Origin of the sequence: Kitasatospora sp. NPDC048194 (genome assembly GCF_043202455.1) — a bacterium.
GTDB lineage: Bacteria > Actinomycetota > Actinomycetes > Streptomycetales > Streptomycetaceae > Kitasatospora.
In genome coordinates this window covers 1-57,671 of the sequence record NZ_JBIDAK010000031.1, presented here as the reverse complement: position 1 = coordinate 57,671, position 57,671 = coordinate 1, and the positions used below count along the sequence as shown (strand labels likewise).

The following is a 57,671-nucleotide window of genomic DNA, read 5'->3' as shown; positions in this document are numbered from 1 at the left end:
AGGCCCGAGGTGTCGGTCAGCAGGCCGTGGGTGCCGTCCGGCAGCTGGGCGACCAGCGCGCTGCCGCGCTGCTCGACGGCCAGGTACCAGGTGCCCGGCACGACCTCGCCGACCGGGGCGCCGGCCGGGTTGTCCTTCGGGGCCAGCTGGCGCGGGGCCGGGACGGCGAACCAGTACGGCTGGAAGTCCGCCGCCGGGGCGGCCTGCTGCTGAACGGCCGGAGCCTGCTGCTGGGCCTGGACGGCGGCGTCCTGCGGCTGGCCGACGACCGGCTGACCGGGCTGGCCCGGCTGCGGCTGGCCGGCGGCCGGGTAGCCGTAGCCACCGGCCGGCTGGGCGCCGAAGGCCGGGTCGTGGCCCTGCGCCGGGTAGCCGTACTGGCCGGGCTGGCCGGGGGCGCCCGGGTGGCCGGGCTGGCCCGGCACCGGGTAGCCGCCCTGGTACGGGACGGCCGGGCGGTCGGTGACCAGCGGGGCCTTCAGCGCCGGAACCAGCGGCGCGGCCGCGGCGGCACCGGCGAGCACGATCAGCGAGATGAGGCCGAGCCAGGCGCCGAAGCCGTGGCTGAGGCGGGAGCCGGTCGGCCCGCCGCCCAGCGCCCAGACCGAGGTCCACAGCGCCGCCACGGCGAACGCGATGCCCCACTGGTCCAGCCGCAGGCCGAGCACCTGGCGGTTGGCGGCGGCGGGGCCCTGGAAGCGCTGCACCAGGATCAGGACGGCGGCGGCGATGCCCAGCAGGTAGATCGAGGGCAGGATGGGGAACAGCTGGGTGCTCCACGCGTTCTGCGAGGTGTCCCCGCAGTACGGGCCGCTGCAGTCCACGGTCCAGTAGGGCAGGAAGGAGGCGATGAAGAGCAGGACGGCCGCGCCTGCGACGGCGGCGTCTCCCCTGGTGAGAGCGCGCAGATTCACTTACGTTCCCCTCGTTGACGTGTCGTGGACGGTGATTCGCGCGGTCGGGCTGACCGGCCGAAACTCCCGAACGGACCAGAAGCCTAGGCCCAACCGCCCCGCCGGTGCACAGCGGGACCGGGAACGGGTCGAAGTCGTTGCAAACGGTGCGTGCCGGGCGGTGCGTCGTCCGTCCGGCCTGCTCGTTCCAACTCCCGTGCCGGGCCCGCTCACTGGGTGGTCAGGAAGGCGGTCAGCGCGTCGGCGATCCCCTGGGCGGCCTGCTGGCGCCACTGAGGGTCCGTCATCCGCCGGGCGTCCGCGGAGTTGCGCATGTTACCGCACTCGATGAACACCTTGGGGACCGTGGAGAGGTTGAGGCCGCCCAGGTCGGAGCGGGTGGTCAGGCCCTGGTCGGCGATGTAGTCGGCGTACGGCTCGCCGGTGGCGGCGTGGAAGCGGTCGCGCAGCAGCAGCCCCAGCCGGTGCGAGGGTTCCACGATCGCGGAGTTGTCCGCCTTACCGGCGACCACCCTGGCGGGCATGATCACGTGGAAGCCGCTGCCGCTCGCCGGGGCGCCGTCGCCGTGCACCGAGACCGCGACGTCGGCGTGCGCGTCGGCGCCCGCCCTCGCCCGCTCGTCGATGCACGGGCCCCAGGGGCGGTCGCCGTCCTGCACCAGCACCACCTTGGCGCCCCGGGCGGCCAGCAGGGCGCGGGCCCGTCGGGAGACGTCCAGGGTGTAGTCCGCCTCGGTGTACCCGGAGTCGGTCTCGGTGCCGGTGGTGTCGCACTCCTTGCGGGCGTTGCCGATGTCCACCTGGCGGCTGATCTCGGTGGGGTGGGAGAAGTTGCCGGGGTTGTGGCCCGGGTCCAGCACGACGGTCCGGCCGGTGAGGTCGGCGCCGGTCGCGGGCGCCGTGGCCGCGAGGCCGGCCGACGGCGTCGCGGACGGCCCGGGCGGGGTGGGCGGAGCCGACGGGTCCCCGGTCGCCGTGCTCCCGGTCGGCGGGGCTCCGGGAGCGGAGGGGTCCCGGGTGGCCGGGTCCTGGGTGGCGGACCGGACCGCCCCGGGCGACGGCGCGGCCGTCGCGCCCGCCGGGGCGGAGCCGTCGAGCGCGCGCCAGCCCAACCAGCCCGCCGCGCAGAGCGGGACGACCGCGGCCACCGTGGTGGCGCGCAGCACGACGGAACGGCGGCGGGGCGGGCGGGGGGCGGTGCCGGTCACGGTTCGATCAGATCCTGTCCTGGGTCCGCGGGGTGAGGCCGTAGCTGCTCGCGATCGGGTTCCACTTCGTCATGAAGTCCGTCTTCGCCTGGGTCGCCTGCGGGTTGAGCTCGTCCGCGTGGGTCTTGTCCGCGGTCGTCGGGGCCTTGCCGGAACAGCCCTGCTTCGCGACGGCGCGCGCCCAACCGGCGTACGCCCGGTCGATGTCGGCGGACAGCTGCCAGGCGGACTTCAGCGAGTTCACCGCGTCCGGGCCGCCCGGCACGTCCGTGACGCTCAGCTTGGCGAGCTTGGTCAGCAGGCCGTCGCGCTGCTTCGCCCCGTTGTCGAAGACCTGGGCGGCGCTCTCGATGTCGGCCTTGGACGGGCAGCTGCTCACCTTCGCGACGGCGCTGCCGATCGGGGCCTTGGCGTTCTCCCCCTCGCTCAGCAGGCCGTCCAGTGCCTGCGCCTGCGCCTGGGCGTTCGGGCCGGGGCCGGTCGCGGTCGGGGACGGGCTCCCGCCCGGCGGGCTGCTGGGTGCGGCGCTCGGCGCGCCGTCCGTACCCGTCGGCGCCGGGGCGGGCTGCGGGTTGCCGGAGCCGGTCGCGGGGGCGGTCGCGGCCGGGGCGCCCTGGGCGCCCTTGTCGCCGCCGCCCTGGCTCGCGTACAGCAGGCCGCCGCCGACGGCCAGCACCAGCAGCAGCGCGAAGCCGATCAGCAGCGGGGCCTTGCCCCTGGCGGGGCGGTCCCGGTCGTCCTCGTCGGGGGCCGGGTCGTGGGTCGGGTGGCCCGGCGGGGCAGCGTAGGACGGCGGCGACCCGTAGGGCGGCTGGGCGCCGTACGGGGGCTGGGCGCCGTACGAGGACTCGGCGCCGTACGGGGGCGGGGAGCCGTGCGGGGTCTGGGAGCCGTACGGGGTCCGGGGCGCGGCCGCCGGGGGCGGCGGGTAGACGTAGCCGGGGCCGGGTGTCGCCGGCGCTCCCTGAGCGCCCCGGTCCTGCGGGGTCGCGTGGCCGGGGAAGGGCGTGGCGGCGGGCGGCGGCGGGACGACCCTCGGGAAGGCAGCGGTGGGCGCCCCGGAGCCCGCGGCGGGCTCGGGCTCGGGCTCGGCGCCGGGCGGGCCGAAACCCGGGGCGGTGGACAGGTACGGGCGGGCGCCCAGGAGCGGCCCCTGGTCGCCCACGGCCCCGGCGGCGGAGGGCGGTGCGACGGGACCGGGGCCGGGCGGCTGGGCGCCCTGGGGAGGCCGGGCGCCCTGGGAGGGATGGGCGCCCTGGGAGGGCTGGGTGCCTTGGGAAGGCCGGCCGCTCTCGGGCGCCTGGGCGGGCTCGGGGTGGTCCCGCTGCTGGGGGTTGCGGACCCAGCCGCCCGCGCCGCCGCGCGCGGTCGGGTCCCAGACCGCCGGAGCGGTGTTCTGCTGGTCCGTCATGTGCCGCTGGCCCCCACGCTCCGCCGGTGCTCTGCCTGGTGCTGTCGCCTGGTGCTGCCCCGCGCTGTCCGGTGCCACCGCCCGGTGCGGCGAGCCGGCGAAGCCGCCTGGTGCTGCGCGGACACCGTACCGTTCGAACCGCGGCCGGACAGCCCCGGCACGACGTTAGAGCATCCGCGCGGGGGCGGGCGGGAGATCGGCTCAGGCGGTGGTGCGCCGCAGGACGCGCAGCGAACCGGTCACCGAGACCTCCTCGAAGCCGTCGGCCAGCGCCCGCAGGTACACCCGGTACGGGGCCTGGCCGCCGTCCGCCGGGTCCGGGAACACGTCGTGCACCACCAGCAGGCCCTCCGGCGCCAGGTGCGGCACCCAGCCCTCGTAGTCGCCCGTGGCGTGCTCGTCGGTGTGCCCGCCGTCGATGAACACCAGGCCCAGCGGCCGGCCCCACACCGCCGCGACCTGCGGCGAGCGCCCGACCAGCGCGACCACGTGCTCCTCCAGCCCGGCGGCGTGCAGGGTGCGGCGGAACCGCGGCAGGGTGTCCATCAGCCCGACCTCCGGATCCACCAGGGTCGGGTCGTGGTACTCCCAACCGGGCTGCTGCTCCTCGGAGCCGCGGTGGTGGTCCACGGTCAGCGCGACCGTTCCGGTCTCGCGGGCCGCCGCGGCCAGCAGGATCGCCGAGCGGCCGCAGTAGGTGCCGATCTCCAGCACCGGCAGCCCGGTCGCACGGGCCGCCGCGACGGCCGCCGCGTACAGCGCCAGGCCCTCGTCCACCGGCATGAACCCGGTGGCCGCCTCGAACGCCGCCAGCACCTCGGGCGCCGGGCGGGCGCTCTCCAGCAGGTCGGACATGCGGTGCTCCTCGGATTCGGTACGGCTCGGGCGGGGGTCCGGCACGGCGCGCGGACGTGGTCGGGACCCTACTCGACGGTAGCGGCGTGGGCGGCGGCAGGGCGGCGGGGGCCGGCGAAGAGGCGAGCCGGGGGAGCAGGTGACGGCGGGCGGGCGGTGATCAGCCGCTCAGCAGTCCGGCGGCGATCCGTGCCCGGTGCGGGGCGAGCTCGGCCGCGACCGCCGCGGCCTCGGCCTCCGTGGAGGTGACGGCGGCCGGTTGGTCCCCGGCGCGGTCGACCAGGGCGATCCGCAGGTGGGTCGGCGGGTGGGAGGCGTCCACGGCGGTCCGCTGGAGCGCGCTGAGCCGGAGCAGGCGCTCCCGCTCCGAGGCCGGGACGGAGGCGAGGTGCTCGCGCAGCCGCTCCCAGAGCCGGTCCGGCCCGGCCGGCGCGGACTCCACCGGCGCGGACTCCACCGGCGCGGGCTCCAGCGGCTTCGGCGCCACCGACGAGGGCTCCACCGGCTTCGGTTGGACCGGCTTCGTCTCGACCGTGCGTGGCCCGACCGGCCGGGGTGCCTGCGCCCGCCCGCGCCGCACCACCCTGGGGCGCCGGCGCTCCTCGGCACGGATCCGGCCGATGGCGGCCACCGCGGAGCCGGTGAGCAGCAGCGCCGCCAGCATGCCGTGAGCCGCCTCGCGGCCGCCGACCCGGACGGCCAGGGCGTCGGCCCGGTACTCCGCCTGCTGGCCGGCCCGGAGGGTGAGCCGATCGAACAGCCGCAGGCCCTGGAGCAGCAGCCAGGCCACGGCCCGCAGGACGGCCGCGCCGAGGATCGCGCCGAGCCGGAGCAGCAGCGGTACCCCGTTGGCCGGTCCGCCGTACTCCAGCTGGGCGCCCCAGCCGCTGCGGCCCGGGCGGGCCATGTGGTACCAGCCCGCGAGCGCTGCGACCGCGCTGTACAGCCAGAACGAACGCCGGTGGTCGCCGTTGACCCGGTGGCCGAACTCATGGCCGAGCAGGGCGATCCGCTCCCGGTCGTCCAACACCTCCCAGAGCGGCAGGCCGAGCTCGAGCACGGATCGGCGCCGGAGCCCGACCAGCCCGTACGAGGCGTTGAACTCGCCGGTGATCCGGATGACGTCCACCGGCGCCGCGCCGACCTCGGCGGCCACCCGGTCCGCCAGCCCGTACAGGGCCGGTGCGGTGCCGCGGTCGAGGACGTCCTCGTCGCGCGGCACCCGCCCGAGCCTCGGCCGCAGGGCGATGACGATCACCAGCACGACCGCACCGGTGCAGCGCTGCACGACGTTCCCGGTGACGAGCAGCCAGAGCCCCAGAGCGAACAGGCCGACGGACACCAGGTGGACCAGACCGGCGGCGGAGGACGCCAGCAGCCAGTCCAGCCGTGCGGTGGGGGAGTCGCCACCCCCGGCCTGCTCCTCGAACAGCCGGTCGGTGCGGGCGGCCGTCGCCCGCTCGCGCCGGGTGGGCGCGGGGGCGCCGACCTGCCCGGGGGCGAGGTTCCAGTCGCAGGCCGGGCACCAGGCGGTGAACCGCGGGTCGGCCGTCAGCACGGCGCCGCACGAGGGGCAGGGCGAACCGTGGGCGGGTCGGTCGGGGGCTGTCTCAACGGGTGTGGTCACGGCGGAGATGATGGCGTGAACGGATCTTCCCGTACAGCGGTTTCCGCAGGTCCGGGGCGCGGGCGCGGTCGGCGGGCGGGCCGTCGGGGCCGCTGGTTCTGGAACGTGTTCCAGTCCGGCCCGGGCGGGCGTGCCAGAATCGGCCCGACCGTCGATCGGACACCGGGAGCAGCCCATGCGCGCAGCCGTCCTCCACAAGACCGGCCAGGACACCCTCGACGTCCGCGAGGACGTGACGGCGATCGGCTTCGGACCGGGCACGGTACGGGTCCGGATGCACGCCGCCAGCCTCTGCCACTCCGACCTCTCCGCGATGAGCGGCGTCCTGCCGCAGCCCGCCCCCTTCGTCCCCGGACACGAGGGCGCCGGCGAGGTCGTCGAGGTCGGCGACGACGTCACCGGCGTCGCCCCCGGGGACCGCGTGGTGCTCTGCTGGATGGCCCCCTGCGGTCGCTGCGCGCACTGCGAGCAGGGCCGCGGCCACCTGTGCATCGCCAGCCTGCGGCGGCTCGGCGCGCCCGGGTTCCGGCTCGCGGAGGACGGCGCCGAGGCCTCCGGCTTCTACGGCACCGGGGCGTTCGCCGAGGAGGTCGTGGTCGCTGCCGACGCCGTCATCACGGTGCCGGCCGACCTGCCGTACGAGGCCGCCGCGCTGATCGGCTGCGGGGTGACCACGGGCGTCGGCGCCGCGGTCAACACCGCCCGGGTCGAGCCCGGGTCCTCGGTCGCGGTGATCGGCGCCGGTGGCGTCGGGGTGGCCGCCGTCCAGGGCGCCCGGGTCTGCGGCGCGGCCCGGATCACCGTCGTCGACCCGGTGGCCTCCCGGCGCGAACGGGCGCTCGCCTTCGGCGCCACCGAGGCGATCGCCCCCGAGGAGCTGAAGGCCGTCGCCAAGGGGCTGCCGGGTGGCGGATTCGACTACGTCTTCGAGGCGGTCGGACGCGCCGCCACCGTCCGGGCGGGTTACGACGCGGCCCGCCGCGGCGGCGCCGTCGTGGTCGTCGGGGCCGGCGCCCAGGACGACCGGGCGCAGTTCAGCATGGGCGAGCTGTTCTTCAACGAGAAGCGCCTGCTGCCCTCGCTGTACGGCGGGGCACCGGTGGCGCGCACCATCGGGCTGATCGTCGACCTGTGGCGGGCCGGGCGGATCGACCTCGACGGGATGATCACGCACCGGGTCGGACTGGCGGACGTGAACGAGGCGATCGCGCAGATGCGCAGCGGCGAGGCGCTGCGGACGGTGGTGTCGCTGCGCGGGTGACGCCCCGGCACCGAGGCGCGAGGGCCCGCCGGGAGCGATCCCGGCGGGCCCTCACCTCGACTCCGTTCGACGTCGTCGAGCCCGTTCAGCCCTGGGCGCCGGCCGCGCGGTGGCGGCCGTGCGGGTCGGACTCGGGGGCGTCGTCGGCCGCGGACGCGCCGCGGTGGCGGCCGTGCGTCGCGAAGTACTCGGCCGTCTTCTCGTCGGCGTCGGTCCCGCTGGCGGGGCCGGTGGTGTCGGTGAGGGTGTCGGACATGAGAATCGTCTTTTCCGTGCGAGGGTGCAGGTCATCGGCGCCGTTCCGGCGCCTGCGGCGTACGGCCGGCTCGCCGAGCGGGCGCCCGGTGCGCGCCCGCAGCCGGTGATCGCGGCCCGTGCCCCGGCCACCCTAACGGCCGGGACGGACGAGATCATTATCGAGATCGCCGTCGAGGCCGTCATCGAGGTCGTGGTCGAGGCCGTGATCGACGCCGCCGTCGTCGGAGGTCTGTTGGGAGTGGCAAGTCGGCTCGGCCGACTTCCTGTCCGGATGCCTTTGTGCGCCACGATGTGGGTTCTGCTTCTTGCGCGGTCGGCTGGGCCGAGCGACTGTGCCACCCGAACTGGTTCGGGTGGTCCGTGGTGTGTGGCGGGGGATCGTCGCGGCAGGGGCGGGTGCCGTCCCCGCCTGTCCGGACAGGCGGGGACAGCACCCATGGACCACTGCCTGATCAGCCGACGGCTGTCTGCGGCCCCGGGAGTCCGGGGCCGGTCAGCCGGGTGCTCGGCCGGGCGCTCAGCCCGGGCGGCCGGTCCGCAGGAACGCCGCCAGCAGCTCGTGCAGGACGGCGGCGCCCTCCTCGGCCAGCACCTCGTGCCCCGCTCCGGCCGCCTCGACGTACCGGAAGTCCGCGCCCTCCACCCGGCCGATCCGCAGCAACTCGTGCCGCAGTGCACGGGACTGGCTGACCGGCACGACCTCGTCCCGGTTGCCGTGCACCACCAGCAGCGGCGCACTCAGCCGGTGTGCCAGCTGCAGCACGTCGCGCGGGCCGCGGGCGTCCGTGATGGGTTCGCCGCCGCCGAGCCGGGTGGTCAACGCCCGTACGGGGGGCGCCGCCTCGGCCAGGAGTCGGGCACCGGACAGGAACGGCGCGACCACCGCGCAGCGGGCGACCTGCTCGGCCGGCGCGTGCGCCGCCGCCAGCAGGGCGAGGAACGCGCCGTAGCTGACCCCGAACAGCGCGGGTGGTTCGAGGCCGAGCGCCGCTCGTTGCCCGGCGATGCCGTCCAGCAGGTACAGCACGTCGTCCAGGTCGGGTCCGCCCCAGGCGCCCCGGATGGCGAGTGCGTGCGGCACGCCGTAGCCGGTGGAGCCGCGCTGGTTGGGGGCGACGACCGCCAGGCCCTCGGCGGCCATCCGTTGCAGTGCCGGGTCGAACTCCAGCCGCCAGGCGTCCGCCGGGCCGCCGTGCAGCGCCAGCACCAGGTGGGGACTGCTCAGCCAGGCGTCCCCGCCGTACACCACCGCCTCCAAGGGACCGGCGGGACCGGCGAGTTCGAGGCTCTGGGCGGACTGCCAGCGGCCGCCGTCGCCGGGCGGCGTACTGCCGTCCAGGCGCCAGCCGGCCGGCGGGGTGCGGGCGGCGCGCGGTCCGCCGGGCTGCCAGGGCAGTGCGGCGTCCCGCCAGGTGGTGGGCAAACCGGAGCCCAGCGGGGCGAGTTGGAGCGGCAGCGGCATCGGGCTGGACTCCGCCGGGACGGGGCCGTGGGCCAGCAGGGCGTCCACGTCCAGGGTGGCCAGTGCGGCCGGATGGTCGGGTGAGGAGTACGGGATCCGCAGACCGGCCTCGCCCCAGTGCCCGACAGCGCCGAGCCGCCCGGGCGGTACCGGCAGCTGGTCGAGTCGGCCGGTGCCGGGCCGCCACAGGGCGAGCGCCGATCCCGCGCCGTGGTCGATCTGCACCGCCACCCGGGGCCCGCCCGCCGCCTGCCGCAGCGCGATGGGCCGCAGGAACACGCCCGTGACGTGCAGGCATTCCGGGAACCGCAGCGGCCGGCCGCCGTCCAGCACGCCCCAGCCGAGCCGGTCGGTGCCGGGTGCGTCGCTGCGCACCATCGCGAAACGCGTGTCGGGATCGAACAGCACCAGTCGGTCGTTGCTGCGTTCGCCGATCTCCAGCAGCGGGGTGGTGGTGCCGCTGCGCAGGTCCAGGACCACGCTGCGGACCAGCCCGCCGGCCACCCGGTCCAGGGCGAGCAGTGCGCCCGCGTGGTCGAGCCAGGCGCCGCCGCCGTGGAGGCCGGGGATCTCGGCGACCTGCTCGGGTTCGCTGCCGTCCGCCCGGACCAGCCAGGCGGTGGTCGCCGGGCGGGTGTCGGTGCCGAGGGCGAGCGCCACCGGCGTGCGCGGGCCGGCGTCGGGCGGTACGGGCAGCGGCAGCAGGCGCAGCCCGGGCATCCGGAGGCTGGCCAACTGCTGTTCCACGACGTCGGTTTCGCCGACCGCGAGGCGGACCAGCTCGTGCCGCTCGCCGTCGTGCCGGCAGACCAGCACCGAGCCGTCCGGCAGCGCGACCAGCTGCGAGCGGAGGTTCTCCGAGCGGTTGCCGGGCAGCGGCAGCGCGGTCGGTACGGCGGGCTCGGCCGGTACGGTCGGTGCGGCTGGTCCGGGCTGCTGCGGGAGTCGCCAACTCTCCACGTACCAGGCGCTGTCGGCGGCCGAGGCGAGGCAGGCTGCGTAGCTGCCGTCGGCGGCGAAGGTGAAGCTGAGGCGCCGCAGGGCTCGGGTGGTGGTGCGAGTGGCCACGTTCACGATCCGCTCACCGCGCCGTCCTGGGCGGGGAGTCGGTGCCGGACGGCCGGGGCGGGGTCGAGCCGGAGTCGGGGGCCGTCGTGGAGCAGCCGGTCGAGGGGGGCCGGAGCCGGAGTCGGGGCGCCGTCGCGTCGCGCGGTGGTGCCCGGCCGCTGCCGGGCGGCGGCGGCCTGCCACAGCGGGCTGACGGTGAGCGGAGCCGCCCCGCCCAGCTCGGCCCGCGCCCGGGTTAGGCTCCACCGCGCTTCCGGCTCCTCCGCCCGCAGCCCCAGCACCAGCGGGGCCAGCCGCCGCGCCGTCACGCCCGTGCGGGCGGCGAGGGAGAGCCAGCGGCCGAGACGCTCGGCGACCGGGCGGGCCCGGGGCAGGTCCTCCGGCAGCAGGGGGTCGTGTCCGGTCGCCAGCAGGAAGAGCAGGCCGCCGAGCGCGTACAGGTCCACGGCCGGGTCGGCGACGCAGGTGTTGGCCGGGGCGAGCCGCCCCTGCTCCGGGGCGCGGTAGCCGGGGGTGCCGGCGGAGCCGGCCCGGTGGCCGGTCTGGGCGGCGAGTTCCAGGTCGACCAGTCGCAGGGTGCCGTCCGGCCGGACCATCACGTTCCCGGGGGAGAGGTCGCGCAGCACCAGGCCCTGGGCGTGCACCCGCTCGACCAGGTCGAGCAGCCCGTGCACCACCGGCTCGGCCTCGGCCCAGTCCACGTCCGGGCTGCCGTCGCGGCGCAGCCCGGCCGCGACCCAGGCGCCGAGTGGCTGTCCGGCGATTCGTTCCTGCACCAGGAAGACGGAGTCGTCCTGCTCGATCAGTTCGAGGGCGCGCGGCGCTATCTGCTGCCCGTCCAGGCGGGCGAGCAGGGCGGCCTCGTGCCGGAGTGCGTCGCGGGCGTCCGTCCCGGAGCGGTCGACCTCGGTGTGCGCGCGGGCCTGCTTGACCACGACCTCGGCGCCGCCGGCCGCCTCCCGCCCGAGGAACACGCCGCCCTTGGCGCCGTGCCGGACGGCGGCGGTCACCGCGTACCGCCCGGCCAGCAGCGCCCCGCCGCGCTTACGGGCCGGGGGCGCGGCGGCGGGTGCGACGCCGCCGGGCACGGCGAACGGGTCCCGGACCCACCCTGGCGCCCGGTACGAACCCCCGCGCACGTCCTCGGCCCGCTCCCCGCCGGGCCCGCGCAGCACCGAGCGGTACTCCCCGTCGTTGCCCAGCTCCGCCCGCGAGGCGAAGGCGCCGTACCGGTAGTGCACCCGGCTGCCCGGCCGGTACGGCCGGTCGGACAGCACCACCGGCCCCGGCAGCCCGGCCGTGGCCCGGTCCAGCGCCGCCGCCAGCCGCTGGAACCGGGCGTCGTCCGCCGGGTAGACGGTGATGAACTTGCCTGCCGAACCACGGTCGCTGTTACGGGAGTTGAGCTCCCGCAGCCGTTCCTCCCCGGCGGCGAACTTGAAGCTGCACGGGTCGGCGGCGAGCACCCGCACCACGGCCGCGAGCACCTCCCCGCCCGCCACCGACGCCGCGCTGACGTGGAGCTTCCACCCCTGCTCCGGTAAGGGGGAGGACGCGGACGGCCTGGCCGTGCACCAGAAGCCGCCGACGGTGACGTCCCAGCCGCCGTCGCCTCCCCGGCCTCCGGCACCGGCCAGTGCCGCCCGCACCGCCTCCGGCCACGAACCGCCCGCATCCGGCCCGTGCCCCGCCGACCGCCCGCCCCCGGCCGTACGCAGCGATGTGCCCGCTCCCATCCGCCACCACATCCCTTCGTCCCCGCCGCCGCGTCGCGGGCGCCGCTGCTCGGCACCCGGGGCGCGGCGGCCCGGCCTGATCGGTTCCCCGTCGGTTGCGACCCCCTCCGAGGGGGAGCCCGGACCGCCGGTCCGGCGGGCCGCGGGCCCGCTCCGGCGCTGTGCCCTCCCGGCCCCCATGGGGCTACTGCCGGGGCAACTCCCGTTCGCAGGACTGAAGTTAATTTCGAGAAAACCGAAGCCTCAACGCAGACCCGGTCACTTCACTCGTAAGGGTGATCCAAAGGCGGTTTCGAATTCGGACGGGGGGCCTGCTGTGCGCGTGGAGCGCCCGGCGCACGGGCGCACACCGCTCGTGCGGGCCCGCACGAGCGCCCCGCCGCAGGTTGGCGCGCCCGCGCGCCGGGTTGACGCGCACCCGTACGCCCCCGGTACCCGCGTCCGAACGCGGCAGGGCGGCGACGTCCGAACGCCGCAGGGGCGGTCACGTCCAACGGCGCGCGGCACCCGCCCCGGGCACCCGCCGCGCACGCCTCCGAACGGCCGGGGAGACCACCCCCAGCCCCCGGGGAGACCACCCCCAGCCCCCGGGGAGACCACCCCCGGCCCCCGGGGAAGCCGCCCCCGAACGGCCGGGGCCCGACCGGCGCCGTGCGCACGGTAGTCTCGACAGGTGCCGAAACTGTCCGACGTCATCACCGCGCTCGAAGAGGTCTACCCGCCGCAGTGGGCGGAGTCCTGGGACGCCGTCGGCCTGGTCTGCGGAGACCCTCAGGCCGAGGTCCGCCGCGTGCTGTTCGCCGTCGACCCCGTCCAGGCCGTCGTCGACGAGGCCGTGGAGTGGGGCGCCGACCTCGTCGTCACCCACCACCCCCTCTACCTGCGCGGCACCACCAGCGTGGCCGCCACCACCTTCAAGGGCCGGGTGGTGCACACGCTGATCACCAACGGCATCGCGCTGCACGTCGCGCACACCAACGCCGACCACGCCGACCCGGGCGTCTCGGACGCGCTCGCCGAGGCCGTCGGCCTGCGGGTCACCGGTCCGCTGGTGCCGGACCCGACCGACCCGGCGGGCCGCCGCGGCACCGGCCGGATCGGCCTGCTGGAGCCCCCGCTGCCGCTGTCCGCCTTCGCCGCCCAGGTCGCCCGGGGCCTGCCGGCCACCGCCGCCGGGGTCCGCGTCTCCGGTGACCCGGACCGGCTGGTCAGCCGGGTCGCCGTGTGCGGCGGTTCGGGCGACAGCCTGTTCGCCGAGGTCCGGGCGGCCGGCGTGGACGCCTACGTGACCGCCGACCTGCGCCACCACCCGGCGTCCGAGGCGGCCGAGGCCGCGCCGGTCGCGCTGGTCGACGCCGCCCACTGGGCCACCGAGTGGCCCTGGCTCGCGCTGGCCGAGCGCGCCCTGCGGGGCGTCGCCGACGAGCGCGGCTGGGCCGTGGAGACCAAGGTCTCCCACCGGGTCACCGACCCGTGGACCGCGCACGCCCCCATGTCCTTCACCGCCTGACCCGATTCACAGGAGCTTTCCGCTTGAACGCCGCGCCCGCCGACCAGATCCGCCTGCTCGACCTCCAGGCCATCGACTCGAAGCTCGACCAGCTGGCCCACCGGCGCCGGAGCCTGCCGGAGCACGCCGAGATCGAGAAGGCCACCGCCGACCACACCGCGCTCAAGGACCTCGTCGTCGCCGCCGAGGCCCAGAAGGGCGACACCGCCCGTGAGCTGGCCAAGGCCGAGCAGGACGTCGAGCAGGTCCGTGCCCGTGCCGCCCGCAACCAGCAGCGCCTGGACTCCGGCGCGATCACCTCGCCGCGGGACCTGGAGAACCTCCAGCACGAGATCGGCTCGCTGGCCAAGCGCCAGGGCGACCTCGAGGAGGTCGTGCTGGAGATCATGGAGCGCCAGGAGAGCGCCAACAGCCGGGTCGAGGAGCTGACCGCCCGCCTGGAGCACTCCACCGTCGTCCTCACCGAGGCCGAGGGCCGCCGCGACGCCGCCTTCGCCGAGATCGACGCCGAGGCCGAGAAGGTCAAGCGCGACCGCGAGGCCGTCGCCGCCGTCATCCCCGCCGACCTGCTGAAGCTGTACGCCAAGCTGCGCGAGACCCAGGGCGGTGTCGGCGCGGCCCGCCTCTACCAGCGCCGCTGCGAGGGCTGCCGCACCGAGTTCTCGATCACCGAGCTGAACGCCATCAAGGCCGAGCCGGCCGACAAGGTCGTCCGCTGCGAGAACTGCTCGCGGATCCTGGTCCGCACCGCCGACTCGGGCGTCTGATCCGGTGGCGGCGCGCTTCGTCGTCGAGGCGGACGGCGGGTCCCGGGGCAACCCGGGGCCGGCCGGCTACGGCGCGGTGGTCCGGGACGGCGACACCGGGCAGCTCGTCGCCGAGGCCGCCGGGTTCATCGGCCACGCCACCAACAACGTGGCCGAGTACCAGGGCCTGATCGCCGGCCTCAGGGCGGCGCACGCCCTCGACCCGGACGCCTCGGTGGACGTCCGGATGGACTCCAAGCTGGTCGTCGAGCAGATGTCCGGGCGCTGGAAGATCAAGCACCCCGACATGCAGCCGCTCGCCGCCGAGGCGCGCACCGTCTTCCCGCGCGACCGGGTCAGCTACACCTGGATCCCGCGCGAGCGGAACAAGGACGCCGACCGGCTGGCCAACGAGGCGATGGACGCCGGCCGGGCGGGCCGGCAGTGGGAGCCCCGGCCGAAGGCCCCGGCGACCGTGGCGGAGCCCCCGCTGGAGACCACGGCGCCCGAGGCGGGCTGGGCCGCCCCCGCCGACCTCGGCACCCCCACCACGCTCGTGCTGCTGCGCCACGGCGAGACCCCGCTCACCCCGGAGAAGCGTTTCTCCGGCAGCGGCGGCACCGATCCGGAGCTCTCCGACAAGGGCCGCTGGCAGGCCGAACGGGCCGCCGAGGCGCTGGCCGCGCGCGGCAGCATCCAGGCGGTCGTCGCCTCCCCGATGCGCCGCACCCGGCAGACCGCCGAGACCGTCGCCGCCCGGCTCGGCCTGGAGGTCCGGTACGAGGAGGGGCTGCGCGAGGTCGACTTCGGCGACTGGGAGGGCCTGACCTTCGCCGAGGTGCACGAGCGCTACCCCGCCGACCTCGCGGCCTGGCTGGGCTCAGCCAAGGCCAGGCCGACCGGCAGCGGCGAGAGCTTCGCCACCCTCACCCACCGGGCCGGCCTGGCCCGGGACAAGATCCTCGCCCGGTACCCGGGGAAGACCGTGCTGGTGGTCTCCCACGTCAGCCCCATCAAGACGCTCGTCCGGCTGGCGCTCGGCGCCCCGCCCGACTCGATGTACCGGATGGAGCTGTCCGCAGCCTCGCTCTGCGCCGTCCAGTACTACGCGGACGGCAACGCCTCGCTGCGGCTGCTCAACGACACCTCGCACCTGCGCTGACCGTCCCCGGGCCCGCGGCCCGGCCTCGGCTGTGCTCCCGCCGCCGGCCGTGCTGCCGCCAACGGTCCGGCGGTCAGCGCGCCGGCGGTCAGTGCATCGGCGGCCAGCGCGCCGGCGGCCAGCGCACCGGCGGTCAGTGCACCTCCGTGACCACCACGTCCAGCTGCCACGGCTTGCGCGCCGTGCCCTCTGCCGCCAGCTCGACCCGGTGGCCCAGCTCCAGCAGCGCGTCCATCAGCTCGTCCGGCGTCTTCGGCTCGGCCCCGGCGACCAGCAGGTCCCGCACCAGCCGGCCCTTGGTCGCCTTGTTGAAGTGGCTGACCACCGTGCGCTTGCCGTTCCGCTCCTGCAGCACCCGGACGGTCGCGGTACGGGAGGCCACCTCGCCGGCCGGCTTCCAGGCCGCCGCGTACGCGGAACTGCGCAGGTCCAGCACCAGCCCGTCCGCCACCTCCGGCAGCACCGAGGCCATCGCGCCCCGCCAGTGCGCGCCGAGCGCCCCCGGTCCGGGCAGGTTCACACCCATCGAGCAGCGGTAGGACGGGATCCGGTCCGAGATCCGCACCGCGCCCCACAGCCCGGAGAACACCAGCAGCGAACGCTCGGCGCGCCCGTACGCGGCGGCGTCCAGCCCGGCCAGGTCGAGGTTGTCGAACAGCACCCCGGTGTACACCTCGGCCGCCGGACGGGCGCCCGCCGTCGGCAGGCCCGCGTTCTTGGCGATCTCCCCGCGCAGCCCGGGGGTGAGCCCCAGCACCTCGGCGGCCGTGTCCTCGTCGCCCCGGCAGAGGCCGACCAGCGCGTCCAGCACCGCGCCGCGCGCCGCCGTCAGTCCCGGCAGCGACAGCCGGTCGAGCGCGACGGGCTCGCCGTCCCCGGACGCGGCCTTGCCCTCCGAGGGCGGCAACAGCACCAGCACAGCGGACTCCTCAACAGTTTGTGGCAGACGAACCCCGCCACCCTACTGCGGCCGCTCCAGCTCCCAGCACCACGCACAGGGGCGAGTAGTACCGGACGTTCAGCCGCCGGAACCGCTCCGTGCGCGCACTGACGCGCCCGAAGAGCACCGGCCCGGCCACCCCGCGTGCCAGCAGCACCCCGGCCACCGCCCGCACCCCTGCCCGGCGCGCCCCGGCCCGGCGCACCCCTGTCCGGCGCGCCTCATCCCGGCGCACACCGGCCACCGCCCGCACCCCCGCCGGGCTCGCCCCCGCCCGGCGCGACCCCTGCGACCCGCCCGCCGGCAGCACCCCCGCCTCCGCCGCCACCAGGTAGGAGGCAGCCCCCAGCAGCCCCGCCACCGCCAGGCACGCCCCCGCCGGCGGCACGCCGTCCCCCGTCCCCACCACGGCGTCCGCGAACTCCTCCGGCGTCCGCAGCGGCCAGGGCGTGACCGCCCACACCGCGTGCAGCGCCCCCGTCACCGCCAGCGCCGCCGACACCGCACCCCCGGTGACCCGCACCGCAGTCGCAGCCGCGCTCGCACCCCCACCCGTACCAGCCATCGTCCGAACCCCCTCCGCAGCCGTTCGCCTCCCCCCACCGTAGGAGTGCTTACGCCGGTGCCAGCAGCCGGCAGCCAGCAGCCGGCAGCCGGCAGCCGGCAGCCGCGGCACGGGCCGCCGGTACGGCCAGGGCCGGCGAGACCGGCGGCAATGCGGTGGGAGCGCCCGGCGTTCACCACTACGGTGAGCCCGGAGGAGAGTGAACGAGATGACCATCCGTCCCCTGAACACCGAGCCCGACGACGGCGACGCCGCGGTGGAGCCCCTGTCCGTGAGCCTGCCCGCCGGCCTGCCGGCGGAGACCCGGCAGGCACTGGAGTTCGCGGTGCGGGCCGCGGCCGAGGCGGTGATGGCCGGGCGGATGCGGGTGACCGAGGCCCCGGCCGGATCGGACACCGCCGAGCTGGCCTTCGAGGTCCCCCGCTCCGACGTCCCCCCGGCGCTCGCCGAGGGAGCACCGGGCAGGGCCGCGCGCCGCGCCGCCATGGTCGCCCGGATCCGCGCCGCCAACGCGGAGACGCTGGAGAGGCTGAAGGACCTGTGACGGAGGACCTGTGACGGAGTACCTCGACCTGGAGGACGTCACCTACCTCGCCGGCGGCCGGGAGAACATCCGCGACCTCGGCGGCCTCCTCTCGGCGATCGCCCGCCCCCGGGCGAGCCTGTTCGGCGGCGACGCCTACCCCGACCTCTGGACCAAGGCGGCCGCCCTCGGCCAGAGCCTGGCCCGCAACCACCCGCTCGTCGACCGCAACAAGCGCACCGCCTTCGAGGCGATGCTGCTGTTCCTGGACTACAACGCCGAGCCGTACACCGATCCGCACCCGGACGACGCCGTGGCCTTCGTGCTGCGGCTGGCCACCGGGGGCTACGACGACGCGGTCACCCTCGCGGCGAGGACCTGAAGTCCCTGCTGGGACGCTGAGCCTCCGTCCGGAACCGCCCGGTTCCGCCCTACCCTGGCGTCCATGCCCCGCCGAAAACTGCGCGTCAAGGCCGCCGACTCCGCCCGGATCAACACCGAGCTGGCCGAACTCCGCGCCCGCCTGGAGATCCGCACCGAGTGGCCCGAGGAGGTGCTCGCCGAGGCGGAGGAGGCGGCCGAGCGGCCGCGGCTGCCCGGGTACGACGCCACCGAGCTGCCGCTGTTCACCGTCGACCCGCCGGGCTCCCGGGACCTCGACCAGGCCATGCACCTCAGCCACCGCCCGGGCGGCGGCTACCGGGTGCACTACGCGATCGCCGACGTCGCCGCCTTCGTCCGGCCGGGCGGGGCGATCGACGCCGAGGCCCGGCGCCGGGTCGAGACCCTCTACTTCCCCGACCACCGCGTCCCGCTGCACCCCGCCCGGATCTCCGAGGACGCCGCCAGCCTGCTGCCCGGCGAACCGCGCCCCGCCCTGCTCTGGCAGCTGGACCTGGACGCCGACGGCGCCGTCGTGCTGGCCGACGTCCGCCGCGCCCTGGTCCGCTCGCACCGGCGCCTGGACTACGCCGCCGTCCAGCGCGCCGTGGACCTCGGCGGCGCCGACGAACAGCTCGCCCTGCTCGCGGTGATCGGCAGGCTGCGCGAGGAGCAGGAGCGCGCCCGTGGCGGGATCAGCCTGCCGGTGCCCGAGCAGGAGGTGGAGGAGACCCTGCACGGCTACGTCCTCGGCTACCGCGCGCCGACCCCCGCCGACGGCTGGAACGCCCAGATCTCCCTGCTCACCGGCATGGCCGCGGCCGAGCTGATGCTGGACGCGGGCGTCGGCCTGCTGCGCACCCTGCCCGCCGCACCCGCCGCCGGGTACGACCGGCTGCGCCGGATCGCCGCCGCACTGGACGTGGACTGGCCGAAGGACCTCCCGTACCCGGAACTCGTCCGCTCGCTGGACCCGGGCGCCCCGCTCGACGCGGCCTTCCTCAACGCCTGCACCGGACTGCTGCGCGGCGCCGGCTACCAGGCCTTCGACGAGTCGCGCGGCCTGCCCGCCCCCGCCGAGCCGGGCCACGCCGCGCTGGCCGCCCCGTACGCCCACTGCACCGCTCCGCTGCGGCGGCTCGGCGACCGCTTCGCGCAGGAGGTGTGCGCGGCGGTGGCGGCGGGGGAGGACGTGCCGGACTGGGCGCGCGAGGCGCTGCCGGCCGTACCGGCGCTGATGGCGAGCGGGGACCGGCGGGCGGCCGAGGTGGAACGGGCCTGCGTGGACCTGGTGGAGGCGGAGCTGCTGGCCGGCCGGGAGGGCGAGGAGTTCTCCGCGGTGGTCATCGAGGTGGACGCGCACCGCCCCGGCTCCGGCACCGTCCAGCTGCGCGAGCCGGCCGTACGGGCCCGCTGCGACCGTGCCGTCGGCCCGGCGGACGGCACGCCCGGCCCGGTCGGCGGGGTGGGCACCGGCACCCCGGTCGGCCCGGTCGACGGCGTGGGCACGGACACCCCGGCCGGCCCCGAGCGTGCGGCCGCCGCGCCGCCGCTCCCGCTCGGCCGGGTGATCGACGTCCGCCTGACCGAGGCCGATCCTTCCACCCGGACGGTCCGCTTCTCCGCCGTCTGAGCGGCCGCCGCCGGAACCCGCGGATCCCGCCACCCGGACGGTCCGATCCGCGGCCCCGCCCCCGCCCGGCGGTGGGAGGATCGGTCCGTGCCCGATGCCGCTTCGCTCCCCGCCCCCGCCCCAGTCCCCGCGCCCGCCACGCCCGCCGCCCCCGACCCCGGGCGCCGCCGCCGTCTGCTCGTCCTCGCGATCTGCTGCATGAGCCTGTTCATCGTCGGCCTGGACAACACCGTGGTGAACATCGCCCTGCCGGCGATCCAGAAGGACCTGGACGCCCCGGCCTCCGGGCTGCAGTGGATCATCGACGCCTACACCGTGGTGCTGGCCTCGCTGCTGATGCTGTTCGGCTCGGTGGCCGACCGCTTCGGCCGCCGCCGGGTGTTCCGGATCGGGCTGGCCTGCTTCGCGCTCGGCTCGCTGCTGTGCAGCCAGGCACCGAGCCTGGAGTGGCTGGTGGTGTTCCGGGCGGTGCAGGCGGTCGGCGGGTCGATGCTCAACCCGGTGGCGATGTCGATCATCACCAACACCTTCACCGATCCCCGGGAGCGGGCCCGGGCGATCGGCGTCTGGGGCGGCGTGGTCGGCATCTCCATGGCGCTGGGGCCGCTGCTCGGCGGCTTCCTGGTGGACGGCGCGGGCTGGCCGTCGATCTTCCTGATCAACGTCCCGGTGGCGCTCGCCGCGATCCTGCTGACCATCCGCTACGTTCCCGAGTCGCGCGCGCCGAGGCCGCGCCGGCTCGACCCGCTCGGACAGCTGCTGATGATCGTCCTGCTGGGCTGCGGGACCGCCGCGATCATCGAGGGCCCGGGCAACGGCTGGACCTCCCCGCTGATCCTCGCCCTCGCCGCGGCGGCGGTGGCCGCGCTGGTCGCCTTCCCGCTCTGGGAGCGGCGGGTCGCCGAGCCGCTGGTGGACCCGCGGTTCTTCGCCAGCGCCCCGTTCACCGGCGCCACCGTCACCGCGGTCTGCGCCTTCGCCGGGCTCGGTGGCTTCCTCTTCCTCAACACCCTCTACCTGCAGACCGTCCGGCACTACGGCCCGGTCGAGGCCGGCCTGTGGACGCTGCCGATGGCCGGGATGATGCTGGTCTGCTCGCCGGTGTCCGGACGGATCGTCAGCAGCCGCGGCCCGCGCGTGCCGCTGGCCGTCGCCGGGCTCTGCCTCGCCGCGAGCGGCCTGCTGCTGACCCGGCTGACCGCCGACTCGCCCTCCGCGCTGCTACTCGTCGCGTACGCGCTGTTCGGCTTCGGCTTCGGCATGGTCAACCCGCCGATCACCAACGCGGCCGTCTCCGGGATGCCGCGCGCCCAGGCGGGGGTGGCCGCCGCGGTCGCCTCGACCAGCCGCCAGGTCGGCCAGTCGCTGGGGGTGGCGGTGATCGGCACGGTCGTCACCTCGGCCGTGGTCGGCCCGATGGCCACCGGGTTCGCCCCGGCCAGCCACGCCGGCTGGTGGATCCTGGTCGGCCTCGGTTCGGTGATCCTCGTCCTCGGGCTGGCCACCACCACCGCCTGGGCCACCGGGACGGCCGCCCGGGTGGCCGCCCGCCTCGGGGCCGAGCCGCCCGCGGCCCGGTCCGGTGTGCAGGAGGCCCCGCCCGAGCGGCTACGATGACCAGTACGGCGGAAGAGCCGGCCGGGCGGTCGCGACGGGTCCCTGACCCGCCGAGGAACGTCCGGGCTCCACAGAGCAGGGTGGTGGGTAACGCCCACCCGGGGTGACCCGCGGGACAGTGCCACAGAAAGCAGACCGCCCACCGCTTCGGCGCGTGGGTAAGGGTGAAACGGTGGTGTAAGAGACCACCAGCGACCGGGGTGACCCGGCCGGCTCGGTAAACCCCACCTGGAGCAAGGTCAAGATCGGTGCCCTCGGGCACCGTGCGCGGACGTCCGAAGGCTGCTCGCCCGAGTCCGCGGGTGGACCGCACGAGGCTGTCGGCAACGGCAGTCCTAGATGGATGACCGCCTCCCCGGGCTGCGCGAGCGACCCGGGAGACAGAACCCGGCGTACAGGCCGACTCTTCCGCCCCTGGACGTCCGAAGGCCCTCCGGCCGCGCTCACCGAGCGGGCCGGAGGGCCTTCGCATCAGGGCGTCGCGCCGGACGGGCCTAGGGCCCGTCTTCAAACCCCCGCCTGCGGGCCGACGCCGGGGCACGCGCCTCGCCGCGTTGTCGTCGGTCGCCGATGCTCCGCATGGACTCCCTCCTCCGCCTTGCGATGCACGCACCCCAACGCCGCCCCGCCCGCCCTCCGGGCGGACGACGGGGGTTTGAAGACGGGCCCTAGGCGGGGCGGGAGCCGACGGCGTCCCGGATCTGTTCGCCGAGGCCGCCGTTGACGCGGGCGCAGTTGGCGCAGCAGAAGAACATGCCGGCCACTTCGACGCCGTGGCCGACGATGCGGACGTTGCACTGCTCGCAGCGGGGCGCGAGCTTCTCCATCGCGCACTCGAAGCTGTCGAAGGTGTAGCTGTCGCCGGTGACCGTCTTGATCTCGAAGGCGAGCCAGTAGTCGTTGCCGCAGGTGACACAGGTGGCCATGGCGGCCGTCTCCTTCCGGTGGGGCCGGCCCAGGCGGGGCGGCTCCCTCCAGTGTCGAAGGGGCGGTCGGCGGCGGCCACCCGGCGCCACCGTCAGGCGGAACGGGCGGCGAGCTCCTCCAGGGCGCGCACGGCCCGCTCGGCGTCGTCGGCGGCGACGAACAGGTGGTCGTGGTGGAACCCGGCCGCCATGTTGCAGCTGATCCCCTCCTCGGCGAGCCGCCCGGCCACGGCGGCGGTCAGCCCGACGGCCTCCAGCGCCGAGTGGACCTCCAGGGTGATCCACGCCGCCACGTACGCGTAGCGCAGCCCGAGCGCGTCCGCCTCCTCCTGGGCGACGACCACCGTGACCCCCTCGGGCTCGGCGACGGTCACCACCGGCCGCATCCCGGCGGGCACCCTCGCGGGGAGCGTGCAGTAGACGTACCGCCCCGGGTGGAGCCGCGGGCGCATCCCGCGCAACAGAGTCGCAAGGTCTCGTTCACCGGCCATGCCCGTCACCGTATCCGCTGACCCCCGCCCGAGCCGTGCGGCCGTGCCCTGTGACAGCAAAGATGGACGGTTTGCCAGTGAAGTTCGACGGACGCCGGTTTGCGCCAGCGACGGCGGGCCGGTGCGGCTGTCGGCGAACCGGGCCCGTCGGCAGGCCTGTGCGGCCATGGGGACGTCCGGCTCGAGGCGGTGGTGGACCCGGTTCGTGCACACCGGCGGCCAAGGGCGCTGACCTGCTCGAACTGCGCCGGCCGTGGGGTCATGGCCCGGGACGAGGCCTCAGGTTCTGCTCCTCCCATGCCTCGTTCGCTTCGATGTGGAGCGGCTCCAGGTAGTCCCAGGGGTCGAGGCCCTGCCGGCGCATCTCGCGCTCGACGCGCCAGTGGATGAACCGTGAATGGGGAGCCCCGAAGACCAGGCGCCGATCGAAGTCGATGTCCGAGGCCTCGGTGAGCCACTTCACCAGAAGGCCGGTCATGCTCAGGTCGAACTCGACGAAGGGGCGATGACGCTCCCACAGAACAACGGGCCACTGCTCGGGAACGGCACCCGTCGTGCGCCAGTAGACGCCGCCCCACAGGTCGCCGTTGCCGTCCACCAGGCGGAGACCGCACACCAGCGCCCCGGGCTCCGGCCACAGCGGATAGTCGGACTTCGTGTGCAGAAGCCACGCGGTCTTCTCGGGTGTCGGCGTCATCTGGCCCACGGAAGCGATCCCGGACTCGTGCTCTCCGCTCACGGGCGGGAGCACCATCAGGCACTCGTCAACGGTGCCCACGCCGTAGACGGCGACGAGGTCACGGAAATCGGCCGGCAGCCGGCAACCGAGGTCCCGTTCGACCTCCACCCAGTCGAGTCGCTCCCCGCTCCCCGGCCCGGGCGGCAACAGCGCTATGAGGCGCTCGACGTCAGGGTGCACAGTCGCGATTCCTTCACAGCCGCACGAGCATGGGCGGCCCAACTGTACGCGCGCCGCGTCACGCCCAGGTCGCCCGGACTGGACCGCAGCGGCCGGCGCCAACGGACCGGGGCACCGCCCCACTCACGCCGCGTCGGTCCGTCGGCTCGACTTCAGTGGCATGCCGCCCACCTTCGCTGTCACACGTCCGGCAGGTCCGTGTCGGGATCCGTTGACGAGCGACAGTCACCGATATATCGTCGAACTATCGAGACAGTAACTCGACTGTTTCGACGAACAAGGAGGTGAGCGCCATGCGCTCAGGAATGCGATTTCGTGGAGAGGGTCCGCGCGGTGGCGGACGGCGCCGTGGGCCGGGCCCGGAGTTCCGGGGGATGCCCGGGGAGGGCTTCGAGGGGCGGGAGGCCTTCGGCGGGTTCGGGCCGCCGCGGGGCGGGCCGTTCGGGCACGGCTTCGCCGGCCACGGGGCCCGGCGCGGCGGCCCGCACGGGCGGCGCGGCGGTCGGGCTCGGCGCGGTGACGTCCGGGCGTCGCTGCTGGCGCTGCTCAAGGAGCGGCCGATGCACGGCTACGAGATGATCGCCGAGATCACCGAGCGGACCGGCGGGGCCTGGCGGCCCAGCCCGGGCTCGATCTACCCGAACCTCCAGCTGCTGGAGGAGGAGGGGCTGATCACCGCGGAGGAGGTCGGCGGCAAGCGGCTGGTCTCGCTCACCGAGGCGGGCCGCGCCGAGGCCGAGGCCGGGCCGGCGGAGCCGTGGGCGGAGGCCGGTCGGGAGGCCGACTGGGAGGCAGTCCAGGAGGTGGGCCAGGCGCTCGCCGCCGTCGGGCAGGCCGTCCAGCAGGTCATGCGGACCGGCACCGAGGCGCAGCGCGCCAAGGGCCTGGCGGTGCTGACCGAGGCCCGGAAGAAGCTGTACCTGATCCTCGCCGAGGATGACTGACCGGCGCAGGGGGGGGCGACGGGAAGCTGCAAACCCTGCGGACCCGGCCGATCCCGGGAGCCGGGCGGAGCGGACGGCTCCCGGGTTCAGGGCCGGACGACGAACAGGGCCACGCAGGCGAGCAGCAGCACCGCCCAGGCGAACCAGAGCCAGCCGTCCGGCCCGATCGTCACGGTGTAGAGGCAGACCACCAGCAGCAGCACCCCGGTGGTCCAGGCGACCTGCCGGTTGTGGTGGGCGACCGCCTGCGCGCGGCTCCGGTGGTGGCGAACGGGACGCCGTACCGCTCTGGCCATGCGGACCTCCCGGGGAGGCGATGAGGGGGACGCGGCGGGCGGCCCGTCAGCCGGAGGCCTTGGCGGTGGCCGCCTCGTCGTACTCGTAGCGCCAGAACCAACTCAGGCCGCGGACCTGCTTGCTCCGGACGTACACCAGTGTGCGCGCGGGGGAGTCGCCGTGCGCGGGGACCGGCACCTTGTACTTCTTCGGCACGCCCAGCATCGGCCCCAGGGGGATCGGGAGGACCTTCCCGTCCAGGGGGCCGCCGACGAATTCGGTGTCCGCGCTCTTCATCCCTCCAGGGTCTCATCCCCGCACGGCGGTCACGGCGGGAGCACCGCGAAGGGGAGGCCCGGTGAGGGCCCGGTGGCCGGAGTGTGACCGGCGAGGCACCGCCCCCGGTCATCCGGAGGCCCCGCGCACCCTTATCCTTCCTGTACGCCCTCGGGGTCCACCCCGGGTCAGCGGGCCCCGTACGGGCCGGGCGAGGCGCGGATCGCCGTGCCCTCCGGCCGGAACCGGCGCGGACAGCGTGCTGCCGCGACTTCGTACCGTGACCCGGGCGTCGGCCGTCCGGTGACCCCGGGCCTCGGTCGGCGGGGCGCGGACAGCAGGGCCGAGCACCTTCCGGGAAGCAGCGGGGGGCGCTGTGCGTTGCGTCGGAGTGGTACGTCGAACGCTGTGTCGCACCAGGCACGGCAGTGCGCGGAAGGGGCCCGATGGAAGCCGGCAGCAGGTGGACGACCTGGTGGCAGAAGCGTGAGCGACAGCGGGCCCGCCCGGGCGGCCCGGACCCGGCCGCCAGACTGGATCAGCTGCTCGGCGCGGTGCGCGCCGGATTCCCGCTCGCGCCCGCCGCCCATCCGGCCGGGTACCGGTGTTCCTGCGACCGGGTGGCCTGTCCGGCGCCGGCTCAGCACCCGGTCTCCTTCGCCTGGCAGACCCAGGCCACCACCGACCCCGACCAGCTCTCCCGCTGGCTCTCCCGCGACCCCCACGCCAACTTCGTCACCGCCACCGGCCGGGTGCACGACGTGCTGGACGTCCCGGCCGAAGCCGGACGGCTGGCGCTGGAGCGGCTGACCGCGCTGGGCGTCGAGGGTCCGGTCGCCGCCGTCGGCGAGGACCGCTACCTCTTCTTCACCGCCACCCGCGGCACCCCCCAGGACGAGGACGAGTGGTGGCCGAGCGCGCTCGACTCCACCCCGGACACCATGTCCGAGCACCCCGGCCTGCGCTGGCACTGCCGCGGCTCGTACACCCTGCTGCCGCCGGCCGCGCTGCCGGACGGCTCCGAGGTGCGGTGGCTGCGCGGGCCCGAGCAGCCGCTGCCGGACCCGCTGCGCGTCCTGGACGTGCTCACCGACGCCTGCACCGAGGTGGGCGCGGTGGCCGAGGAGCAGTGGCTCATCGGCTGACGGCCGGGGTCACGGCAGGGTGAGGATCTCCGCGCCGTCCGCCGTGACCACCAGGGTGTGCTCGAACTGGGCGGTGCGCTTGCGGTCCTTGGTGACGACCGTCCAGCCGTCCGGCCAGATCTCGTAGTCGTAGGTGCCCAGGGTCAGCATCGGCTCGATGGTGAAGGTCATGCCCGGCTTGATCACCTCGGTGGCCCGCTCGCTGTCGTAGTGCGGGATGATCAGGCCGGAGTGGAACGACGTGTTGATGCCGTGTCCGGTGAAGTCCCGCACCACGCCGTAGCCGAAGCGCTTGGCGTAGGACTCGATGACCCGGCCGATGACGTTGATCTGCCGGCCGGGCTTGACCGCCTTGATCGCCCGGTCGAGGGACTCCCGGGTGCGCTCGACCAGCAGCCGGGACTCCTCGTCCACGTCGCCGACCAGGTAGGTGGCGTTGAGGTCGCCGTGCACCCCGTGGATGTAGGCGGTGGCGTCGATGTTGACGATGTCGCCGTCCTGCAGCACCGTCGAGTCCGGGATGCCGTGGCAGATCACCTCGTTCACCGAGGTGCAGATCGACTTGGGGAAGCCCCGGTAGCCGAGGTCGGACGGGTAGGCGCCGTGGTCGCACATGTACTCGTGGGCGACGGCGTCCAGCGCGTCGGTGGTGACCCCGGGCGCGATCAGCTTGGCCGCCTCCGCCATCGCCCGGGCGGCGATCCCGCCCGCGATCCGCATCTTCTCGATCGTCTCGGCGGTCTGCACCTCGGGCCCGGTGTACGGCGTCGGGGCGGGCCGCCCGACGTACTCGGGGCGCGCGATGTGCGCCGGGACCTTGCGGGTGGGGGACTGGATGCCGGGTACGAGAGCCATGGCGGCGAGTCTAGCCGCCGGGCCCCGTGGCCCCGGGCGGTGTGCGGATGGGTCCGGGCGCGGGAATGATCGGTACCGACCCTATGTCTGGACGGGAGGGCGTCATGCCACTGGGATTCCACCGCAAGCCGACCGGCAAGCCCGGTGAGTGGTTCTACTGCATCAAGCACGGGAAGGTCGAGGAGGGCCCGGAGTGTCCGGCCAAGGACCGCCTCGGCCCGTACGGCAGCCCGGAGGAGGCCGCCCACGCGTTGCAGATCGCCGACGAGCGCAACCGCGAGTGGCAGAACGACCCGCGGTGGACGGACAAGCCGGAGGGCGAGGCGGAGTAGCCGGGGCCGCGGGGACCGCCCGGCCGGCCCGGCCGGCGCGACCCCGGTGGCCGGCCGCCGCCCGGTCCGGTCAGGCCTCGGCGGCGGCGGTCGTGGCAGCGGCGGCCCGCTCCCGCTCCGCCCGCTCGTGCTCGGCCCGGACCGCCGCGGCGTGGGGGTCGGTGCGGTCGTCGTACGCGAGCAGCCGGGGCAGCGCGGCGGCGACCGCGAGGACGGCGACCACGCAGGCCAGGCCACCGCTCCAGACGGCGGCCCGCACGCCGACCAGCCCGGCCATGGTGCCCGCCCGGACCTGTCCCAGCTGGGGGCCGACGGAGTAGCTGAGCAGTTCGACGCCGGCCATCCGGCCGCGGACCGCGTCCGGGATGGACTGGTTCCACATGGTCGCGCGGGCGATCCCGCTGATCTCGTCGGCGCCGCCGGCCAGTGCCAGCCCGATCAGCACCACCCAGACGTTCCCGGACAGCCCGGCCAGCGCCATGGCCGCGCCCCAGCCGACCGCGGCGGCCACCAGCAGCCGCCCGTGCCGGTGGATCCCGGACGTCCAGCCGCTGGTCGCGCCGACCAGCAGCCCGCCGACGGCGGAGGCCGCGTACATCGGGCCGAGCGCCCAGTCCGCGCCCAGTTCGGTGGCGAGGAAGGGGAAGACGGCCACCGGGAAGGCGAACAGCATGGCGAGGGTGTCGATCGCGTAGGTGCCCAGCAGGTCCTTGCGGCTCCACGCGTACCGCACCCCGGTGAGCACCGCCCGCACGGACGGGCGCTCGGCCCCGGTGGGCGGGGGCACCGCCCTGATCCGGACCAGCAGCAGCAACGAGACGGCGAAGGTGAGCACGTCCAGCGCGTACGCGGTCCGCACCCCGGAGAAGGCCACCACGACCCCGGCCAGCGCCGGCCCGGCCACCGAAGCCACGTTGTGGTAGAGGGACTTGAGGGCGAAGGCCGCGGACATGTGCTGGTGCGCGACGATCCGCGGCAGCAGTGAGTCGAGCGCCGGCCGCTGCAGGCCGTCGCAGGCGGCGACCAGCGCGGCGACGAGGTAGACCGGCCAGAGCAGCGGATGCGGCAGCAGGGCGTTGAGCAGCAGCAGTGCGGCGAGCAGGCCGAGCGCGGCCTCCGAGCGCAGCACCAGCTTGCGCCGGTCCAGGGCGTCGGCGAGCGCGCCGCCCCAGAGGCCGAAGACGATCAGCGGAACGAGTTCGACCGCGCCGATCAGGCCGACCGCGAAGGAGGACCCGGTGAGGTCCTTGATCTGCATCGGGACGGCGACGTACGTCAGGAAGCTGCCGAAGCTGGTGATGCAGCCGGACGTCCACAGGTAGCGGAAGTCGCGCGAGGCGCGCCACGGGGACAGATCGGGCGTCAGGGAGCCGAGCAGGGTGCGCAGCCGACCGGTATGCGCCGGTTCGTCGTCGTTCACGGACCACCATCCTCGGACGGCCGTCCGGCCCCCGCAACGGGTTTTTCACCAGCGGCTGAGCGCGGGTGCCGAGGTCAGCCGCCCGGCGAGTTCGGCCAGCCGGTCCAGGACGGAGCGGCGCCCGGCGGGCTGCCCGGCGGCCGCGCTGACCAGGTGCTGGGCGAGGTCGAAGGGCTCCTCGTCGGCGGTGCCCACGGCCAGCCGTTCATGGGCGATCCCCCCGAGCTCGCCCGGCGCCCCCGGGGCGGCGCCGTCGAGCGCGAGGACGGTCGCGCCGTGCCGGCGGGCGTCCTGCACCCGCTCCAGCAGCGGGGCGCCGGCCGCCCCGGGCGCCACCACCAGGACGGTGGCCCCGCGCCGGGCTTCGCCGAGCCGGGGCAGGCCGTGCGCCAGGTGGGCGGGGGCGGCCGCGGGGGGCCGGTGCCGCAGCAGGGTGGGGGCCAGCCGGGGCACGGCCGACCAGGCCGCCTCGTCCGCCAGGTGGGCGGCCAGGTGCCAGGGCTCGTACACCTCCGTGCCGACCAGCAGCAGCTCGCCCGCCCCGCGCCGCTCCACCGAACGCCGCAGCGTGGCGGCGAAGCCCCCGGCCGCCTCCAGCCAGCCGGTGCCCGCCAGCCGCTGCCGGAGTGCCGAAACTCTCACCGCGTCCATGCGGCCCAGAATGTCGCGCCCGGCCGGGGATTTGGCAGGATCGGCCCATGACTTCCCTCGATTCAGCGACAAACCCGGCCCACGACGTGCCGGACGTCTCGCAGCTGGTGGTCGGTGTCCTCGGCGGCACCGGCGACCAGGGGCGGGGCCTGGCCCTGCGGCTGGCCAAGGCCGGCCAGCAGGTGATCATCGGTTCCCGGGACGCGGCCCGGGCCGAGGCCTCGGCCGCCGAGCTGGGCGTCGGCGTGCGCGGTGCCGACAACGCCACTGTCGCCCGGGAGAGCGACGTGGTGATCGTCGCCGTCCCGTGGGACGGCCACGCCGCCACCCTGAGCTCGCTGCGGGAGGAACTGGCCGGAAAGATCGTCGTCGACTGCGTCAACCCGCTGGGCTTCGACAAGCAGGGCGCCTACGCGCTGAAGCCGGAGGAGGGCAGCGCCGCCGAGCAGGCCGCCGCGCTGCTGCCGGACTCCCGGGTCACCGCCGCCTTCCACCACCTCTCGGCGGTGCTGCTCCAGGACGAGTCGGTCGAGCGGATCGACACCGACGTCATGGTGCTCGGCGACGACCGGGCCGCCACCGACGTGGTGCGGGCGCTCGCGGGCCTGATCCCCGGCATGCGGGGCGTCTTCGCGGGCCGGCTGCGCAACGCCCACCAGGTGGAGGCGCTGGTGGCCAACCTGATCTCGGTCAACCGCCGCTACAAGGCCCACGCGGGCCTGCGGGTCACCGACGTGTGACCGGCGGGTGACCGGCGGACGCCGTGTCGGCCTCCCCCTGGGCCTCGCCCGGGGGTGAGGTCGGCGACAATGGGGGGCGGTCGCAACCCGGCCGTCCGCCCCACCCGCTAGGAGCCCCGCGTCATGCCTCGCACGTCCCTCATCGCCCTGATCGTCACCGTCCTCGCGCTGGCGGCCGCCGTCGTCTCGGTGCTCGCGGGCTTCTGGATCGGGCTGATCTGGCTGCCGCTGGCCGGCGTGGCGAGCAACGTGCTGTGGATGAACCGCCGCAAGGAGAAGCTCGCCGCTGCGGCCGCCGCCGCCGCCGAGCAGGCCTAGCTCTTCCAGAAGCTGAACAGATACCGCCCGACCGTCGCGTAGTCGGTGTCCACGCCGAACAGGTTCATCAGGTCGTGGACGATGCCGAAGAAGAACGAGTTCACCTCGGGCTGCCACAGCAGCGCGAACACCGCGAGCATCCCGTACGGCGCGAACGGCTCCACCGCGCGCCGGGTCTTGGCCGAGAGCCACGGCTCGACGATCCCGTAGCCGTCCAGGCCGGGCACCGGGAGCAGGTTCAGCAGGGCCGCGCTGAGCTGCAGCAGGCCGAGGAAGCCGAGCGCGCAGGCGAACGGCGAGACGGGCAGCTCGTAGCCGTAGTTCGAGGCGTGCAGCGTCGAGTCGTCCAGCCAGCCCGCGCCGACCGGGACCAGCAGCACCACGGCGAACACCACGTTGACCAGCGGCCCGGCCGCCGAGATCAGGCTGTGCTTGAGCCGGCCCTGGATCCGGTGCCGCTCGATCCACACCGAGCCGCCGGGCAGGCCGAAGCCGGAGATGATCATGATGACGAGCGGCAGGACGATGCTGAGCAGCACGTTGGTGTACTTCAGCGGGTTGAGCGTGAGGTAGCCCTTGGCGCCGACGGTGATGTCGCCGCCGTGCAGCGCGGTGCGCGCGTGGGCGTACTCGTGCAGGCAGAGCGACACCATCCACCCCGCGACCACGAACAGGAACACGCCGAAGCGGACGTTGCCGTAGCCGGCGTACACCGACCAGGCGGACGTGCCGAGGACGGCGAGGAGCACCCAGAACACCGGGCTGATCCGGCGGTTCTCGCTGCGGGATCGCGGCGTGGCGGCGAAGGTCATGGTGGGGTGCTCCGTGGGCAGGGGAAGGGGAAGACCGGCAGGGCCGATCATGCCGGGCGGGCCGGTGGCCGGACAAGCCGTGCCCCGTGAACGTCCGAGGGCTCGCCGGCGGTTCCGTCGCCCGGGCCGCAGCGGGCGAGCCAGCACAATTGTGCGGCCCCGGCGTCGCCCATCGACCAGAATGGACCGGTGTACTACGGCATCCTCGGGACGACCACGGCCCACCACGACGACGGCACACCGGTCCCGCTCGGCGGGGCCAGGCTGCGGGCCCTGCTCACCGCGCTGGTCCTGCGCCAGGGCCGGCCCGTCCCGGCCGACCAGCTGGTGGACGAGGTGTGGGACGCCGAGCCGCCGCAGGACTCCTCGGCGGCGCTGCAGACCCTGGTCGGCCGGCTGCGCCGCACCGTCGGCCGGGACCGGATCGGCTCCGGCCCCGCCGGGTACTGGCTGACCGACCCGGCCACCGACGTCGCCGACTTCCAGCGGCTGAGCGCGGAGGGCCGGCGAGCCCTGGACGCCGGCGACCACGGCCTCGCCGCCGAGCGGCTGCGCGCCGCGCTCGCCCTCTGGCGCGGCCCGGCCCTGGCCGACCTGCCCGACCGCACCGGGCCCGCCGCCCGGCTGGAGGCCCAGCGCGAGGAGGCCCGCCGCCACCGGATCACCGCCGACCTCGGACTCGGCCGGGCCGCCGAGCTGGTCGCCGAACTCGCCGAGCTGTGCGAACGGCAGCCGCTGGACGAACCGCTGCAACTGCTGATGCTCCGGGCGCTGCACGAGAGCGGGCGCACCGCGGAGGCGCTGCGCCACTACGAGCGGACCAGGCGCACCCTGGCGGAGGAGCTCGGCGTCGACCCGGGGCGCCGACTCCAGTCCCTGTACGCCGAGTTGCTCGCCTCCGCAGAGCCGGTGCGGATACCGTCGCCGACTCCGACGGCACCCGCCCCGGCAGCCGCCCCGGCGCCGGCACCCGCCCCGGCGCCGGCATCCGCCCCCGCAGCCGCACCCGCACCCGCACCCGCACCCGAGCCCCCGCGCGCCGCGGGCAACCTGCGCGGCCGGCTGACCAGCTTCGTCGGCCGTGAGAGCGACCTGGCCGGCCTGCGCGAACTCCTGACAGCCGGCCGGCTGGTCACCCTGACCGGCCCCGGCGGCTCCGGCAAGACCAGCCTCGCGGTGGAGGCCGGCCGGGCCGAACTCGCCGCCGGCCGCTGGCCGGAGGGAGTCTGGGTGGCCGAACTCGCCCCGCTGGAGAGCCCGGACGCCGTCCCCGCCGCCGTGGTCTCCGCCCTCGGGCTGCGCGAGATGGTCCTCCACAGCAGTAGCAGCCTCGTCGCCGACGTGATCGAGAAGCGCGCCGAGGACCCGCTGCGCCGACTGGTCGAGCACTGCGCCCACCGCCGGATGCTGCTCGTCCTCGACAACTGCGAGCACCTGATCCAGGCGGCCGCCGACCTCGCCGCCGCCCTGCTCGTCGAGTGCCCCGGTCTCACCGTGCTCGCCACCAGCCGCGAACCGCTCGGCGTGCCCGGCGAGAGCGTGCTGCCGGTCGAGCCGCTGCCCGCGCCCGTGGCGCTGCGCCTGCTCGCCGAGCGCGCCGCCACCGCCCGCCCCGGCTACGATCCGGACAGTGAGCCGGAGGCCTGCGCGGAGATCTGCCGCCGCCTGGACGGCCTGCCGCTGGCCATCGAACTGGCCGCCGCCCGCCTCAGGGTGATGACGGCCGGTCAGATCGCCGACCGCCTCGACAGCCGCTTCGCGCTGCTCACCGCCGGCAGCCGCACGCTGCTGCCGCGCCAGCAGACCCTGCGCGCGGTCGTCGACTGGAGCTGGGACCTGCTGGGCAAACGGGAGCGGGCCGTCCTGCGGCGCCTGTCGGTGTTCGCCGGCGGCTGGCGACTGGAGGACGCCGAGGCGATCTGCGCCGACGGCGTGGAGGTGTCCCGCGACGAGGTCGCCGATCTGCTGCTCTCGCTGGTCGACAAGTCCCTCCTGGTGGCGGACCTCGGTGGCGGGGGGCTGCCGCGCTACCGGATGCTGGAGACCATCAACGAGTACGCCCAGGAGCGCCTCGCCGAGGCCGCCGAGACGGAGGCGACCGAGGGCCGCCACCTCGCGCACTTCCGTGAGTTGGTCGCCGCGGCCGACCGGCACATCCACGGACCGCAGCAGTTGCACTGGCTGGCCGTCCTGGAACGGGAGCAGGACAACGTCCGGGCCGCGCTGCGCCGCGCGGTGGACCGGCGGGACGAGGAACAGGCGCTGGCCCTCGCCCTAGGCATGAGCTGGTACTGGTCGCTGCGCGGGTACAGCCTGGAGGCCCGGGGCTGGTACGACGCGGTCGGCGCGCTCGGCCCGGACCCGTTCGCCCCGGACGCCCCGCCGCCGGTGCCGCTGGAGCGGAACGTCCTGGCGTACGGCGTGCCGATGCCCGAGGGTGTGGTCGAGGAGGCTCGCCGGCTGCTCGCGCTGTACCGGATGGTCGGACTGTTCGACGGCAACCTGGAGGTGATCGGCGACGAGGAAGTGGTCGCGGTCGCCCGGAACCTGCTGGACGTCTACGCCCGGGAGCTTCCCCAGGCCTACCGCTTCCCGGCGCTGATGCGGGTGTTCGGCGCCTTCCTGACCGGCCGCCTGGACCTGATGAAGAACCTGCTGGACGACGCCGTCGAGGGCTGCGAGCGCCACGGCGACGCGAACGACCAGGCGTTCATCCTGCAGCTCCGGGCCAAGATGATGAACGACTGGCCGGGCGGCGAGCAGCAGGGCCTCCTGGACGGCGAGCGCTCCCTGGAGCTGTACCGGCAGGCCGGCAACCTCTGGGGGATCTCCCAGGCGCTGGCAGCGCAGGGCGAGTCGCTGGCCAACCGGGGCGAGGTGGACGCCGCCGTCTCCGCGTACGAGCGTGCGATCGAGCTGGCCCAGGAGCTGGGCGCGCCGCACGAGGTGCCGATGCTGCGGGTGAACCTCGGCAACGCGCTGCTGGAACGGGACATGGAACGCGGGGAACGGATCGTGCGGGAGGCGCTGGCCTCCGTCGAAGCGCCGGGCATGCGCCAGACCGACGCCGGCGCGTGGCTGTTCGGCCACCTGACGCTCTGCGGGGTGCACGCCCACCGCGGTGACTACGCACGGGCGCTGGCCGAACTGGAGGCCCTCGACGAGACCAGGGTGGGCTTCTTCGCGCCGGGCGTCGTCTCCGGGCTGCTCAGCGCCTCCCGGGGCTGGATCACGGCCCGGGCCGGCGATCCGGGACGGGGGCTCGAACTGATCCGGGAGGGCCGCGGGATGCTGCGGTCGGCCATGTCCTCCTCCGGATTCGTCGAGCAGATGACGGTCATGGTGGTGCCGGCCGTGGCCGGGGTGCTGCGCGTCTTCGCCGAGCGCGACGGGGACCTGGACCGGGCCCGGCTCGCGGCCGTGCTGCTGGGCGCGTACAACGTGCTGAACGGCCCGAAGGGCGGCTACCTGGACCGCGCCGACCGCGAGCGGTCCGCCGCTGCCCTGCAGGGCCTGCTGGGCGACGCCGGGTACGAGGAGGCGTACGCCCAGGGCGAGGCCATGACGCAGGACGAAGTCCAGGACTTGCTCAAGGAGTTGATCGGCTAGCTCGGGCCGCGACCGGCCGGCGCGGGCCGTGGTCGGCCTCCCGGTCATGGGCCCGCCGGGCCGGTGTCCGTCCCCTGGTCACCGGCCCGACGGGCCCGTACGACGGCCGGCGCCTGTCCCGGGCGGCCGGCCGTCCCGTCCGCCGAGCGGCTCCGGGGCCGGCCGGCGGGGTCGGGCTCAGGTCCGCTTGCGGAAGCGGGCCACGGCGAGCGGGGCGAAGACCGCGGTGGCGGCGGCGGACCACACCAGCACGATCGTCACCGGGTGGGCCACCGCTCCCTGGCCGTTGAGCAGGGCGCGGGAGGCGTCGGCCAGCGCGGACAGCGGGTTGACCTTGGTGAAGGACTGCAGCCAGCCCGGCATGGTGTCGGTCGGCGCGAAGATCGAGCTGCCGAACTGCATCGGCATCAGGACCAGCATGGAGACGCCCTGCACCGCCTGGGCGCTCCTCATCGCCATGCCCAGCAGCATCGAGATCCAGACGATCGACATGCCGAACACCAGCGACAGGCCGACCGCGGCCAGCAGTTCCAGCACGCCGGTCTTCAGCTCGAAGCCGAGGACGAACGCGAAGGTCAGCAGGATCACGGAGGAGAGCAGGGCCCGCAGGGTCTCGGCGGCGATCTTGGAGAGCAGGACGGAGGACCGGCCGATCGGCAGGGTGCGGAAACGGTCCATCACCCCGGTCTGGAAGTCGCTGTTGAGGCCGGTGCCGACGGCCAGCGCCAGGGTCATGCCGGTCTGTCCGAGCAGACCGGGGATCATGAACTGCTTGTACTGGTCCTGGTCCCCGGCGAAGATGGCGCCGCCGAAGACGTAGACGAACAGCACGGTGAAGACGATCGGCATCAGCACGGCGTCGAACATCGACTCCGGGTCGGCCTTGATCCGCATCAGGTTGCGCCGGGTCAGCGCGCCGACGTGGCGCAGGTTCGCGGCGAGGCCGATCCGGCCGTCACCGGCCGGGCCGTCCTCGGCCCGGGCGGGGGCGAGCGTGGCGGTGGTCATGCGACGGGCTCCTTGACGGGGGCGGCGGTGTGGTCCGTGGCGGCGGTGTCGGCGGTGGGCCTGCCGGTGATGGCGAGGAAGACCTCGTCCAGGCTGGGCACCTTGGTGTCGATGCCGGCGATCGCAAAGCCCTTGGTGCCGAGCACGGTGATGACGGTGGTCAGCTGCTCCTCGCCGGCGATCGGCACCGCGAGCAGGCCGTCGTCGGGGGAGACGGTGGCGGTGGTGATGCCGTTCGCGTGCAGGCAGCGGACCATCTCCGGCAGTTCGGCCGGGCGCGCCGGGCGGACCTGGAGGATCTGGCCGCCGACCTTGGCCTTGAGCTCGGCGACACCGCCGTTGGCGACGACCCTGCCGCGGTCGATGACGGTCAGCTCGTCGGCGAGCTGCTCCGCCTCCTCCATGTACTGGGTGGTCAGCAGGACGGTGCTGCCCTCGGCGACCATCCGCTGCACCTCGTCCCAGACCTCGTTGCGGGTGCGCGGGTCCAGGCCGGTGGTGGGCTCGTCCAGGTAGAGCACCCGGGGGCGGCCGATCATGCTGGCGGCCAGGTCGAGGCGGCGTCGCATGCCGCCGGAGTAGGTCTTGGCGGGCCGCTTGGCGGCCTCGGTGAGCGAGAAGCGCTCCAGCAGCTCGGTGGCCCGGGCCTTGGCCTCGCGGCCGGAGAGGTCGAGCAGCCGGCCGATCAGGTAGAGGTTCTCGTAGCCGGAGAGCAGCTCGTCCACCGAGGCGTACTGGCCGGTCAGGCCGATGGTGCGGCGCAGCTGCTTGGGCTGGCGCAGGACGTCGTGGCCGCCCACGTACGCGGTGCCGGCGTCCGGCTTGATCAGGGTGGAGAGCACCCGCACCAGCGTGGTCTTGCCCGCGCCGTTCGGCCCGAGCAGCGCGAGCACGGTGCCCTCGCGGACGGTGAGGTCGACCCCGTCCAGGGCCTTGGTGGCGCCGAAGCGCTTGACGATGCCGTGCACCTCGACGGCGTTCCCGGCGGTTCCCCGCGTGTTCGGGGCGGTGGCGATTCCTGTCATGCCCCCAGGCTGTCCCGCCGCCCTGTCAGCCCCCTGTCACCGGGCCCGGGCACCCTGACGCCCCGCTGTCACGCCGCTGTCACCGCCGGCCGGGCGCGACAGCGGCCCCGCTCCGAGGGGTTCGGAGCGGGGCCGCCGGGAGCTGCCGTCTGCCGTCTGCCGTCTGCCGTCTGCCGTCTGCCGTCTGCCGTCTGCCGTCAGCCATGAGCCGTCAGCTGTCAGTGGAAGCTGTGCTCCTCCGCCGGGAAGGCGCCGGTGCGGACGTCCTGGGCGAACGCGCGGGCGGCCTCGCCGAGGACGCCGCGCAGGTCGGCGTACTTCTTGACGAACTTGGGCACCCGGCCCGCCGTCATGCCGGCCATGTCGGTCCAGACCAGCACCTGGGCGTCGGTCTCGGGCCCGCCGCCGATGCCGACGGTCGGGATCGCCAGCTGCTCGGTGACCTGCGCGGCCAGCTCCGCCGGGACGGCCTCCAGCACCACCGAGAACGCGCCGGCCTGTTGGACGGCCTTGGCGTCGCGCAGCAGCTGGTGCGCCGCCTCGTCGCCGCGGCCCTGGACGGGGTAGCCGCCGAAGGCGTGCACGGACTGCGGGGTGAGGCCGATGTGCGCCATCACCGGGACGCCGGCCTCGACCAGCAGCTCGATCGAGCGGGCGCTGCGCTCGCCGCCCTCCAGCTTGACCGCGCCGACGCCGGCCTCCTTCATCAGCCGGGCCGCGTTGTGCATGGCCTGGGCGGGCGACTCCTGGTACGAGCCGAACGGCAGGTCGGCGACGATCAGGGCGCGCTGGGTGCCTCGGACGACGGCGGCGGAGAGCATCACCATCTGATCCATGGTCACCGGCACGGTGGTCTCGTAGCCGAGGTGGCAGTTGCCGGCGGAGTCGCCGACCAGCAGGACGGGGATCCCGGCCTCGTCGAACACCCCTGCGGTGAGGGCGTCGTAGGCGGTCAGCATCGCCCACTTCTCGCCGCGCTGCTTGGCGGCGGCGAGGTCGCGGACGGTGACCCGGCGGTTGGTGACCCCGCCGTAGAGGGTGGTGGTCGACGCCTGCTTCTGGGCAGGCGAAGGCGAGGAAGCGTTCATCGAACGGACTCCTGAAGGGTTGTCGTCTCGTGGCGCCGTGCGGCGTCCCCGGATCCCCTCCATGCTTGCACGCCCCGGCGTGAGCGCAAAGAGGCGTGCAGGGGGCCGGGTGCGATCCACGCCACACCGGGTCGTCTCCGTGTCCGCCGGGCTTTGCCTCCATTTTACGAAACGGACTCGTCTCGTATCGTAAGTGCCGCTACTCTGGGCGCGGGGGGTTACGAGACGCATCCGACTCGCAAATGCCCGCCAGTGCCACATCACCACGGACGGGAAGACCAATGACCACCGCCGCCGCGCCACCTCGTGTGCCGGAAGCCATCCACCGCCGCCGCTGGGCGATCCTGGGCACCCTGGTGCTCGCCCTGCTCGTCGTCGTACTCGACAACTCGATCCTCAACGTCGCGATGAAGACCATCGCGACCCCTGCTCCGGTCGGCCTGGGCGCCACCCAGAGCGATCTCGAATGGGCGATCAACTCCTACACGCTGGTCTTCGCCGGGCTGCTCTTCACCTCCGGCCTGCTCGGCGACCGCTTCGGCCGCAAACTCGCCCTGCTCGCCGGCATGGTGGTCTTCGGCATCGCCTCGCTGCTGTCCGCGATGGCCGGCTCGCCCGGTGAGCTCATCGGCTTCCGCGCCCTGATGGGCGTCGGCGGCGCGCTCGCGATGCCCGCCACGCTGGCCATCATCATGAACGTCTTCGAGCGCGAGGAGCAGCCCAAGGCGATCGGCATCTGGGCCGGCGCGGTCGGTCTGGCCATCGCCATCGGCCCGATCACCGGCGGTCTGCTGATCGAGCACTTCTGGTGGGGCTCCGTCTTCCTGATCAACGTCCCGATCGTGGTCGTCGCGGTCATCGCGATGGCGATCCTTGTCCCCGAGTCCAAGGACCCCGACCCGGGCGCGCTCGACCCGGTCGGCGTGCTGCTGTCGATCGTCGGCCTGGTGGCGCTGATCTACGGCATCATCAAGGGCGGCGAGCTGGCCGACTTCACCGCCGTCGAGGCCTGGGGCCCGACCCTGCTCGGCATCGTGGCCCTGGCCGCCTTCGTCTGGTTCGAGCGCCGCACCCGGTTCCCCGCGCTGGACGTCACCTGGTTCCGCAACAAGGTGTTCAGCGCCTCCGTGGCGGTCGTCGGCGTGATCTTCTTCGCGCTGATGGGCGTGTCCTTCTTCGGCGTCTTCTACATCCAGAGCGTGCGCGGCTACAGCGCCCTGCAGGCCGGTCTGCTGATGCTGCCGCTGGCCGTCGGCCAGCTGGTGTTCGCGCCGCGGGCCCGGCTGGTGGTCGACCGCCTCGGCGTCGCCGCCACCGCCGCCGGCGGCATGGTGCTGGTCGCGGCCGGCTTCGTCGGCTACACCGTGCTGACCGCGACCACCCCGATCTGGGTGCTGATCGTGCTCGGCCTGGTCATGGGCACCGGCATGGCGCACGTCATGCCGCCGGTCACCGTCGCGATCATGGGTTCGCTGCCCCGCGAGAAGGCCGGCGCGGGCTCGGCCGTCAACAACACCTTCCGCCAGGTCGGCGGCTCGCTCGGGGTCGCGGTGCTCGGCGCCGTGCTGTCCACCGTGTACCGCGACGGGATGACCGACACCCTCAGCCACCTGCCCGAGGGGCTGCGCGACAAGGCGGGCGAGTCGCTGGAGGCCACCCTGGCCGTCGCCGACCGGATCCCGAACGGCGCGGGCAAGGCGCTGATCGCCCCGGCGAACGACTCCTTCATCCACGCCATGCACGTGGTGGCCTCGCTCTCGGTGGGCATCTCGCTGGTCGGCGCACTGGTCGCCTGGTTCCTGCTGCCGCGCCGCCTCGCCGCCCCGGGCGGCCAGGCCCCGGCCCGGCCCGGCCAGGAGCGGGAGACGGCGTCCGCCGACGCCTGAGCCGAGTCCGTCCGCCGACGCGCGAGGTCGGCTGAGCGACAATGGCCCTGCCGCCCGGTGCCCCCGGTCGGCAGGGCCGCGGTCCAGGGCGGGACCACCCCGCCCGCGGGCCGCCCACCGAAACGCCACGGCGCCCGCGCGCCCGGGGACAGCGAGGGAGAGACAGCGGGGATGAGGACGGACACTCCGAGCGCCGACACCGGGCGGCCCTGCGCGGTGGCCCGCCGCGGCCGGCCCCGCAGTGAGGCCGCCGAGCAGGCCATCTTCACCGCCGTGGAGGACCTGATGTCCGCCGGCACCTCGCTCTCGGAGCTCACCATCGAGGGCATCGCCACCGCCGCCGGCGTCGGCAAGGCCACCATCTACCGGCGCTGGCCCAACAAGGTCGCCCTGCTGGTCGACGTGGTCAGTCGGCTGGAGGCGCCGGTGCCGGAGCCGTCCGGGGGCAGCGCCCGGGACGACCTGATCGAGATGATCGACTACGTCCGCCGGCGCGGCCTGGCCAAGCGCACCCGCTGGGTGCTCAAGGCCGCCCTCGGCCAGATGCAGACCCTGCCGGAGCTGTACGCCGCCTACCACCAACGGGTGATCAAGCCGCGGCGCGAGGCCGGGCTCGGCCTGATCCGCAGGGCCGTCGCCGAGGGCGAGATCCGCGCCGACCTCGACCTGGACCTGCTCGGGGACCTCCTGCTCGGCCCGATCGTCTACCGCAGCATCCTGTGGGAGGACTCCGACCTGGAGGACGAGGACCTGGCCCGCAAGATGGTCGACGCCCTGTTCGACGGCCTCGCCCCGCGCCGGGTGCCCGGCTGACCGCTCACCCGCCGCCGCCCGGGCCTCCGGCGGACCTTCGCAGCGGACCTCCGCCCAGGTGTTCGATCGTGCCCGGCGGATCCGGACGTGGCCTGGCTCACCAAACCCGGCCGCGCCGCAACCCGCTCCCGCAACCGCGCGTCTGTCCCGGCATAGGCTGAGCCGGGTATCCGATCGAACCGGCACCAGTCCGGCACCCCGCGTACCCCGCGGAACGGCCGCCGGACCGGCGACGGCACGAGCGAGGGAGCCACAGCATGGCGCAGGCGGACAGCACCGACCGGACCGCGGACGCCGGGGGTACGGACACCGCCCGGGGCGGCCGGTCCGGCGGCTTCCTCGGCCTGCGGGACTGGGGCCGGGACGCCCGCGGCAGCAACACCTGGCGGCGCGGTCTGGTGATCGCGGTGCTCGCCGTGGTCACCGCCGTGCTGCTGGCCTTCCACGCCGAGGTGCCCAACAGCGTCGGCAACCTCGGCAGCCTGCTGGAGACCTTCCTGCCCTGGGTGGGCCTGGCCGTCCCGGTGCTGCTGGTGGCCGCGCTGCTGCGCCGCTCCGCCACCGCGCTGACCGCCCTGCTGCTGCCCGTCGCGCTGTGGGCCAACCTCTTCGGCGGTCAGCTGACCGACAAGAGCGGCGGCAAGGGCGACTGGACGGTGGTCAGCCACAACGTCGCCGCCGAGAACACCGACGTGCCGGGCACCATCCGCGGCCTGGTGGCCTCGGGCGCCCAGATCGTCGCCCTGGAGGAGCTCGCCGGCGGACACCTGCGGGCGTACGAGACCGGCCTCTCCGACGCCTACCCGTACCACGCGGTGGAGGGGACGGTCGGGCTCTGGTCGAAGTACCCGATCAGCGGGGTCTCCCCGGTGGACCTCAGGATGGGCTGGACCAGGGCGTTCCGGGCCCAGGTGGCCACCCCGCAGGGCCCGGTCGCGGTGTACGTCGCGCACCTGCCGTCGGTCCGGCTCAAGGCCGAGGGCGGCTTCACCGTCGACCAGCGGGACGTCAGCGCCCAGGCGCTCGGGAACGCGATCCAGGCCGAGCGGGTGTCCAGGGTCCTGCTGCTCGGCGACCTCAACGGCACCATGAACGACCGCAGCCTGGCGCCCGTCACCTCGCAGATGCGCTCGGCCCAGGGCGCCGCCGGGGACGGCTTCGGGTTCAGCTGGCCGGCCGCCTTCCCGATGGCCCGGATCGACCAGATCATGAGCAAGGGCGGGCTCCAGCCGGTGGACTCCCGCACCCTGCCCCGGGACGGCAGCGACCACCTCGCGGTGGCCGCCACCTACCGGTACGGCTCCTGACCCGGGCCGTCCGAGCGGTTCGGCCGCACGGGCCCGGGCCGCCCAGCCGGCCCGGCCTGTTCGGCCCGCCCAGCCCGTCCTGTCCGGACGGCCCGCTCAGCCCCGGCGCCAGCGGTTGGTGATCGGCAGGCGGCGGTCCCGGCCGAAGTTCTTCACCGAGATCTTCGGGCCCGGCGGGTACTGGCGCCGCTTGTACTCGGCGGTGTCGACCAGCCGGACCACCCGGTCCACCACGGCCGGGTCGAAGCCGGCCGCGACGATCGCGTCCCGCCCCTCGTCACCCTCGATGTAGCGGGCCAGCACGCTGTCCAGCAGGTCGTAGTCCGGCAGCGAGTCGGTGTCCTTCTGGTCCGGCCGCAGCTCGGCGGACGGCGGCTTGCTGATGGTGTTCTCCGGGATCGGCGGCACCTCGCCGCGCCGCTCGGCCTCCTCGTTGCGCCAGCGGGCCAGCCGGAAGACCAGCGACTTGTAGACGTCCTTGATCGGCCCGAAGGCGCCCACCGAATCGCCGTACAGGGTCGAGTAGCCGACCGCCAGCTCGCTCTTGTTGCCGGGCGCGAGCACGATGTGCCCCTCCTGGTTGGAGATCGCCATCAGCAGGGTGCCGCGCAGCCGGGACTGGAGGTTCTCCTCGGCGAGGCCGGTCAGCTCGGTGGCGCCGAGGTAGGCGTCGAACATCGGGGCGATGGAGACGGTCCGGAAGTGCAGGCCGGTGCGGCGGGCCAGCTCGGCCGCGTCGTCCCGGGAGTGCTGCGAGGAGTAGCGGGAGGGCATCGAGACGCAGTGGACGTTCTGCGCGCCGATCGCGTCCACCGCGATCGCGGCCACCAGTGCCGAGTCGATGCCGCCGGAGAGGCCGATCAGCACCGAGGTGAACCCGTTCTTCACCACGTACGCCCGGGTGCCGGAGACCAGCGCCGCCCAGATCTCCGCCTCGTCGGACAGCCTGGGTGCGATGCCGGCGGTCACAGCGGGAGCGGGGGCCAGGTCCCGCACCGGCTCGCCGTCCAGCTCGGCGCGGACCAGGTGCAGCCCGTCGGCCAGCAGCAGGCCGTCGGTGTGGTCGCTGCTGGCGGCCGGCAGGTCGAGGTCCAGCACCAGCAGGTGCTCCTCGAACTGCGGGGAGCGGGCGAGGACCTCGCCGTCCGCGCCGACCACGATCGAGTCGCCGTCGAAGACCAGCTCGTCCTGGCCGCCGACCATGTTGACGTACGCCAGGGTGCAGCCCGCCTCGGCCGCGCGGCGCCGGACCAGCTCCAGCCGCTGGTCGTCCTTGTTCCGCTCGTAGGGCGAGCCGTTGACCACCAGCAGCAGGCCGGCCTCGGCCTCGCGGGCGGCGGTGACCCGGCCGCCGTCCTGCCAGATGTCCTCGCAGATGGCCAGGGCCACGTCCACGCCGTGCACCCGCAGCACCGGCAGCTGCTCGCCCGGGACGAACCAGCGGAACTCGTCGAACACGCCGTAGTTGGGCAGGTGGTGCTTGGCGAAGCGGGTGACCACCTCGCCCCGGTGCAGCACGGCGGCGCAGTTCTGCGGCGAGCCGGCCGGGCGGCCGAACCGCGGCGAGGCGTGCTCGGAGCGCCCGAGGTAGCCGACCACCACCGGGACCTCGCCCAGCCCGTCGGCGGCCAGCCGTCCGGCCAGCTCGACCAGCGCCGCCCGGGAGGCGTCGACGAAGGAACGGCGCAGGGCGAGGTCCTCGACCGGGTAGCCGGTCAGGGCCATCTCGGGGAACGCGACCAGCTGGGCGCCGGCCTCGGCGGCCTGCCTGGTCCAGCGCACCACCTCATCGCTGTTGCGGGCGATGTCACCGACCCAGGGGTCGATCTGGCACAGGGCGAGACGGAGATTGGGCATGCCCCGAGTGTAATCGTCTAACTGACGCAATGTCCCCCTCGGGGGGTCCCGCGCGGGGGCCGGCACTGCCGGGAGGCGCGTTGATCGGCCATGATGGGGGCAATCGCCGCGCGGGGTCTCTCGGGGGCCGCCCGGGCGTAACACGAGCGTAAAGAGCAGAGGTGAGACTGTCCCCATGGGCAAGCAGCAGCAGTTCGTGCTTCGGACGCTCGAAGAGCGTGACATCCGGTTCGTCCGGCTGTGGTTCACCGATGTGCTCGGGTTCCTGAAGTCGGTCGCGGTGGCGCCGGCGGAGCTGGAGCAGGCGTTCGAGGAGGGCATCGGCTTCGACGGCTCCGCGATCGAGGGCTTCGCCCGGGTCTACGAGTCCGACATGATCGCCAAGCCGGACCCGACCACGTTCCAGATCCTGCCGTGGCGCTCGGAGACCCCGGGGACCGCCCGGATGTTCTGCGACATCCTGATGCCGGACGGCTCGCCCTCCTTCGCCGACCCCCGGTTCGTGCTCAAGCGCACCCTGGAGAAGGCCTCCGACCTGGGCTTCACCTTCTACACCCACCCCGAGATCGAGTTCTTCCTGCTGAAGAACCTGCCCGGCGACGGCACCGCGCCGATCCCCGCCGACCAGTCCGGCTACTTCGACCACACCCCGCGCGGGGTGGGCCACGACTTCCGCCGACAGGCGATCACCATGCTGGAGTCGATGGGCATCTCGGTCGAGTTCTCGCACCACGAGGGCGCCCCCGGCCAGCAGGAGATCGACCTGCGCTACGCGGACGCCCTGTCCACCGCCGACAACATCATGACCTTCCGGCTGGTCATGAAGGAGGTCGCGTTGGAGCAGGGCGTGCACGCGAGCTTCATGCCCAAGCCGTTCTCCGAGCACCCCGGCAGCGGCATGCACACCCACGTCTCGCTGTTCGAGGGCGACCGCAACGCCTTCCACGAGTCCGGTGCCGAGTACCAGCTCTCCAAGGTCGGCCGCTCCTTCATCGCGGGCCTGCTGCGGCACGCCGCCGAGACCGCCGCCGTCACCAACCAGTGGGTGAACTCCTACAAGCGCATCTGGGGCGGCTCCCAGCGCACCGCCGGTGCCGGCGGCGAGGCCCCCTCGTACATCTGCTGGGGCCACAACAACCGCTCGGCGCTGATCCGGGTGCCGATGTACAAGCCGGGCAAGCAGGGGTCCACCCGGATCGAGGTCCGCTCCCTGGACACCGGCTGCAACCCCTACCTCGCCTACGCCGTCACCCTCGCGGCCGGCCTCAAGGGCATCGAGGAGGGCTACGAACTCCCCCCGGGTGCCGACGACGACGTCTGGGCGCTCTCCGACTCCGAGCGCCGCGCCCTCGGCATCCAGCCGATGCCGCAGAACCTCGGCGAGGCCATCGACCTGATGCAGCGCAGCGAGCTGGTCGCCGAGACGCTGGGCGAGCACGTCTTCGACTTCTTCCTGCGCAACAAGCGCCAGGAGTGGGAGGAGTACCGCTCCGAGGTCACCCCGTTCGAGCTGCGCAAGAACCTCCAGGTGCTCTGAGGCTGGGCGCCGAGCCGGCGCCCAGCCGGCCGGCGCGCCGAGACTCCTCGGGCCCGCTGTCACCCGGGAGGGTGACCGCGGGCCCGCCGCGTGGCGGGCGCCGGCCCGGCTGGCGGTCGCGTCCGGCGCGGGGCCGCGCGGGCGCGTAGCCTGCTGGGACGGACGGATGGAGGGGCCGATGGCGGTGGAGGAGCAGCGGGCCGGGAGCCGGGTCAGCCGGCCCGAGATCAGGTTGGTCCGGCGCGGGTTCACCGACCCCGCGCGGGCGGTCCGGTTGCTGGAGGGCCCCGGTCTGGAGGGGCTGGCCGACGACCCGGTGCTGCTGGACGCCCTGGGCGCCACCGCGGACCCGGACCTCGCGCTGCTGGGTCTGGCCCGGTTGCTGGAGGCCGCCGACGAGGCGGAGCGGCGCACCCTGCGGGACACCCTCACCACCTCCAAGCCGCTGCGCGACCGGCTGCTCGGCGTGCTCGGCGTCTCCACCGCACTGGGCGAGCACCTGGCCCGGCACCCGCACGACTGGCACGCGCTGGTCACCTTCGAGCTGCGGGACATGCACCCCGGTCCGGAGGACTTCCGCCGCGCCCTCGCCGAGGGCGTCCGGGACGACACCCTCACCCCGGCCAACGCGCTGCGCGTCGCCTACCGCCGCTGCCTGCTGGCCATCGCCGCCCGCGACCTCACCGGCACCACCGACCTCGCCCAGACCGCCGCCGAACTCGCCGACCTGGCCGGCGCCACCCTCCAGACCGCCCTGGACCTCGCCGAGGCGCAGGACCCGCAGGCCGCCGCGGCCTGCCGGCTCGCCGTGATCGGCATGGGCAAGTGCGGCGGCCGGGAGCTCAACTACGTGTCGGACGTGGACGTCGTCTTCGTCGCCGAGCCGCGCGAGGGAGTGGACGAGCAGGAGGCGCTCAGGGCGGCCACCCGGCTGGCCGCCGCCCTCACCCGGCTCTGCTCGGACACCACCGGCGAGGGCACCATCTGGCCGGTGGACGCCAACCTGCGCCCGGAGGGCCGCAACGGCCCGCTGGTGCGCACCCTGGCCAGTCATCTGGCGTACTACCAGCGCTGGGCCAAGACCTGGGAGTTCCAGGCGCTGCTGAAGGCCCGTCCGGTCGCCGGGGACGCCGAGCTCGGCGCCGCGTACGTCGAGGCGCTCGCCCCGATGGTCTGGCAGGCGGCCGCCCGGGAGAACTTCGTCACCGACGTGCAGCAGATGCGCCGCCGGGTGATCGACTCCATCCCGGCGACCGAGCTGGACCGCCAGCTCAAGCTCGGCCCCGGCGGGCTGCGCGACGTCGAGTTCTCCGTCCAGCTGCTCCAGCTGGTGCACGGCCGCACCGACCCGGCGCTGCGCAGCGGCAACACCCTGGAGGCGCTGGCCGCGCTCTCCCGCGGCGGGTACGTCGGGCGGGCGGACGCCGCCTCGCTGGACACCGCGTACCGCTTCCTGCGCTCCCTGGAGCACCGCATCCAGCTGCACCGGCTGCGCCGCACCCACCTGATGCCCACCGCCGAGGAGGACCTGCGCCGCCTCGCCCGCTCGCTCGCCGCGCTGATCAACGACGACACCCGCTCCGATCCGGTGGCCGCGCTGCAGCGCGAGTGGAAGCGCCACGCGGTGGAGGTCCGGCGGCTGCACGAGAAGCTGTTCTACCGCCCGCTGCTCGACGCCGTCGCCGAACTGCCGCCGGGCGCCGCCGGGCTGACCCCGGAGGCGGCCCGGGCCCGGCTGGAGGCGCTCGGCTACACCGACCCGGCCGCCGCCCTGCGGCACATCAGCGCGCTCGCGTCCGGGGTGAGCCGCAAGGCGGCGATCCAGCGCACCCTGCTGCCGGTGCTGCTCGGCTGGTTCGCCGACTCGGCCGACCCGGACGCCGGGCTGCTCAACTTCCGCCAGGTCTCCGACGCGCTCGGCCGCACCCCCTGGTACCTGCGGCTGCTGCGCGACGAGAGCGCCGCCGCCGAGCAGCTGGCCCGGGTGCTGTCGGCCGGCCGGCTCGCACCCGACCTGCTGCTGCGCGCCCCCGAGGCGGTGGCGATGCTGGGCGACCCGCAGGGCCTGGTGCCGCGCGGCCGGACGGCGTTGCAGTCGGAGGTGCTGGCCGCCGTGGGCCGGGCCGGGTCCCCCGCCGCCGCGGTGGCCGCCGCCCGCTCGGTGCGCCGCCGGGAGCTGTTCCGTACGGCTGCCGCGGACGTGCTCGGGCGCCTTGGGGACGATCCCGGCGAGGCGCTGGACGCCGCGGGGGAGGCGCTGACGGCGCTCAACGCCGCGACCCTGCAGGGCGCGCTGCGCGCGTGCGTGGCCGGCTGGGAGGCGGAGCACGGCACGCTGCCGACCCGGATCGCGGTGATCGCGATGGGCCGCTTCGGCGGCCACGAGCTGGGCTACGGCTCGGACGCCGACGTGCTGTTCGTCCACGAGCCGCTGCTCGGCTCGCTGGAGCAGGACGCGGCCTTGGCCGCCCAGGCCGTCTGCAACGAGCTGCGGACCCTGCTGGGCGCGCCGTCCACCGAGCCGCCGCTGCTGGTCGACGCCGACCTGCGGCCGGAGGGCCGCAGCGGCCCGCTGGTGCGCACCCTGGCCTCGTACGCCGCCTACTACCGCCGTTGGTCGCACGCCTGGGAGAGCCAGGCGCTGCTGCGGGCGGAGCCGGTGGCCGGGGACGAGGAGCTGGGTGCGCGGTTCCGGCAGCTTATCGACCCGCTGCGCTACCCGGGCGGCGGGGTGCCGGAGCGGGACCTGGTGGAGATCCGCCGGATCAAGGCGCGGATCGAGGCCGAGCGGCTGCCGCGCGGGGCGGATCCGACCACCCACACCAAGATCGGGCGGGGCGGGCTGGCGGACGTGGAGTGGACGGTGCAGCTGCTCCAGCTCCAGCACGGGCACGAGCTGCCGGCGCTGCGCACCACCAGGACCAGGGCCGCGTTGGCGGGCGCCGTCCGGGCGGGGCTGGTCGACCCGGCCGACGGGGAGGTGCTGGACGCCGCCTGGGTGCTGGCCTCCCGGGTGCGGGCGGCGGTGATGCTGGTGCGCGGGCGCCCGGGGGACAGCTTCCCGGGGGAGGCCCGTGAGCTGGCCGGGGTGGCCCGGTACCTGGGCTACGGCGCCGGGCACAGCGGGGAACTCGTGGACGACTACCGGCGCACCACCCGGCGGGCCCGGGCGGTGGTGGACCGGCTCTTCTACGGGTCCGCCTGACGTCCTGGGCTGCGGGGGAGTCCGGCGGGCTCCGGGCCCCGGGCTGCGGGGGCGGCCGGGCGGACCCGTCGGGCACCCGCGGACCCACCGGGCGCCAGGGAAACGGAGAGGGGCCCCCGACCGGGGGCCCCTCTCCTCGTTCCAGGTGCGACCGCCTACCGGCGTGCGGTGCTGACCGCCGGCTCGCTCCACTGCTCCGGGACGGTGATCGGCTCGTCCGCCGCCGCCTCCCGGGCGGGCACCCGCGGCAGCCGGTAGACCCAGTCGTGGTACAGCCAGCGGGCGGCGAGGAAGCCCAGGGCCAGGCAGATCACGCCGCCGACGGCGTCCATCCAGAAGTGGTTGGCGGTCGAGACGATGACCAGCAGGGTGGCGGCCGGGTACATCAGGCCGAGCGCCCTGACCCACGCCCGGCGGGCCAGGAAGAAGATCGCCAGGCCGCACCACGTCGACCAGCCGATGTGCATCGAGGGCATCGCGGCGTACATGTTGGAGACGTGTGCGGCGGGGCCCGAGGCGAAGGAGCCCCAGGTGCCGTGGGTCTGCACGGTGTCGATGAAGCCGCCGCCGGTCATCAGCCGGGGCGGTGCCAGCGGGAAGGCGTAGAAGCCGACCAGGGCGATCAGGGTGGTGACGAACAGCACGGTGCGGGCCGCGACGTAGCGGCCCGGGTGGCTGCGGTAGAGCCAGACCAGGACGCCGATCGTGATGATGAAGTGCAGCGTCGCGTAGTAGTAGTTCATCCCGGTGATGAGCCACCCGACGCCGTCCGCGGCGTGGTTGACCGAGCGCTCGACGGCGATGCCGAGGTGGTGCTCGAGGTCCCAGATCCAGCGGGCGTGCTTCTGGGCCACCGCCTCCTGCTCGGGGACGGCGTTGCGGACCACGGAGTAGATCCAGTAGCTGATCCCGATCAGGGCCAGCTCGAACCAGAGCCGCGGTCGGGCCGGTGAGCGGCGCTGGTCGCGGACGCGGTTGCGCAGGGCGGCGGTGCGGGTCTGGGCGGCACGGGTGGCTCCATCCGGCAGCCCGGCCGCGGCGGCCTGCACTGCTCCGGAACCGCCACCGTGGGCCCCGTCGGCGCGCCCGGCGTCGCCTCGCTGGATCTCGGTCGGTTCCCCCATGGACGAGAAGTCTGCCAGACCGCTCGTAGCCGTCTGCTCATCCCCTGGAAGTGGATTCTTCACCGGCTGTCCCCCTTGAGGGCTAGGGGGCGGCTCCCACCGGGGTAGGGGGTGCGATCGGGTCTGGTGGCTACCGGTGGGACGGACATACGTCCCATTGTCACGCGAACGGCCGGGGCGGCGTAACCGGGGGTGCCGGGGCGCGGCCGCGGCCTGGATTTTCCCGGCACGAAACGGTTTCTGCATCTTGCTGAAACATATTGCAGGCCGCTAGCTTCCTGGCACATCGATCGCCCTTCCCCCCTTTCAAGGGAGCCCCTCAGTGGCCGATACGCCGCTCCGCCCGCGACGGAGCAGTCCCCGACGGAGCAGGTCCCGCCGCAGACCCGGCCGCACGGCCGTGCTGCTGGCCGCCGCGCTGACCGCCGCCACCCTCGGCGGTGCCCCCGCGGCGCTCGCCGCCGCCCCGCCGCCCCCGCCCTCGGACGCCGCGCTGGCGGCCACCGCCGGGCGGCACGACCTCACCCGCGAGCAGTTCTACTTCGTCCTGCCCGACCGCTTCGCCGACGGCGACCCCGCCAACGACACCGGGGGCATCACCGGCGGCCGGCTGGAGAACGGCTTCGACCCCGCCGACAAGGGCTTCTACCACGGCGGTGACCTGGCCGGACTGATCCAGAAGCTCGACTACATCCAGAACCTCGGCACCACCGCGATCTGGATGGCCCCGATCTTCAAGAACAAGCCGGTGCAGGGCAGCGGGGCCGAAACCTCGGCCGCCTACCACGGCTACTGGATCACCGACTTCACCCAGGTCGACCCGCACTTCGGCACCAACGAGCAGCTGAAGGAGCTGATAGCCAAGGCGCACGCGCGCGGCATCAAGGTCTTCTTCGACGTCATCACCAACCACACCGCCGACGTCATCGACGACGCCGAGCAGCAGCACGGCTACCGATCGACCGGCGCCTACCCCACGCTCGACGCGGACGGCAATCCGGTGGACGAGACCGCGCTGGCCGACTCGCGCGCGCCGTGGCCGAGGACCACCAAGGACTCCTTCCCCTACACCCCGGTCTTCCGCACCCCCGCCGACGCCGCGGCCAAGACCCCGTCCTGGCTCAACGACCCGGCGCTCTACCACAACCGCGGCGACTCGACCTTCGTCGGCGAGTCCGCCACCGAGGGCGACTTCAACGGGCTGGACGACCTGGACACCCAGAACCCCCGGGTGGTGAAGGGCTTCGAGCAGGTCTACCAGCAGTGGGTCAGGGACACCGGCGTGGACGGGTTCCGGATCGACACCGTCAAGCACGTCGACATGGCGTTCTGGCAGCAGTGGGCGCCCGCGCTCAAGGACTTCGCGGCCAAGCAGGGCAACCGGAAGTTCTTCATGTTCGGCGAGGTCTACTCCGGCGACCCCGCCGTCACCGCGCCGTACGTCACCCGGGGCAAGCTGCAGGCCACCCTCGACTTCCCGTTCCAGGGCGCCGCCCGCTCCTACGTCTCGCAGGGCGGCTCGGCCCGCAACCTCGCCGACGTCTACGCCCAGGACTACCGCTACACCAGCGCCGACACCGACGCGTACGAGCTGCCCACCTTCCTCGGCAACCACGACATGGGCCGCTTCGGCTCCTTCCTGCTCGCCGACAACCCGGGCGCCGACGACGCGACCCTGCTCAAGAAGGACCGGCTCGGCACCGAGCTCCAGTTCCTCACCCGCGGCCAGCCCGTCGTCTACTACGGCGACGAGCAGGGCTTCACCGGCGCGGGCGGCGACAAGGACGCCCGGCAGGACATGTTCGCCTCCAGGACGCCGTCGTACAACGGCGACCGGGTGCTCGGCGGCGCCTCCGGCCCGGCCGACCGCTACGGGCAGGGCGGCGAGCTCTACCGGGGCGTCGCGGGGCTGGCCGAGCTTCGCCGCGCCAACCCGGCCCTGGCCGACGGCGCGCAGATCGAGCGCTACGCCGCCGACGGCCCGGGCGTGTACGCCTTCTCCCGGATCGACGCGGCCCAGCAGGTCGAGTACCTGGTCGCGGTCAACAACGCCACCGAGGCCAAGACCGTCACCCTGGACACCTTCTCCCCGGGCATGGGCTTCGACCCCGTCTACCCCTCCGCCGGACCGCGGATCACCAGCGGCGCGGACCGCAGGGTGACGGTGACCGTACCGGCGCTCTCCTCCGTGGTGCTCAAGGCCGCCGCCAGGCTCGCCCCGGTGGCCGCCGCGCCGCAGCTGGCGGTGCAGCCGCCGGCGGACGGCTCGACCGGCACCGTCACGGTCGGCGCGACGGCCGACGGCGGCGGCTTCGACCGGGTCAGCTACGCCGCGCAGATCGGCAACGGGCCCTGGCAGACCCTGGGCACCGCCGACACCGGACCGTCCGGCCCGGACGGCCGGCGGCACTTCGCGGTGACCCAGGACCTCGGTGCGGTTGCACCCGGCACCGTCGTACGGTACAAGGCCGTCGTCCAGGACTCCAGCGGCCACCTGCGCTCCGCCACCGCGAGCTTCACCACCGGCACCCCCGCCCCCCGTCCCGTGCCCACCGCCGGCGCCCGCCCGTACGCCGTCGTCCACTACCACCGGCCCGACGGCGACTACAACGGCTGGAACCTCTACGCCTGGGGCGACCTCGCCGACGGCGAGGGCACCCAGTGGCCCGCCGGGCACCCCTTCACCGGACGGGACGCCTACGGCGCCTTCACCTACGTGCGGTTGAAGCCGGGCGCCTCCGACGTCGGCTTCGTCGTCGAGCGGAACGGCGTCAAGGACGTGGACGCCGACCGCCACCTCGACGTCGGCACCACCGGCGAAGTCTGGCTGGAGCAGGGCGACCCGGCCGTCCGCACCACCGATCCCGGCCCGGCGAGCACCCCGCCCGCCGGCACCGCCGTCATCCACTACAACCGCGCCGACGGCGACTACGACGGCTGGGGCCTGCACGACTGGACCGGCGCCGCCGCCCCCACCGACTGGGGCAAGCCGCTGATGCCGGCCCGTCGGGACGCCTTCGGCGCCGTCTTCGAGGTGCCGCTCGCCCCCGGCGCGACCAGCCTCAGCTACATCCTGCACAACGGCAACGACAAGGACCTGCCCGCCGACCAGTCGCTGGACTTCGCCGTCAACGGCAGGGAGGTGTGGATCCTCGGCGGCCGGGAGGGCTACCTGCTGCCGCAGAACCCCGCCGCCTCCTCGCAGCTGGACCTCTCCGGCGCCAAGGCCCAGTGGATCGACGCCAGGACCGTCGTCGTCCCGGCGAACTACGGCGCCACCGACCAGGCCCTGGCCGGCGGGACCAGCGCCCAGCTCGTCTACGACCCCGAGGGCGGCATCCGCGCCGACAAGGGGGCGCTGACCAAGCCCGGCCGGTGGATCCGCCTCGTGCCCGTCGCCGGCGGGCTGACCGACGCCCAGAAGGCGAAGTACCCGCACCTGGCGGGCTACCGGGCCTTCACCGTGGACGCCCGGGACGCCGCCCGCGTCCCGGCCGCCCTGCGCAGCCAGCTGCTGTTCACCGAACACCTGCCGAGCGGTGCGGTGCTGGCCGGCACGGGCGTCCAGACGCCGGGCGTGCTGGACGACCTGTACGCGAGCCGCACCGGCGAGGTGGACTTCGGCCCGGCCCACTACGACGGCAAGGTCGCGCTCTCGCTGTGGGCGCCGACCGCCCAGGAGGTGTCCGTCCAGGTCTTCGACAGCGCCACCGGGGGCACCCCGAGGACGCTGCCGCTGAAGCGGGACGACGAGACCGGGGTGTGGGAAGTCGTCCGTGACGAGAAGGAGTTGAACGGGAAGTACTACCTGTACCAGGTGAAGGTCTGGGCGCCGTCGGTGCAGCAGCTGGTGGTCAACACCGTCACCGACCCGTACTCGGTGGCACTGTCCACCGACTCCCGGCGCAGCCTGGTCGCCGACCTGGACGCCCCGGAGCTCAAGCCGGCGGGCTGGGACGACCAGCCGCGCCCGGCGGCCGTCCCGCCCGGGAAGGAGCAGATCCAGGAACTGCACGTCCGGGACTTCTCGGTGGAGGACACCACCGTCCCGGAGGCCGAGCGCGGCACCTACCTGGCGTTCACCGAGTCGAACTCGGCCGGGATGCAGCACCTCCGGGACCTCGCCAAGGCCGGGGTGACCACGGTGCACCTGCTGCCGACCTTCGACATCGCCACGATCCACGAGAACCGGGCGGACCGGAAGCTGCCGGCCTGCGACCTGGCCTCCCTGCCGCCGGACGGCCCGAAGCAGCAGGAGTGCGTGGCGACCGTCGCCGCCGACGACGCCTACAACTGGGGCTACGACCCGCTGCACTACAACGTGCCGGAGGGCTCGTACGCCGCCGACCCCGGGGGCACCTCCCGGCCGGAGGCCGGGGGAGGGACGGCCCGCACCGTGCAGTTCCGGCGGATGGTCCAGGCGCTGCACGCGGCGGGCCTGCGGGTGGTGCTGGACGTGGTCTACAACCACACCGCTGCCGCCGGCCAGGCCGAGCACTCGGTGCTGGACCGGGTCGTCCCCGGCTACTACCAGCGGCTGGACGCCGACGGCAAGGTCACCACGGACAGCTGCTGCGCCGACACCGCGCCCGAACACGCCATGATGAACCGGCTGGTGGTGGACTCGGTGACGCTGTGGGCCCGCGAGTACCAGGTCGACGGCTTCCGCTTCGACCTGATGGGGCTCGACCCGAAGTCCACCATGCTGGACGTCCAGGCCGCGCTGCGGAAGATGACGCCCGCCTCGGACGGCGTGGACGGGAAGAACGTCTTCCTCTACGGCGAGGGCTGGAACTTCGGCGTCGTCGCGAACAACGCCCGGTTCGTGCAGGCCACCCAGCAGAACATGGCCGGCACCGGCATCGCCACCTTCGACGACCGGCTCCGGGACGCCGCCCGCGGCGGCAACTTCATGCTGGACTCCGCGCCGCAGCAGGGCTTCGCCTCGGGCCTGTACACCGACCCCAACGGCTCGCCCGCTAACGGCAGCCCGCAGGAGCAGAAGGCCCGGCTGCTGCACCAGATGGACCAGCTGAAGGTCGGACTGGCCGGCAACCTGGCCGGCTACTCCTTCACCGACAGCTCGGGCCGGACCGTCACCGGCGCCCAGGTCGACTACAACGGCGCCCCGACCGGGTACGCGGCCTCGCCGGGCGAGGCGGTGGAGTACGTGGACGCCCACGACAACACCGACCTGTTCGACGCGCTCGCGTACAAGCTGCCGACCGGCACCGCACCCGCCGACCGGGCCCGGATGCAGGCGCTCGGCCTGTCGCTGACCGCCCTCACCCAGGGCGCGGGCTTCGCCCAGGCCGGCAGCGACCTGCTGCGCTCCAAGTCGCTGGACTCCAACTCCTACGACTCGGGCGACTGGTTCAACGCCATCCACTGGCCCGACCCCTCGACGGGGGCCGTCCAGGGCAACGGCTGGGGCCGCGGCCTGCCGATGGCGAAGGACAACCAGCAGCTGTGGCCCACCGCCCGGGCCCTGCTGGCCGACCCGCGGTTGACCGTGGGCGCGGCCGACATCCGGGCGACCAGCGCGCAGTTCCAGGAGTTCCTGCGGATCAAGCAGTCCTCGCCGCTGTTCTCGCTGCCCACCCTGGCCGACGTCCAGCAGCGGCTGTCGTACCCGCTGTCCGGCACGTCCGGGGAGATCCCGGGGGTGATCACCCTGCACCTGGACGGCACCGGGCTGGCGGGCGCGGAGAAGGGCGTCACGGTGGTCTTCAACGCGACTCCCACCGCGCAGACCCAGGCCGTGACCGCGCTGCGCGGGACCGGTCAGGTGCTGCACCCGGTCCAGGCGTCCGGCGCGGACCAGGTGGTGAAGCGGTCCGGCTTCGACTCCGCGACCGGGACCTTCACCGTGCCGGGCCGTACCGTGGCGGTTTTCGTCCAGAAATGAGCTGACTGACGGGACCGCACGGCTGGTCCCGTACTGTCCGGTGATTCCCGGGCCCCGCACCGCCGTTGAGGCCGGTGCGGGGCCCGGTTCCGTTTCCGCCGGGGAATGGCCGGATTTCGGCGGTGGCACGGCCGGAACTGTGACGTGCAACGGCTGCCGGGCGCTGCCGCCCGCCCGGCGGGGGCGGTCATGGTCCTGAGCGCTGGTCAGTCACCTCCGGTAGTGATCGAACCGTTCCAGGGGTATGAAAACCGTGTTCAAGACTTGGTCATGGCGTAACACAACTGACGAACCGTCGTGCATACGGTTTCGGTAATTAATCGGCCAATCAGTGGCATGCATCTGTCATTAACGGCGCGTTTGCTGCCACGATTCCTCCGGCTGCAGACGAGGGGGCCCCACCTCCCGGTGCAGCTGTCCCTGTCGAGGTGCAGCGCGTCCCGCCCCTGCAACGAACCCCGCACCGCCCAGTGAGCACCGCAACCGCACCCCCGTCGCACCCGGCGGGGGCCCCCACTGCGCCGCAACCCTGCGGCCCAGGTTCTCTCCACCGTGCGCGAACCGGCGCCGGTCGGAAAAGGAGTCCGCATGTCACGTTCCGCTCACACCCGGAAGGCGGCCGTCGTCCTCGCCGCCACCACGGCACTGCTGGTCACCGGAATTCCGATGATCGCGCAGGCGGCACCGGCCCAGGACGCGCCGGCCGCCGTCGCCGCCCAGCAGACCTCCCGGGCCGCGCTGATAGCCTCCGCGAACCAGCAGACCGCCCCCCTCGCCCAGGCCCTCGGCCTGGACGGCAAGGAGCAGCTGGTCACCAAGGACGTCGTCCTGGACGCCAACGGCGGTCGCCACCTGCGCTACGAGCGCACCTACGCCGGACTCCCCGTGCTCGGCGGCGACCTGGTCGTCCACCAGGACGCCTCCGGCGCCACCAAGGCCGTGACCAAGGCCAGCGAGGCCAGCCTCACCGGCGTCGACACCACCCCGGCCCTGGCCGCCCCGAAGGCCAAGGAGGCCGCGCTCGCCGCCGAGCAGGGCACCGTCGACAGCGCCCCGCGCCTGGTCGTCTGGGCCGCCGACGGCACCCCGAAGCTCGCCTGGGAGACGGTCGTCAACGGCCGCGAGTCCGACGGCACGCCGAGCAAGCTGCACGTCGTCACCGACGCCAAGACCGGTGCCGTGCTGAGCAAGGCCGACGGCATCCAGCGCGGCAGCGGCACCGGCGTCTTCGTCGGCAACGTCCCGCTGACCACCACCCAGAGCGGCTCGACCTACTCGCTCAAGGACGCCTCCCGCGGCGGCCAGTACACCACCGACATGAAGAACGGCACCAGCGGCAACGGCACGCTGTTCTCGAAGTCCTCCGACACCTGGGGCAACGGCCAGGCCAGCAACCGCGAGTCGGCCGCCGTGGACGCCCAGTTCGGCGCGGCGGTGACCTGGGACTTCTACAAGAACACCTTCGGCCGCAACGGCATCCGCAACGACGGCGTCGGCGCGATGAGCCGGGTCCACTACGACACCGGCTACGTCAACGCGTTCTGGGACGACAGCTGCTTCTGCATGACCTACGGCGACGGCTCGGGCGACACCCACCCGCTGACCGAACTCGACGTGGCCGGCCACGAGATGAGCCACGGCGTCACCGCGGCGACCGCCAACCTGAACTACTCGGGCGAGTCCGGCGGCCTCAACGAGGCCACCTCGGACATCTTCGGCAACATGGTCGAGTTCTACGCCAACCTGCCCGCCGACACCCCGGACTACCTGGTCGGCGAGCTGATCGACATCAACGGCAACGGCACGCCGCTGCGCTACATGGACAAGCCCTCCAAGGACGGCCAGTCGGCCGACTCCTGGTACTCGGGCGTCGGCAACCTGGACGTCCACTACTCGTCCGGTGTGGCCAACCACTTCTTCTACCTGCTGGCCGAGGGCAGCGGCGCCAAGGTGATCAACGGCGTCAGCTACAACAGCCCGACGGTCAACAACATCACCGTCACCGGCATCGGCCGGGACAAGGCCCAGCAGGTCTGGTACAAGGCGCTGACCGCGTACATGACCTCGACCACCAACTACGCCGCCGCCCGCACCGCGACCCTCAACGCGGCCACCGACCTGTACGGCGCGAACAGCGCCGAGTACAACGCGGTCGCCACCGCCTGGGCCGCGGTCAACGTGGGCTCGCTGCCCAACCCGGGCGGCGTCACCGTCACCAACCCGGGCAACCAGTCCACCGCGGTGGGTGGTTCGGTGAACCTGCAGATCAAGGCGTCGGGTGGGACGGCTCCGCTGTCGTACTCGGCTTCCGGGCTGCCGGCG

General features: G+C 74.4%; 45 protein-coding genes and 1 other RNA gene (1 of these 46 running past the window's edge). 22 read left to right on the top strand and 24 right to left on the bottom strand.

Translation table 11 applies throughout. The features are described from left to right. From ACGF07_RS28670 to ACGF07_RS28650, 5 genes are all read right to left on the bottom strand, one after another. Positions 1-914, bottom strand: partial view of a hypothetical protein gene (locus tag ACGF07_RS28670; RefSeq protein ID WP_392903333.1) — the 5' portion only. It extends 13 nt beyond the left edge of the window; the window shows 914 of its 927 coding nt (coding positions 1-914); its start codon is at positions 912-914; its stop codon lies off the left edge, out of view. A gap of 209 nt (positions 915-1,123) precedes the next feature. After that, positions 1,124-2,122 carry an N-acetylmuramoyl-L-alanine amidase gene (locus tag ACGF07_RS28665; protein WP_392903330.1) on the bottom strand — a complete coding sequence of 333 codons (999 nt, stop codon included), beginning with the start codon at positions 2,120-2,122 and terminating at the stop codon, positions 1,124-1,126. 7 nt (positions 2,123-2,129) lie between these two features. Continuing rightward, on the bottom strand, positions 2,130-3,533 hold the full coding sequence (locus ACGF07_RS28660) for a hypothetical protein (protein WP_392903328.1): 1,404 nt from the start codon (positions 3,531-3,533) through the stop codon (positions 2,130-2,132). A 201-nt stretch (positions 3,534-3,734) separates the two neighbouring features. Further along, the gene (locus tag ACGF07_RS28655; protein WP_350746072.1) at positions 3,735-4,388 is read right to left on the bottom strand and encodes a class I SAM-dependent methyltransferase; all 654 of its coding nucleotides are present in this window, start codon (positions 4,386-4,388) and stop codon (positions 3,735-3,737) included. A gap of 160 nt (positions 4,389-4,548) precedes the next feature. After that, positions 4,549-6,015, bottom strand: a complete 1,467-nt coding sequence (locus tag ACGF07_RS28650; protein ID WP_392903326.1) for a M48 family metalloprotease — start codon at positions 6,013-6,015, stop codon at positions 4,549-4,551. Positions 6,016-6,190: 175 nt separating this feature from the next. Between ACGF07_RS28650 and ACGF07_RS28645 the strand changes: the two genes are divergently transcribed. Continuing rightward, a complete protein-coding gene (locus ACGF07_RS28645) occupies positions 6,191-7,276 on the top strand; it encodes an alcohol dehydrogenase catalytic domain-containing protein (RefSeq protein ID WP_392903324.1) in 1,086 nt (361 codons plus the stop codon). 85 nt (positions 7,277-7,361) lie between these two features. Here the strand turns inward: ACGF07_RS28645 and ACGF07_RS28640 are convergent, their stop codons facing one another. The 3 genes from ACGF07_RS28640 to ACGF07_RS28630 form a co-directional block, all read right to left on the bottom strand. Then, the gene (locus tag ACGF07_RS28640) at positions 7,362-7,532 is read right to left on the bottom strand and encodes a hypothetical protein (protein ID WP_392903322.1); all 171 of its coding nucleotides are present in this window, start codon (positions 7,530-7,532) and stop codon (positions 7,362-7,364) included. 519 nt (positions 7,533-8,051) lie between these two features. Continuing rightward, positions 8,052-10,064 (bottom strand): alpha/beta hydrolase family protein, encoded by a 2,013-nt coding sequence (locus tag ACGF07_RS28635; protein ID WP_392903320.1) that lies wholly within the window; start codon positions 10,062-10,064, stop codon positions 8,052-8,054. A 2-nt stretch (positions 10,065-10,066) separates the two neighbouring features. After that, the gene (locus ACGF07_RS28630; protein ID WP_392903318.1) at positions 10,067-11,800 is read right to left on the bottom strand and encodes a hypothetical protein; all 1,734 of its coding nucleotides are present in this window, start codon (positions 11,798-11,800) and stop codon (positions 10,067-10,069) included. A 673-nt stretch (positions 11,801-12,473) separates the two neighbouring features. On the opposite strand from ACGF07_RS28630, the gene ACGF07_RS28625 reads away from it, so the two are divergent. The 3 genes from ACGF07_RS28625 to ACGF07_RS28615 are packed head-to-tail and all read left to right on the top strand — an operon-like array spanning position 12,474 to position 15,218. Continuing rightward, positions 12,474-13,310, top strand: coding sequence for a Nif3-like dinuclear metal center hexameric protein (locus tag ACGF07_RS28625; RefSeq protein WP_350744220.1), 837 nt, complete (start codon positions 12,474-12,476; stop codon positions 13,308-13,310). Positions 13,311-13,333: 23 nt separating this feature from the next. Continuing rightward, the gene (locus ACGF07_RS28620) at positions 13,334-14,077 is read left to right on the top strand and encodes a C4-type zinc ribbon domain-containing protein (protein ID WP_350744219.1); all 744 of its coding nucleotides are present in this window, start codon (positions 13,334-13,336) and stop codon (positions 14,075-14,077) included. A 4-nt stretch (positions 14,078-14,081) separates the two neighbouring features. Further along, a complete protein-coding gene (locus tag ACGF07_RS28615; RefSeq protein ID WP_392903313.1) occupies positions 14,082-15,218 on the top strand; it encodes a bifunctional RNase H/acid phosphatase in 1,137 nt (378 codons plus the stop codon). 133 nt (positions 15,219-15,351) lie between these two features. Here ACGF07_RS28615 and yaaA read toward each other — a convergent pair whose 3' ends face one another. Together yaaA and ACGF07_RS28605 are read right to left on the bottom strand one after the other, a co-directional pair. Then, positions 15,352-16,137: a peroxide stress protein YaaA gene (gene yaaA, locus ACGF07_RS28610; RefSeq protein ID WP_392903310.1), complete on the bottom strand. Its 786-nt coding sequence runs from the start codon at positions 16,135-16,137 to the stop codon at positions 15,352-15,354. A 10-nt stretch (positions 16,138-16,147) separates the two neighbouring features. After that, complete coding sequence (locus ACGF07_RS28605) at positions 16,148-16,723, bottom strand: DUF3995 domain-containing protein (protein WP_392903308.1); 576 nt, start codon at positions 16,721-16,723, stop codon at positions 16,148-16,150. A gap of 208 nt (positions 16,724-16,931) precedes the next feature. Here ACGF07_RS28605 and ACGF07_RS28600 point away from each other — a divergent pair, with 208 nt between their 5' ends. From ACGF07_RS28600 to rnpB, 5 genes are all read left to right on the top strand, one after another. Beyond that, positions 16,932-17,267: a hypothetical protein gene (locus ACGF07_RS28600; protein WP_350744216.1), complete on the top strand. Its 336-nt coding sequence runs from the start codon at positions 16,932-16,934 to the stop codon at positions 17,265-17,267. Positions 17,268-17,277: 10 nt separating this feature from the next. Further along, the gene (locus ACGF07_RS28595; protein WP_392903306.1) at positions 17,278-17,628 is read left to right on the top strand and encodes a type II toxin-antitoxin system death-on-curing family toxin; all 351 of its coding nucleotides are present in this window, start codon (positions 17,278-17,280) and stop codon (positions 17,626-17,628) included. A gap of 63 nt (positions 17,629-17,691) precedes the next feature. After that, entirely contained in the window at positions 17,692-19,260 is a 1,569-nt protein-coding gene (locus ACGF07_RS28590; RefSeq protein ID WP_392903304.1) for an RNB domain-containing ribonuclease, read from the top strand. 174 nt (positions 19,261-19,434) lie between these two features. Continuing rightward, positions 19,435-20,877, top strand: a complete 1,443-nt coding sequence (locus tag ACGF07_RS28585) for an MFS transporter (RefSeq protein WP_392903371.1) — start codon at positions 19,435-19,437, stop codon at positions 20,875-20,877. A gap of 13 nt (positions 20,878-20,890) precedes the next feature. After that, an RNA gene (gene rnpB / locus ACGF07_RS28580) (RNase P RNA component class A) lies at positions 20,891-21,288 on the top strand. A gap of 257 nt (positions 21,289-21,545) precedes the next feature. Here the strand turns inward: rnpB and ACGF07_RS28575 are convergent. The 3 genes from ACGF07_RS28575 to ACGF07_RS28565 all read right to left on the bottom strand — a co-directional run bounded on the left by ACGF07_RS28575 (position 21,546) and on the right by ACGF07_RS28565 (position 23,213). Next, positions 21,546-21,803 carry a Prokaryotic metallothionein gene (locus ACGF07_RS28575; protein ID WP_350743870.1) on the bottom strand — a complete coding sequence of 86 codons (258 nt, stop codon included), beginning with the start codon at positions 21,801-21,803 and terminating at the stop codon, positions 21,546-21,548. Positions 21,804-21,895: 92 nt separating this feature from the next. Continuing rightward, entirely contained in the window at positions 21,896-22,294 is a 399-nt protein-coding gene (locus ACGF07_RS28570) for an ACT domain-containing protein (protein WP_350743869.1), read from the bottom strand. A gap of 259 nt (positions 22,295-22,553) precedes the next feature. After that, on the bottom strand, positions 22,554-23,213 hold the full coding sequence (locus tag ACGF07_RS28565; RefSeq protein ID WP_392903301.1) for a hypothetical protein: 660 nt from the start codon (positions 23,211-23,213) through the stop codon (positions 22,554-22,556). A gap of 293 nt (positions 23,214-23,506) precedes the next feature. Between ACGF07_RS28565 and ACGF07_RS28560 the strand changes: the two genes are divergently transcribed. Beyond that, positions 23,507-24,157 (top strand): PadR family transcriptional regulator, encoded by a 651-nt coding sequence (locus ACGF07_RS28560; RefSeq protein WP_392903298.1) that lies wholly within the window; start codon positions 23,507-23,509, stop codon positions 24,155-24,157. Positions 24,158-24,243: 86 nt separating this feature from the next. On the opposite strand, the gene ACGF07_RS28555 is transcribed toward ACGF07_RS28560, so the two are convergent. Then, the gene (locus ACGF07_RS28555) at positions 24,244-24,453 is read right to left on the bottom strand and encodes a hypothetical protein (protein WP_350743867.1); all 210 of its coding nucleotides are present in this window, start codon (positions 24,451-24,453) and stop codon (positions 24,244-24,246) included. Positions 24,454-24,499: 46 nt separating this feature from the next. Then, positions 24,500-24,730, bottom strand: a complete 231-nt coding sequence (locus ACGF07_RS28550) for a hypothetical protein (protein ID WP_350743866.1) — start codon at positions 24,728-24,730, stop codon at positions 24,500-24,502. A gap of 425 nt (positions 24,731-25,155) precedes the next feature. Here ACGF07_RS28550 and ACGF07_RS28545 point away from each other — a divergent pair, with 425 nt between their 5' ends. After that, positions 25,156-25,854 (top strand): bifunctional DNA primase/polymerase, encoded by a 699-nt coding sequence (locus ACGF07_RS28545; protein ID WP_350743865.1) that lies wholly within the window; start codon positions 25,156-25,158, stop codon positions 25,852-25,854. Positions 25,855-25,863: 9 nt separating this feature from the next. Here ACGF07_RS28545 and map read toward each other — a convergent pair whose 3' ends face one another. Next, positions 25,864-26,709: a type I methionyl aminopeptidase gene (map, locus tag ACGF07_RS28540; protein WP_350743864.1), complete on the bottom strand. Its 846-nt coding sequence runs from the start codon at positions 26,707-26,709 to the stop codon at positions 25,864-25,866. A gap of 104 nt (positions 26,710-26,813) precedes the next feature. Between map and ACGF07_RS28535 the strand changes: the two genes are divergently transcribed. Continuing rightward, positions 26,814-27,041: a hypothetical protein gene (locus tag ACGF07_RS28535; RefSeq protein WP_350743863.1), complete on the top strand. Its 228-nt coding sequence runs from the start codon at positions 26,814-26,816 to the stop codon at positions 27,039-27,041. 70 nt (positions 27,042-27,111) lie between these two features. On the opposite strand, the gene ACGF07_RS28530 is transcribed toward ACGF07_RS28535, so the two are convergent. Beyond that, positions 27,112-28,461, bottom strand: coding sequence for an MFS transporter (locus tag ACGF07_RS28530; RefSeq protein WP_392903294.1), 1,350 nt, complete (start codon positions 28,459-28,461; stop codon positions 27,112-27,114). A gap of 45 nt (positions 28,462-28,506) precedes the next feature. Further along, positions 28,507-29,112: a hypothetical protein gene (locus ACGF07_RS28525; protein WP_392903292.1), complete on the bottom strand. Its 606-nt coding sequence runs from the start codon at positions 29,110-29,112 to the stop codon at positions 28,507-28,509. A gap of 47 nt (positions 29,113-29,159) precedes the next feature. Here ACGF07_RS28525 and npdG point away from each other — a divergent pair, with 47 nt between their 5' ends. Both npdG and ACGF07_RS28515 read left to right on the top strand, forming a co-directional pair. Next, positions 29,160-29,852 (top strand): NADPH-dependent F420 reductase, encoded by a 693-nt coding sequence (npdG, locus tag ACGF07_RS28520; RefSeq protein WP_350743860.1) that lies wholly within the window; start codon positions 29,160-29,162, stop codon positions 29,850-29,852. Positions 29,853-29,975: 123 nt separating this feature from the next. After that, positions 29,976-30,170: a hypothetical protein gene (locus ACGF07_RS28515; RefSeq protein ID WP_392903290.1), complete on the top strand. Its 195-nt coding sequence runs from the start codon at positions 29,976-29,978 to the stop codon at positions 30,168-30,170. On the opposite strand, the gene ACGF07_RS28510 is transcribed toward ACGF07_RS28515, so the two are convergent. Further along, positions 30,167-30,982: a site-2 protease family protein gene (locus ACGF07_RS28510; protein ID WP_392903288.1), complete on the bottom strand. Its 816-nt coding sequence runs from the start codon at positions 30,980-30,982 to the stop codon at positions 30,167-30,169. The genes ACGF07_RS28515 and ACGF07_RS28510 overlap by 4 nt on opposite strands. 189 nt (positions 30,983-31,171) lie before the next feature. Between ACGF07_RS28510 and ACGF07_RS28505 the strand changes: the two genes are divergently transcribed. Next, positions 31,172-34,591 (top strand): BTAD domain-containing putative transcriptional regulator, encoded by a 3,420-nt coding sequence (locus tag ACGF07_RS28505; RefSeq protein WP_392903286.1) that lies wholly within the window; start codon positions 31,172-31,174, stop codon positions 34,589-34,591. A 177-nt stretch (positions 34,592-34,768) separates the two neighbouring features. Here the strand turns inward: ACGF07_RS28505 and ACGF07_RS28500 are convergent, their stop codons facing one another. The 3 genes from ACGF07_RS28500 to panB all read right to left on the bottom strand — a co-directional run bounded on the left by ACGF07_RS28500 (position 34,769) and on the right by panB (position 37,712). Next, positions 34,769-35,599, bottom strand: a complete 831-nt coding sequence (locus ACGF07_RS28500; RefSeq protein WP_392903283.1) for an ABC transporter permease — start codon at positions 35,597-35,599, stop codon at positions 34,769-34,771. Next, positions 35,596-36,624: an ATP-binding cassette domain-containing protein gene (locus ACGF07_RS28495; RefSeq protein ID WP_392903280.1), complete on the bottom strand. Its 1,029-nt coding sequence runs from the start codon at positions 36,622-36,624 to the stop codon at positions 35,596-35,598. Before ACGF07_RS28495 ends, ACGF07_RS28500 begins: the two co-directional genes overlap by 4 nt. A 218-nt stretch (positions 36,625-36,842) precedes the next feature. Beyond that, the gene (gene panB / locus ACGF07_RS28490) at positions 36,843-37,712 is read right to left on the bottom strand and encodes a 3-methyl-2-oxobutanoate hydroxymethyltransferase (RefSeq protein WP_350743854.1); all 870 of its coding nucleotides are present in this window, start codon (positions 37,710-37,712) and stop codon (positions 36,843-36,845) included. Between the two features lie 281 nt (positions 37,713-37,993). Between panB and ACGF07_RS28485 the strand changes: the two genes are divergently transcribed. The 3 genes from ACGF07_RS28485 to ACGF07_RS28475 all read left to right on the top strand — a co-directional run bounded on the left by ACGF07_RS28485 (position 37,994) and on the right by ACGF07_RS28475 (position 41,718). Then, complete coding sequence (locus ACGF07_RS28485) at positions 37,994-39,598, top strand: MFS transporter (protein ID WP_392903278.1); 1,605 nt, start codon at positions 37,994-37,996, stop codon at positions 39,596-39,598. 171 nt (positions 39,599-39,769) lie between these two features. Then, positions 39,770-40,411 (top strand): TetR/AcrR family transcriptional regulator, encoded by a 642-nt coding sequence (locus ACGF07_RS28480; RefSeq protein WP_350743852.1) that lies wholly within the window; start codon positions 39,770-39,772, stop codon positions 40,409-40,411. A 257-nt stretch (positions 40,412-40,668) separates the two neighbouring features. Continuing rightward, positions 40,669-41,718 carry an endonuclease/exonuclease/phosphatase family protein gene (locus tag ACGF07_RS28475; protein ID WP_392903275.1) on the top strand — a complete coding sequence of 350 codons (1,050 nt, stop codon included), beginning with the start codon at positions 40,669-40,671 and terminating at the stop codon, positions 41,716-41,718. Positions 41,719-41,814: 96 nt separating this feature from the next. Here ACGF07_RS28475 and ACGF07_RS28470 read toward each other — a convergent pair whose 3' ends face one another. Next, positions 41,815-43,575 (bottom strand): NAD+ synthase, encoded by a 1,761-nt coding sequence (locus tag ACGF07_RS28470; protein WP_392903273.1) that lies wholly within the window; start codon positions 43,573-43,575, stop codon positions 41,815-41,817. Positions 43,576-43,750: 175 nt separating this feature from the next. Here ACGF07_RS28470 and glnA point away from each other — a divergent pair, with 175 nt between their 5' ends. After that, positions 43,751-45,112 carry a type I glutamate--ammonia ligase gene (gene glnA, locus ACGF07_RS28465; protein WP_350743849.1) on the top strand — a complete coding sequence of 454 codons (1,362 nt, stop codon included), beginning with the start codon at positions 43,751-43,753 and terminating at the stop codon, positions 45,110-45,112. Positions 45,113-45,290: 178 nt separating this feature from the next. After that, a complete protein-coding gene (locus ACGF07_RS28460; protein ID WP_392903270.1) occupies positions 45,291-48,317 on the top strand; it encodes a bifunctional [glutamine synthetase] adenylyltransferase/[glutamine synthetase]-adenylyl-L-tyrosine phosphorylase in 3,027 nt (1,008 codons plus the stop codon). A gap of 155 nt (positions 48,318-48,472) precedes the next feature. Here ACGF07_RS28460 and ACGF07_RS28455 read toward each other — a convergent pair whose 3' ends face one another. Further along, on the bottom strand, positions 48,473-49,441 hold the full coding sequence (locus ACGF07_RS28455) for a phosphatase PAP2 family protein (RefSeq protein ID WP_392903268.1): 969 nt from the start codon (positions 49,439-49,441) through the stop codon (positions 48,473-48,475). Between the two features lie 322 nt (positions 49,442-49,763). Between ACGF07_RS28455 and pulA the strand changes: the two genes are divergently transcribed. Next, positions 49,764-55,349 (top strand): pullulanase-type alpha-1,6-glucosidase, encoded by a 5,586-nt coding sequence (gene pulA, locus ACGF07_RS28450; RefSeq protein ID WP_392903266.1) that lies wholly within the window; start codon positions 49,764-49,766, stop codon positions 55,347-55,349. 588 nt (positions 55,350-55,937) lie between these two features. Continuing rightward, the coding region (locus ACGF07_RS28445; RefSeq protein WP_392903264.1) for a M4 family metallopeptidase at positions 55,938-57,671 on the top strand (1,734 nt) is incomplete at its 3' end.

Bases quoted from the DNA above. Each gene is read 5' to 3' on its own strand.
- ACGF07_RS28475 (WP_392903275.1), top strand. From the start codon at position 40,669: ATGGCGCAGGCGGACAGCACCGACCGGACCGCGGACGCCGGGGGTACG.
- ACGF07_RS28575 (WP_350743870.1), bottom strand. From the start codon at position 21,803: ATGGCCACCTGTGTCACCTGCGGCAACGACTACTGGCTCGCCTTCGAG.
- ACGF07_RS28605 (WP_392903308.1), bottom strand. From the start codon at position 16,723: ATGGCTGGTACGGGTGGGGGTGCGAGCGCGGCTGCGACTGCGGTGCGG.
- ACGF07_RS28550 (WP_350743866.1), bottom strand. From the start codon at position 24,730: ATGAAGAGCGCGGACACCGAATTCGTCGGCGGCCCCCTGGACGGGAAG.
- ACGF07_RS28455 (WP_392903268.1), bottom strand. From the start codon at position 49,441: ATGGGGGAACCGACCGAGATCCAGCGAGGCGACGCCGGGCGCGCCGAC.
- ACGF07_RS28660 (WP_392903328.1), bottom strand. From the start codon at position 3,533: ATGACGGACCAGCAGAACACCGCTCCGGCGGTCTGGGACCCGACCGCG.
- npdG (WP_350743860.1), top strand. From the start codon at position 29,160: ATGACTTCCCTCGATTCAGCGACAAACCCGGCCCACGACGTGCCGGAC.
- ACGF07_RS28590 (WP_392903304.1), top strand. From the start codon at position 17,692: ATGCCCCGCCGAAAACTGCGCGTCAAGGCCGCCGACTCCGCCCGGATC.
- ACGF07_RS28510 (WP_392903288.1), bottom strand. From the start codon at position 30,982: ATGACCTTCGCCGCCACGCCGCGATCCCGCAGCGAGAACCGCCGGATC.
- ACGF07_RS28485 (WP_392903278.1), top strand. From the start codon at position 37,994: ATGACCACCGCCGCCGCGCCACCTCGTGTGCCGGAAGCCATCCACCGC.
- ACGF07_RS28535 (WP_350743863.1), top strand. From the start codon at position 26,814: ATGCCACTGGGATTCCACCGCAAGCCGACCGGCAAGCCCGGTGAGTGG.
- ACGF07_RS28645 (WP_392903324.1), top strand. From the start codon at position 6,191: ATGCGCGCAGCCGTCCTCCACAAGACCGGCCAGGACACCCTCGACGTC.
- map (WP_350743864.1), bottom strand. From the start codon at position 26,709: ATGGCTCTCGTACCCGGCATCCAGTCCCCCACCCGCAAGGTCCCGGCG.
- ACGF07_RS28545 (WP_350743865.1), top strand. From the start codon at position 25,156: ATGGAAGCCGGCAGCAGGTGGACGACCTGGTGGCAGAAGCGTGAGCGA.
- ACGF07_RS28470 (WP_392903273.1), bottom strand. From the start codon at position 43,575: ATGCCCAATCTCCGTCTCGCCCTGTGCCAGATCGACCCCTGGGTCGGT.
- glnA (WP_350743849.1), top strand. From the start codon at position 43,751: ATGGGCAAGCAGCAGCAGTTCGTGCTTCGGACGCTCGAAGAGCGTGAC.
- ACGF07_RS28655 (WP_350746072.1), bottom strand. From the start codon at position 4,388: ATGTCCGACCTGCTGGAGAGCGCCCGCCCGGCGCCCGAGGTGCTGGCG.
- ACGF07_RS28570 (WP_350743869.1), bottom strand. From the start codon at position 22,294: ATGGCCGGTGAACGAGACCTTGCGACTCTGTTGCGCGGGATGCGCCCG.
- ACGF07_RS28630 (WP_392903318.1), bottom strand. From the start codon at position 11,800: ATGGGAGCGGGCACATCGCTGCGTACGGCCGGGGGCGGGCGGTCGGCG.
- ACGF07_RS28640 (WP_392903322.1), bottom strand. From the start codon at position 7,532: ATGTCCGACACCCTCACCGACACCACCGGCCCCGCCAGCGGGACCGAC.
- ACGF07_RS28555 (WP_350743867.1), bottom strand. From the start codon at position 24,453: ATGGCCAGAGCGGTACGGCGTCCCGTTCGCCACCACCGGAGCCGCGCG.
- ACGF07_RS28500 (WP_392903283.1), bottom strand. From the start codon at position 35,599: ATGACCACCGCCACGCTCGCCCCCGCCCGGGCCGAGGACGGCCCGGCC.
- ACGF07_RS28480 (WP_350743852.1), top strand. From the start codon at position 39,770: ATGAGGACGGACACTCCGAGCGCCGACACCGGGCGGCCCTGCGCGGTG.
- ACGF07_RS28515 (WP_392903290.1), top strand. From the start codon at position 29,976: ATGCCTCGCACGTCCCTCATCGCCCTGATCGTCACCGTCCTCGCGCTG.
- ACGF07_RS28495 (WP_392903280.1), bottom strand. From the start codon at position 36,624: ATGACAGGAATCGCCACCGCCCCGAACACGCGGGGAACCGCCGGGAAC.
- ACGF07_RS28525 (WP_392903292.1), bottom strand. From the start codon at position 29,112: ATGGACGCGGTGAGAGTTTCGGCACTCCGGCAGCGGCTGGCGGGCACC.
- ACGF07_RS28460 (WP_392903270.1), top strand. From the start codon at position 45,291: ATGGCGGTGGAGGAGCAGCGGGCCGGGAGCCGGGTCAGCCGGCCCGAG.
- ACGF07_RS28600 (WP_350744216.1), top strand. From the start codon at position 16,932: ATGACCATCCGTCCCCTGAACACCGAGCCCGACGACGGCGACGCCGCG.
- ACGF07_RS28560 (WP_392903298.1), top strand. From the start codon at position 23,507: ATGCGCTCAGGAATGCGATTTCGTGGAGAGGGTCCGCGCGGTGGCGGA.
- panB (WP_350743854.1), bottom strand. From the start codon at position 37,712: ATGAACGCTTCCTCGCCTTCGCCTGCCCAGAAGCAGGCGTCGACCACC.